The following is a 56,850-nucleotide window of genomic DNA, read 5'->3' on the forward strand; positions in this document are numbered from 1 at the left end:
CAGCGCGGAGAACTGGGTTTCCCGCCTGGGCCTGGCAGAACGGCGCGGCGACGAGGTGCAGAAGCTCAGCCTCGGCAACCAGCAGCGCGTCCAGCTGGCCGCCGCGCTCGTGCACGACCCCGACGTCCTGGTGCTCGACGAGCCGTTCTCGGGCCTGGACCCGATCGCGGTCGACGTGATGAGCGAGGTGCTGCGGGAGAAGGCGGCCACCGGGGTGCCGGTGGTGTTCTCCAGCCACCAGCTGGACCTCGTCGAGCGGCTGTGCGACCGGATCGGCATCATCCGAAGTGGACAGTTGGTCGCGTGCGGCACGGTGGACGAACTGACCGCGGAAGCGTCGTCACAGCTGGTCGTGCAGGCGCCGGAGGCTCAGCCGGGCTGGGCGGATGGGTTATCCGGTGTGCACGTCCTGTCCGACGAACCGGGGAAGACCGTGCTGGAGCTGGCGCCGCACGCGGACGACCAGGCCGTGCTGAAAGCCGCGCTGGCAACGGGTTCCGTGCGCGAGTTCCACCGGCGCCGGCCCTCGCTGACCGAACTGTTCCGCACCACCGTGACCGGGGGAAACCGATGATCTCACCACTGAAGGGCGTGGGGCTGGTCGCCAGGCGCGAGCTGAACACGCGGCTGCGCGCCCGGTCGTTCTACCTCGGCACGATCGTGATCCTGGTCGTCCTCGGCGGGTACCTGCTGCTGCAGGCGACGCTGATCGGCAACGCGGACAAGTCGACGGTGGGCGTCACGGGGCAGGCCATCGGCATCGCGCAACAGCTGGAGACGGCCTCCGCGCAGACGGGCCAGGAGGTCCACACCACCGTCGTACCGGAGGAGGAGCAGGGCAGGGCGCAGGTCGCGAGCGGCGACCTCGACGCGCTGGTGTCCGGCAACGTGGCGGACCTTCGGGTGTACGTGAAGTCCGAACTGGACCCGCAGCTGCAGGCGGTGCTGAACGGGATCTCGCGGCAGGAGGTGCTCAACGCGAAGCTGCTGGAGGCCGACCAGGACCCGGTGCAGGTGATGCGCGAGGTCGACTCCGCGCACGTGAACCTGATCCAGCTGGAGCCGCCGGACCCGGGCCGCGGGCAGCGCCTCGCGATCGGGTTGATCACGGTTTTCCTGCTGTTCTTCGGCATCCAGACCTACGGCGCGTTCGTCGCGCAGGGCGTGGTCGAGGAGAAGGCGAGCCGGGTGGTGGAGATCCTGCTGTCGACGGTGCGGCCGTGGCAGCTGATGCTCGGCAAGGTGCTGGGGCTGGGGCTCGTCGGCCTGGTGCAGATCGTGATCCTGGCGGCGGCCGGTCTGGCCATGGCGGGGGCGACGGGCGTGCTGACGCTGTCGGGCGTCGCGACGAGCGCGGCCGCGTGGGGCGTGCTCTGGTACGTCGTGGGCTTCTTCCTCTACGCCACGGTGTACGCGGCGGCGGGTTCCCTGGTGTCGCGGCAGGAGGACGCGGCGTCGGTGATCACGCCCGTGACCATGGTGCTGACGCTCGGGTTCGTCGTGGGCTTCAACGTCCTCGTGCAGAGCCCGGAAGGCTCGACGGCGCGGGTGCTGTCGCTGATCCCCCTGTTCTCGCCGATCCTCATGCCGGGCCGGATCGCCATCGGGGTGGCGCCGGGCTGGGAGGTCGGGCTGGCGCTGGTGCTCACCGTGGCGCTCGGCGGGGTGCTGACCTGGGTGGGCAGCCGGGTGTACCGCAACGCGGTGCTGCACACCGGAAGCCGGCTGAAGCTCTCGGCCGCCCTGCGCGGCTGAGCCGTGCCGCGGCCGGGCCGCCGTCGGGGGCGGCCCGGCTACCCGGTCGCCCGGCGACGGCCCCTCGGGTTCATCGGCGTCCACCGGGCGCGCTGCTGCTCGACCGCGCTCTCGATCGCGTCCAGGATGCAGGTGACGACGAGGTCGAAGATCTGCCCGGCGCCCAGGCCACGATCGGTCAACGCCCTGGCCAGCGGCGGGTCCTGCTCCGCGAGCGCCGCGAGCTGGTCGTCCCTGGTCTCGACCACCGTCTCGTGGATCGAACTGCTGATGACGAAGGCCGCCAGCGCGTCCAGCAACGGCACCACGACGGCGACCGGCACCCCCTCGTCGAGCAGGCGCCCGGCAGGCGCCTTGAGCAGCCGCGGGCCGAGGTCGTGCATGCGCAGACCGGCCACGACGGGCAGCAGCGCGGGATGGGCCAGCAGCGTCCGGCGGAGGTTGCGCGCGTTCTCCGGCAGCCATTCCCGCCAGGTGCCGGACGGCTCGCGGCCATCGTGGGCCTCGGCCAGCGCGATCTCCACCGTTCCCGCGAGGATCTCTTCCTTGCTCGCGAAATGGTGGTACAACGAAGCGCCGTTCACCCCGAGTGCGGCGGCGAGACGGCGGATGCTCAACGCCTCCAGCCCTTCGCTGTCCATGATCTCGAGCGCGGCCACCAACGCGTTGTGCCGCGAGATCAACGGGATTCTGGGCCGGGGCACGGAATCAGTGTAAACCAGGGTCATCCGAGGTCAGCGCGCCGGAAATTTACCCTCGCGTCAATTATGGGCGAAGAAATAACAGGTCGGCGGGACAACGGAAAAAACCTCACCAGAGGATTCCGGCGACGAGCCGGGAGAATTGCTCCACCACGTCCTCCAACTGCTCGTGGCTGCCCAGGAATCCCGCGTACAGTCCCATTCCCCACATCACCGCGATCAGCATTTCCGTTACAGCCGGGACGTCCAGGTCCGCCCGGACCTCCCCGGCCTCGACCGCCGAGGCCAGCGCCTGCCGCACGAAGGCCCGGACCTCGTCGACCTGACGCTGGGTCGGTTCCCGCAGCTGCGGGTGGCGGAAGCCGTCCAGCACCGACACCGCGATGAACCGCGCGAACGTCCGGTCTCGCGAGTCCACCTGCACAGCGCTCTCCAGGAAGCCCGAGAGCCGCCCGAACAGGGTCTGCTGCTCGACGGCCTGTTCGACGCTGCCGGTGATGACGGTGTCCCGCACCGACTCCAGCAGGGCGCGGTAGAGCGAGACCTTGTCGGGGAAGTAGTGGTTGACCGCGGGGCGCGTGTAGCCGGCCCGCTCGGCGATCTCCGTGAACGTGGTGCGCTCGTAGCCCAGCTCGCCGAACATCTCGCGTGCGGTGCGCAGGATCTCCTCCCGCGCGGACGCGCCTTCGGACCGGGGCGGCCTGCCACGTCGTCGCTTCTCCGCCACGCACTCCCGCCTTCCCCTGGTCTCCCCCTGGTCGGCGGTTCAGCCTAACAAGATCACCCGTTCTGACCTCGGGTGATTCCGCTGAGCCAACCCCCTTTCACCAATCGTTGTCAGGTTTCCGTCGACGACCGAAGTCGACAAAGAGCGCCCCGGAAACCCCTTACGCCATCCGTACCAGCAGGACTACTATCCGTGCCTCGGAAGCCCAGACCCATCCGCATCAGGACGACTGCGGCCCGTAAAAACCGAACATTGATTGGTGTCGGACGCCGGCACCTGACCTCCCCGCGATCCGGAGCTGCTCATGCCCCCGCTTTCCCCAGGACTGGACCCGCTCGACAACGCGGTCTGCGACCCCGGCGTGCCGTGGACCACCGGCAACGTCGCCGAGGCCTTTCCCGGGGTGTCGACGGCGCTCGGCTTCACCTTCATCCACCTGCCGATGGAGCTGGCCTTTCGGAAGATGTTCCGCGGCCTCGGGGTGTTCGGCCGCGACGAGCTGACGGTGCCCGAACGCATCGAGGACCAGTTCTGGACTGCCTTCGCGGGCCGGGCGGCGGCCAACATCGAGCAGTTCCGCAAGGTCGCCGGGCTCCTGCCGGGCACCTCGGCCACCGCCGTCGAGCAGCAGCTCTTCGGTTACGTGCGCGAAGGCACCGTCGACGACAACTCGGCGCGCCGCTACCCCGTCATCGCCGTGAAGGCGCCCCGCTCGGTCCTCACGCTGTCCAAACGGCACGACCGGATGTTCGCGCAGCTGCGCGAGTGGCGGCTGGACACGCTGCCGAAGGTGCCCGGCCTGAACCTCGACGGCAACCTCGCCGTCCTGCGGGACGCCCGCGAGCGCTTCGAGCGGATCATGATCCTGCACCTGCTCGTCACGTTCATCAGTTCGAGCGTCGCCGACCGCCTCACGGCCATGGTGAGCGACGCCGGTCGCACCGGGCTCGAAGCCCGGCTGCTGTCCGGCGTGGGTTCGGACGAGAACGAGGTGGCACAGGATCTCTGGCTGCTCGCGCACGGGCAGCTCGACCTGCAGACCTTTGTGGACAGACACGGCTACCACGGTCCGGACGAGGGCCAGCTCCACAGCGTCTCCTGGCGCGAGGACCCCGCTCCGCTGCTGGCGCGGCTCGACGACTACCGGGCGATCCCCGAAGGCGACCCGCGCGCCCCGCGGAACCGCAGCGCCGAGCAGGCGCGGATCCGCCACGAGGCCGCGGAGGAACTCAAGAAAGCGGTTTCACCGCTCAGTCGCGGGCTCGTCGGCCCGCTGGTCAACCTCTCGGCGCGGTTCCTCGCCCTGCGCGAGCAGGGCAAGGCGGGCTACCTGCTCACCTTCGACGTCGCCAGGGCCGCCGCGCGGCGGGCGGGCCATCAGCTGGTCGAGCTCGGCCTGCTCGACGACGCCACCGACGTCTTCCACCTCACCTGGGACGAGCTGCTGGCCGGCGACGGCATCGACCGCCGCGTGGTGATCAAGGAACGGCGGGCGCAGTACGAGGAGCGGCTGCGGTACCGGCTTCCGCAGGCGTGGTCCGGCGTGCCCGAGCTGATCGCTGTCACCGCCGACGCGACGGAGAACGCGCCGTCCGGCACGACGATCAGCGGCGTGGCCGCGAGCGGTGGCGTCGTGGAGGGCCGCGCGCGGGTCGTCCGCGACCCGGCCACCGCCGAGTTCGACGAGGGCGACATCCTCGTCTGCGAGACCACCGACCCCAGCTGGGTCTCGCTGTTCCTGGTCGCGGCGGGCGTGGTCACCGACTTCGGCGGCATGCTCAGCCACGGCCCGATCGTCGCGCGGGAGCTCGGGCTGCCGTGCGTGTGCGGCACGGAGGACGGCAGCGCCCGGATCCGCGACGGCCAGCTCATCCGCGTCGACGGCGACCGCGGCGTCGTCGAAGTGCTCGCCGGAGCGGCGGGCGAGCGCTGACATGAGCGACGACACCAACACGTCGTTCTTCATGAACGCGCAGGCCACCGGTTTCGGCAGCTGCACGGTGGAAGACGAGCTGCTGCACCGGAAGCTGAACGAGGACCTGACCGACCCGGCGCTCACCGAGACCCAGTTCTTCGGCTTCAACGTGCCCCACGCCGGCATCCAGGCCCTCTGCTACGCCTGGGCCCACCCCACCCTCCGGACGCTCACCGGCGGCGCCTGGGCGTGGCAGGGGGTGAAGTCCACGGCGCTGGCGAGCGAGCTGTTCGACATGCGCCAGTTCATGGACTTCACCCCGTTCGAGCGGGGCGACTTCGACGACCTGCGGCTGCCCAGCGGTTACCGCGTGCAGTGCCTGCAGCCGCTGGAGAAGTTCCGCATCAGCTACGAGGACCCCAAGCGCGGCAACGCCTTCGACGTCACGCTGACCGCGATCATGCCGCCGGCGGTGGTGTCGGGCGGGCGGCACTTCGACCAGGCGATGCGCACGGAGGGCAAGCTGCTGCTGCGCGGGCGCTCCTACGACGTCGACGGCTACACGGTCCGCGACCGCTCCTGGGGCGAGAACCGCACGGAGGACCCGCGTGAGCTGCCGCCGGTGCACTGGCTCACCGGCGTGTTCGACGACGACTTCGCCTTCCACCTGACCGGGATCGAGCACCCTGGGTCCGACCCGGTCTGGCGGGAGCTCTACCCGGTCGACGACGCGTTCGCCGACCGGATGAACCGCGGCTGGGTCTGGACCGGCGGCGAGCTGCGCGGTCTCGAACGGGCGTCGGTGCGCACGCACTGGGACCCCACCACGTGCTATCCCCTGCGCCACGACGTCGCACTGACCGACTCGGCGGGCCGGGAGTACGAGTTCACCGGCACCGTGGTGGCGGAGAACAACTGGAGCGCCTGGTCGAACGCGTTCTTCGGGATCGGCTTGGCGCGCTGGGAGCACGAGGGCCGGACCGGCTGGGGCGACTCGCAGATCGGCGCCTGGACCGACTTCGTGCACGCGCTGCACACCCGGCGCTGAGGACGACGTAAAAAGGAGCCGGAGTCCACAACGGACTCCGGCTCCTTCCGCGCCCTGTCACCAGGTTCCGGCGGCCAGGCCTTCCATTGCCGTGGCCATCAGGTGTTCCAGCAGCCGCACCAGCACGCGCTTGCTGGAACCGGCGTCACGCACGTCGCAGAACTGGATCGGCACGTGGTTGCCGACGTCGAGCGACGCGCGCACCTCGTCCTCCTCGTAGATGTCCGCGCCGTCGAAGCAGTTCACCGCGACGATGAACGGGATGTCCCTGGACTCGAAGAAGTCGACCGCGGGGAAGCAGTCCTCCAGCCGCCGCGTGTCGGCCAGCACCACCGCGCCGAGCGCCCCGACGGACAGTTCCTTCCACATGAACCAGAAGCGGTCCTGCCCCGGCGTGCCGAACAGGTAGAGCACCACCTCCGGGTTGATGGTGATGCGGCCGAAGTCCAGCGCCACCGTGGTCGTGGTCTTGCCCTCGACCCCGGCGAGGTCGTCCACGTTGGCGCTGATCTCGGTCAGCCGTTCCTCCGTGCGCAGCGGCGGGATCTCGCTCACCGCCGTGACCAGGGTCGTCTTGCCCACGCCGAAGCCGCCCGCGACGAGCAGCTTGACCGCCTGCACGCCGTGGAGCTCCTGCGAGCCGGGGTCAAAGTTTCCGTACGCCATCGAGCACCGCCTGCAGAAGTTTGATGTCGGGCCTGCCCGCGACCTGGGGCGGCGACCGGAAGATGAGGTGCCCAGAGTTGATCAGATCGCTGACGAGCACCTTGACCGCGACCAGCAGCAGGTTCATCTTGGCCGAGATCTCAGCGATCGACAGCGGCCGGCCTTGGCACATTCGCAGTATTTCTCCGTATTCCCGGTCGAGTGTCGCGACGTCCGTCTCCGGGCGGACCGCCACGACCAGGGTGATGATGTCGAGGTCGTGCAGGTTCTTCCCGGCGCGTCCCCTGGTCACCGCGAACGGGCGGACCAGCGGTCCGGGATCCTCGTCGAAGCCGGGGTCCGCGTCGGGGTTCACGGCACGTGCGGAACTCTGAGGTCAGCGGCCGACGGGCGGGGGTGCACCGCGAGATTGTCCCCGACCTGCGCCACGATCACGTTCATCTCGTAGGCCACCATCCCGAGGTCCGCGTCGATCGACGCCAGCAACGCGAGGCAGGCGCCCTCGCCGGCCTCGGTCACCACCAGGTAGCCGAGCTCCAGCTCGACCACCGTCTGGTGCACCGGGCCCTTGTCGAACTGGGTGCTCACCCCGCGGGACAGGCTCCGGAACGCCGAGGCCATCGCGGCCAGGTGCTCACCGTCCTCGCGACCCACCGAAGTGGACCGTCCCATCAGCAGGCCGTCCGCGGACAGCACGATGGCCTTCTCCGCCCCCACCAGTCGTCTCACCAGGTCGTCGAGCAACCAGTTCAACCCACTTCCGTTGCTACTGATCGCCGCGTCTTCGTTCATCGCCTGACCATTCGTGTTCATCGGGTGTGCTTTCCCGAGGACCCGCGCCCCTGACGCGTTCCCCGTTGAAGGGCCGACAGCGAGTTGCGTGCCTCTTCGGGGCTGCGGAACCGCCGCCCCGAAGAGCCCTTCTCCGCCGACTGGTTGTCCAGCTGCAGCTGTGGCGCGAGGTGCGCCTGGCGCTGGCGGCGGGGCAGCGGCGCCCGTTTCCGTCCGCCGGTCGGCGCCGGTACCGACGCCGGTTCCCTGACGGGCTCCTCGAAGGCCGCCCACGTGGACGTCGTCTCGGCGGCCGGCTCGTCCAGCGGCCACCGCCGCAGCTCACCGGTGTCCTGGACGGGCATCCGCGGGATCGGGTCGCGCGCGGGCTCGGGCACGAAGTCCGTCCTCAGATCCTGGTCCGGCAGCCGTCCCCGGGTCACCGTCTTCGTGTCCTCGGCCGAATCCTTGGGTGCCCTGTCGTCCTCGATCACCTTGGCGGGGATGAGCACGACCGCCTTGATGCCGCCGTAGGCCGACTCCAGCAGGCTGACCGAGATCCCGTGCCGCTGCGCGAGCTGGCCGATCACGAACAGCCCGAGGTGCCGCTGACCGCTGAGCGCCATCTCCTGGAAGTCCGGCGGGTTGCGCAGGGTCGCGTTGAGCCTTTCCCGCTCCTCGACCACCAGTCCGAGCCCCTGGTCCTCGACCTCGACCACCACGCCCTTGCCGACCAGGTTGCCGCGCACCGAAACCGGCGCGTCGGGCGGCGAGAAGGCGGTGGCGTTGTCGACCAGCTCGGCCAGCAGGTGGATGAGGTCGGCGACCACGTTGCCGAGCACCTGCACGTCGGGCAGCCGTACCGCGCTCACCCGCGCGAAGTGCTCGGTCTCGGAGATGGCGCTGCGGACGACGTCCTCCAGCGGCACCGGGCGCCGCCACTTCCGCCCCGGCTGGCCGCCGCCGAGGATCACCAGGTTCTCCGCGTTGCGCCGCGCGTTCGTGGCCAGGTGGTCGAGCTGGAACAGCAGCTCCAGATGCTCGGGGTCGCTCTGCTTGGCCTCCGCGACGTCGAGCACCTCCAGCTGCCGGTGCACGACGAGCTGGCTGCGGTGCGCGATGTCGAGGAAGACCTTGTTGAACCCGCCGCGCGTCCTGGCCTCGGCGGCCGCCGCCGCGAACGCCGTCCGCTTCGCCGTCTCGAACGCCTCGGCCACCTGCCCGATCTCGTCGTCGCCGTGGTCGGGCATCGCGATCTCCGCCTCGATGTCCACGACCTGCTCGCCGTCGGCGATCCGCCGGACGAGCGCCGGCATCTTCTCGGTGGCCAGTTCGAGGGTGTTGGAGCGCAGCCGCCGCAGCCTGCGGACGACCGCGTTGGTCATCCGGACCGCGATGACGAACACCGCGATGGTGAGGAGGAGGACGAGCGAACCGGTCACGATGGACTGCGTCAGCGTCGTGTTCGCCGCGTCCACGGCCAGGTTCTCGGCGTGCCGGAAGTGGTCGCCCCACAGTCCCAGCAGCTCGTCCGACACGTGGTCCTCGGCGGCGAGCCAGTCGGCCGCGGGCATCGAGAGCGTGCCCCGCTGGCTCAGGTTGTCCTCCACGGACGTGGCGCTCTGCCACGCGGCGCCGGACACGAGCTGGTCGTAGCGCTGCCGTTCGCTGTCGGTCAGCCGGGACAGCGCCGCGTTGAGCTGGTTGCGGTAGCCGCCGATCAGCTGCGTCAGGGTCTGCCGTTCCGCCTGGTCCAGTATTCCCTGCGCGGCGGCGCCCGCGGCGAACCCCGCGGCCCGGGAGTGCAGGTCGGTGACCCAGAACAGGTCGGTGGCGGTGATCTCCTCCGCCGCCGTGCCCGGGTCGGGGGTCGTGCGCGCACTGCCTTCCAGACCGGTGATGACGACGCCGGCCAGTTGTGTGTAGAAACCGTCCACATCGGACGACGAGACCGAGTGGTTGTCGACACCCTGGCGGATGGCCGGCATCTTCCCGCCGAGCTCGGCGAAGGCGGCATTCGACTTGGACACCGCGTCCGGGTTGAGGTTCTGCACGACCTCGGCGAGCCCGGTGATCTGGCTGAGCACGAGGTTGGTCTTGTCCCGCTGCGCCTGCAGGCCCGCGATCGCCTGCTGGTCACCGCCGAGCGCGCGCAGGCTGATGGTGCGTTCCTGCTGCACGACGGACTCGAAGCTCACCAGCGGGTCGATCGCCTGGCCGAGGTAGCCGGAGAAGTTCCGGGCCGAAATCCCTTGGGAGACAAGGTAACCCGCGACGGACACCCCGGTGACGAGCAGTGCCGCACTCGGGATCAACGCGATGGCGAGCAGCCGGGTCCTGATGCTGGGAGTGCCCCCGAACCCCGGCAGTCTTCGCCACCGGCTCTTCCCGGTTCCCTCTTCGGTTGAAGCGCGCAACTTGCCACCCTGTCCTGGCTGGTTTCGACGGGCGACCATGAAACCATACGCCGTTTGGTTGAGGGAAGAGGTCCAGTTGCCTTTTCGGTCGAGTAGCAACATGTCTGCCGTCGTGTAGGTAAGCGAGGCACCAATCACTGTTCGGCTGTCGCCGTCGCCCACTCCCTGAGGAGACGCAGATCCTCGTCGTCCGCCTCGGAAATCGCGACCACGGGAACCACGCCTTCGCGCACTTCACCGGTCTCTCCGCACACGGTGACGACTTCGCCCGCGAGCCCCGCCAGCGCACCTTCGCCGCAGCCCACGACGCAGGGCACACCGAGCTCCCGGCTGACGACGGCGGCGTGCGAAGTGGCGCCGCCGACCTCGGTCACGATCGCCGCCGCGGCGATCATGCCGTGCAGGTCGTGCGGGCTCGTCGTGTGCCGCGCGAGCACCACGGGCTCCCTTTCGGCCCGGTTTTCTGCCTCATCGGGAGCGGTCACCACCACTCCGGTGCCGACGCCGGGCGAGGCAGGCAACCCCTGGGCGAGCAGCGGCGCGGCGCGGCGGGCGGCCGGATCGAGGCCGGGCCGCAGGACCGCCCGCAGCTGCTCGTCGCTCACCCTCGCGACCGCTTCCCCACGGCTGATCAGCCCTTCCCGCGCCAGTGCGACGGCGAACCGCACCGCTGCCAACGGTGAACGCTTCGCCGACCGGGTCTGCAACAGCCACAGGCGTCCACTTTCCACGGTGAATTCGATGTCCTGCACGTCCCGCTGCTGCTCTTCGAGCCGGCGCCCGTACTCCATCAGCTGCGCGTGGACCTGCGGCAACGCCTCCGCCAACGCGCCCAACGGAAGTGGCGCGCGCTCTCCGGAAACCACGTCCTCGCCCTGCGCCCGGCCCAGCCATTCGCCGTACGGTTCGGCCGCGCCGGTGGCCGGATCACGGGTGAACAGCACGCCGGTGCCGGACGCCGCGTCGGCGTTGCCGAAGACCATGGCCTGCACCGTCACGGCCGTGCCCGCGGCATCGTCCAGCCCGTACCGCCTGCGGTAGGCCACCGCGCGGGGCGAGAGCCACGACCGGAAAACCGCCGCGACGGCCAGGCGCAGCTGCGCCCACGGGTCCTCCGGTACGACGCCGCCGGGCACGACCTCGCGGAAGAGGCGCTCGAAACGGGTTCGCACGTCCTCCGCGTACTCGCGTCCACGTGCTTCGGAAAGCGCTTTCAGCACGTCCGGGGTGGTGCCGAGGTTGAGGGCCGTGTCCATCATCCCGGGCATGCTCCTGGCCGCACCGCTGCGCACGGAAACCAGCAACGGCGACTCGGCCGAGCCGAACCCGCGCCCGGTGCTCCGCTCCAGGTGGGCCATGCCACGGGAAATCTCGTCCGACACCGCGTCGAGCACGCTTTCGCCGTGCACGAGGAACTCCCGGCACACGTCGGTGGTCAGCACGAACGCCGGCGGCACCGGCAGCCCGGCCGCGGTCATCCGCGCGATACCAGCGGCCTTGCCGCCCACCAGTTCGGGAGACGGTTCCCTCGTCCCGTCGAGGATGAGTACTCTCGTCGCTCCGGCCGTGCCCATGGTCGTCTCCTGTTCCGAATCGGATCTTCAAGCAGCGGAGGAAAATACGTATGCCGTCGACTTCCGGTGAGCGGGTCCTGCACGTGCTACTGATCAGGAACCGCGCCACCACGGCCCAGCTCGCGGAGGCTCTCGCCGTGTCCGCCGACGAGATTTCCCCGGTCCTGCGCGACGCCGAAGCGCGGGGTCTGGTGCGGGACAGCGGAAACCCACGGATCGGCTGGGCGATCACGCCGGAGGGCACGCGGGAGGCCAGACGGAGAGTGGACGATACTCCCGCCGAAGGAAGAGCGCTCGTCTCCGCGCGATACGAGGAGTTCCGCGAGCTCAACGACGAGCTGAAACAGCTCTGCGCCGACTGGCAGCTGCGCGACCCCGCCACGATGGGACCCGGCGATTTCACCGCACGCCTGCAGGGCGTCGACGAGCGGATTCAGCGGCTCCTCGCGGAAATCCAGGTACCCGCACCACACTTCGCCGACTACGGGCCGCGGCTCGCCCGCGCACGCGCGCGGTTCGAGTCCGGCTCCGACGGTTACCTCACCGGAGTCCTCGTCGACTCCTACCACAACATCTGGTTCGAGTGCCACGAATGCTTCCACATCACGCTCGGCCGGTCACGCCGCGAAGAGGAGTCGGGCACCTGACCGTCCGGAGTGGACAGTAAGTCGCTGTTGATCTGTCGTGTCCGATGCCGCTATGGTTCCGTCCGCACATCCGACGGCAGCTCGGCGACGGACGGAGAAAACACCGTGGGGGCAAGTTATTCGGCGCCGGTGCTGCACTTGCCAGGACAGGCGGATCCGGAGCTGGTGATCACGTGCCCGTTCCCCGCCCGCGTGAACCCGCACCTGCCCCGGCTCACCGAGGACACCGAACGCTGGATCCGCGAGCAGGGCCTGTTCGCGCAGCACGACGACGCCGACCGGCTCACCAGCCGGTTCGTCGGCCACCGGTACGCCGAGGTGCACGCGCGCATGTGGCCGGACGCGGACTACCCGGGCCTCTGGCTGGCGAACCGCCTCCTGATCCACATGTGGTGCCTGGACGACTTCCTCGACGAGATCTGGGGCGCCGACCAGGACCACCGCGCCGACCGGGTCGCGGAGCTCATCGGCGAGGTCTTCGCCGGGCGGGCGACCGAAGCCGACGTGGTCGGCGAGCCACTGGCGGCGGCGCTGCTGACGTTGTGGGCCGAGGCGAGGAACGTCGCGCCGGACTTCTGGCTGGACCGCGCCGCGGCCGCGTACCTCGCCTACTTGAAGGCGAGCGCCGAGGACCGCGCGCAACGGTGGTCCGCCCGGTCTGTGCCGACGACGGCGCAGTACCTGGCCTCCCGCAACGACGGTGGTGGGATGTTCTACGCCACCGCTCTCATCGAGCTGGCCAACCAGGCGTGGTTGCCGGACGAGCTGGCCGCCCGCTCGGAGATCGTCGACCTGTCGCTGCGGCTCAACCACGCCATCGCCTGGGCCAACGATCTGTTCGCCTACCAGCGGGAAGCCGACCACGGCAACGGCTCGAACCTGATGGTGGTGCTCACAACGCACGACAAGCTGAGCGAAAGCGAAGCCGCGGCGAGGGTGGTGGCACTGGTCAACGCCGAGCTGGCCACCCTCGACTTCCTGTGCGACGCGGCCGAGGCACTGCCCGACCCGGCGAGCAGGCACGCCGAAGGAGTGCGGACCACCGCCTCCGGCCTACTGCAGTGGATGGCCACCACCGCCCGGTACGAACCGACGCCGAGCCAGCGCCAAGGATGACGCAGCTTCCACGGCTGGTGCACCAGGTCAGCTTCGACTCACCATCCGGTTTGGTCACCCGTCCCGGTGTCACGGCGTACGGGGAACCGGTCTCCACCCACCCGATCCCCCGGCGCCGGATCCGCCCGGCGACGAAAAAAGCGCCCTCCCCGAAGGGAAGGCGCTCGTTCCGCGCGAGGTCAGCGCTCGCTGATGCGGGTGTACTCCCGCTCCTTCTCGCCGGTGTAGATCTGCCGCGGGCGGCCGATCTTGGTGGCCGGGTCGTTGATCATCTCGCGCCAGTGCGCGATCCAGCCGGGCAGCCGGCCGAGCGCGAACAGCACGGTGAAGAACTTCGTCGGGAACCCGAGCGCCCGGTAGATGAGTCCGGTGTAGAAGTCGACGTTCGGGTACAGCTTGCGCTCGACGAAGTAGTCGTCCGAAAGGGCCGTCTCCTCCAGCGTCTTCGCGATGTCGAGCAGCTGGTCGTTGACGCCGAGCTTGTTCAGGATCTGGTCGGCCGTGGCCTTGATGATCTTCGCGCGCGGGTCGTAGTTCTTGTAGACCCGGTGCCCGAAGCCCATCAGGCGGACACCCTTCTCCTTGTTCTTGACGCGCGCGACGAAGTTCGACACGTCGCCGCCGTCGGCCCGGATGCCCTCCAGCATCTCCAGCACCGCGCTGTTCGCGCCGCCGTGCAGCGGGCCGAACAGGGCGTTGATGCCCGCCGAGATGCTCGCGAACAGGTTGGCCTCGGACGAGCCCACCAGGCGGACCGTCGACGTGGAGCAGTTCTGCTCGTGGTCGGCGTGCAGGATGAACAGCAGGTCCAGCGCCTTCGCCACGTCCGGGTCGACCTCGTACGGCTCGGCGGGCAGGCCGAAGGTCATCCGGAGGAAGTTCTCCACCAGGCCGAGCGAGTTGTCCGGGTACAGGAACGGCTGGCCGGTGGACTTCTTGTAGGCGTACGCCGCCAGGGTGGGCAGCTTGGCCAGCAGGCGCACGGTGGACAGCTCGACGTTGGGTTCGTCGAACGGGTTCAGCGCGTCCTGGTAGAAGGTGGACAGCGCGGACACGGCGCTGGAGAGCACCGGCATCGGGTGCGCGTCACGCGGGAAGCCGTCGAAGAACCGCTTGAGGTCCTCGTGCAGCAGGGTGTGCCGGTTGATCTTCTGGGTGAAGTCGTCGAGCTGGGCCTGGGTGGGCAGCTCGCCGTAGATCAGCAGGTACGAGACCTCGATGAAGGTCGAGTTCTCGGCCAGCTGCTCGATCGGGTAGCCCCGGTAGCGCAGGATGCCGGCGTCACCGTCGATGTAGGTGATGGCGGACGATGTGGAACCGGTGTTGACGAACCCGGGGTCGTAGGTGATGTACCCCGTCTGCGCGAGCAGCTTCCCCAGTTCGATACCGGGAGCGCCCTCGACGGCGTTGACCACCTTAAGTTCGTGCTCGCCGGTCGGCAGGCGCAGCGATACCGTGCTGCCGCCGGACGCCGCAGTCGCGTCGGACATGCAAGTCCCTCTCACGGTCACACGGGTCGGCGGCGCCTGCAGGTCGCACAGGCGGCCATTTGTTCGTGCGTGACCGCTTACGGGTCTCGCCGCACACCGCCCCGCTGGGGTATGAATTCTCCCCTCACGCTAGTCGAATACCGGGGTTTCGCGCAGCCATTGTGTTACCCAGAGCAAACCGTTGGGATCAGTTTCACACCATTTCCGCGGCCCTGGGCGGCTCGGCGCCGCTCCGGGACACGGTGATCGCCGCGGCGCGGGCCGCGTAGCCGAGCGCGGCCTCCCAGTCGGCGGCGCCGAGCTGCGTGACCGCGCCCACATTCCGCTCGTGCAGCCACGCCAGCAGTGCGCCCTGGACGGTGTCCCCGGCGCCGATCGTGTCGACGAGGTGGGCGGGCGCGGAAGGCACGAACACCTCGTGCGCCGCGGTGTGCACAGCGATCCCGTCGGCACCCTGGGTGAGCACGACGGCGTCGACACCGGCGTCGAGCCACCCCTTCGCGGCGGTCACCGGGTCCGCGCCGCCGGCGAGCCACGCGGCGTCCTCCACGGAGAGCTTCAGCAGCCGCACGTCGGCGAGCCACGACAGGAACCGCTCCCGGTACGCGTCGGCGTCGGGGATGAGGTCGGCGCGGATGTTCGGGTCGAGCGCCGTGAGCACCCCGCGCTCGGCCTCGCGGCGCAGGATCGTCTCGTACGTCGTGGCGCCGGGTTCTAGCACCATGCCGAGGGTGCCGAGGCACAGCACGCTCGCTTCGGCGGGCAGCGGGCCGGGGTCCGCCACGAGCCGGTCCGCGGTGCCCTCGGTGTAGAAGGTGTAGCTCGCCGAGCCGTGCTCGTCGAGCGCGACGACGGCGAGCGTGGTGGGCTCGTCCCCGCCCTGCACCATCGATATGTCGACTCCCGAGTCGGTGAGCCGCTGCCGCAGCGCCTGCCCGAAGCGGTCTCCCGAGATGCGGGACAGGAACGCCGTCGGCGCGCCCAGCCGCGCGGCGGCGAGCGCCACGTTGTACGGGCCGCCGCCGAGCCTCGGCTCCAGCGCGCGCAGCCCACCGTCCACTTCGGATTTGCCGGGCACCAGGTCGACCAGCGCCTCTCCACCCACCACGATCACGTCCGGAATGCTAACCCGGCAGCCCCGGCGTCGAGCCGGATCTGTCCCTTCCTGTCACGGACGAGAGGCGATTCCCCCCAGAAGCAGTTCCGACAGCGCGGTGAAGGCTTCAGCGTCCGACACCCCCGTGCGGGCGCCGACGACCCCGGTCTGGATGGCCTCGACGAGCACCGCGGCCATCTCGGCGATGAGTGTGGCGTGCACCTCGCGGAACACCCCGTCCTCCACCCCCCGCTTGATGAAGCTCCGGATTCGGGCGGCGGCGGCGCGGCTGTTCAGCTCGTACGCGGCCCGGGCGGGCGCGAAGTCGTTGATGTCCCGCATGAACGCCGGGGACGCGCGGTTGAGGTACTCGGAGATCCCGGCGAGGTAGGCGCCGATGATCTCCCGCGCGTCGGACAGGTCGGCGATGCGCGCCTCCAGCACGTCCGCCGCGCCTTTGAAGAAGTGCGCCACGACGCGGACGGCGAGCTGCTCCTTGCTCGGCGCGAGCGCGTAGAGCGTCGACTTCGAGCAGTGCATCTTCGCCGCGAGGTCGTCGAGGGTGAACTGCACGAACCCCTCAATGAGGAAGAGCTCCTCCAGCTCGGCGAGCAGCGCTCGCTGCCGGGCGGTCAGCTGCCTGCCTCCCGGCGGGCGCAACGGAACTCGGTCTGTCACACGCACACCGTATGTGCTGTACTGGTGATGATTACGCAGTACTGTTCAGGGTACGGAGGCTGGTATGCCCGTCGAGCGGCTGTTGCCCGACCGTGAGTCCGCGGACCTGCTCGCGCTGGCCACCGAGCTGGCCCGGGAGGAGCTCAAGCCGCGCGCGGCGGAGTACGAGGAGGCGGAGCGCTTCCCGCGGGAGCAGTTCCGGACGCTGGGCAAGGCCGGGCTGCTGGGCCTGCCGTACCCGGAGCGGTGGGGTGGCGGCGAGGTGCCGTACGAGGTGTACCTGCAGGTGCTGGAGGAGATCGCGGCCGCGTGGATGTCGGTCGGCGTGGGCCTGTCGGTGCACACGATGTCGTGCTTCGCGCTGGCGTACCACGGCACGGACGAGCAGCGGGACCGGTGGCTGCCGTCGATGGTGGAGGGCGAGCTGCTGGGGGCGTACGCGCTGTCGGAGCCGCACGCGGGCTCGGACCCGGCGTCGCTGTCCACGCGGGCCCGGCGCGACGGCGAACAGTTCGTCGTGAACGGCACCAAGGCGTGGATCACGCACGGCGGTCAGGCGGACTTCTACGCGACGATGGTCCGCACCGGGGAGGACGCGATCTCGTGCCTGCTGGTCGACGGCGGCACGCCGGGCCTGGCGGCCGCGCCTCCGGAGCGGAAGATGGGACTGACGGGTTCGACGACCACGCAGCTGATCTTCTCGGATGCCCGCGTGGACGCGGACCGGTTGCTCGGGGCCGAGGGCGCGGGCCTGCGCATCGCACTGTCCTCTTTGGATTCGGGGCGGCTCGGCATCGCGGCGTGCGCGGTGGGCCTGGCCCAGGCCGCGCTGGACGAAGCGGTGGCCTACGCGAAGGGCCGGAGCCAGTTCGGCAAGCCGATCATCGAGTTCCAGGGACTGGAGTTCCTGCTGGCGGACATGGCGGCGGCGGTCGATTCGGCGCGCGCCACGGTCCTGGACGCCGCCCGCAGGCGTGACCGGGGCATGCCCTTCCGCCGCCAGGCATCGATCGCGAAACTGGTGGCGACGGACGCGGCGATGAAGGTGACGACGGACGCGGTGCAGGTCCTTGGCGGGGCGGGTTACACGAGGGACTTCCCGGTGGAGCGGTACATGCGGGAGGCGAAGGTGCTGCAGATCTTCGAGGGCACGAACCAGATCCAGCGGTTGGTGATCGGACGCGAGTTGCGGCGGTAACCACCGCCCCAACCCCCGAGAGTTGGGTGATCATCCCGTCGCCTGAACTCGCACCATCACTTTGAGGAGCAGCCGCAACATCCGTGCTCGCCGGAGCTTGACATGCCAACCTTGCGGCTGGTCCTCAAAGTGATATGCACAAACCGCAGGCGACGGGATGATCACTCAACTCGACCACCCACCCGAGGTGAGATCCCTTGGGGCCCCATCATCCTGGAGCCTGCCCGCCGGCGAGGCATTCTTTTGTCTTTCGTCCCGCAGTCCCAGCGTGGTCACCCGCTGTGGGCCGGGCGTGGCCGCCCTCCAATGCCCGGCCCACCCCCGCCCCTCGCCTTTGAGGGTTCGACGGTTGCCTCGCCGCCTCAAGGGCGCCTTCGGCGTCGCTTCGCGATGAGCAAGCTCACCCTTGACCCGACGAGCCAACCGCCAAGTGCAGCTGGGGACGAGGGGCGGGGGAGATCCGGGCGGTGGTCCTTGCCGCTCGCGTTCGCCTCGCGGGGTCACCGTGGGGGACGGGGGAGGCCGGGCGGGTGCGGGGCTGGGTTTCGTCGCCGAGTATCCGCGGCGAAGGTGACCGTGCTGGCTGCTACTCCCTGTACCGCCGTTCCTTCACCACGCCTTCGCCTTTGGCCTCGTCGAAGTGGTAGACCTCGCGGCCCCTCACGAAGACCCTCAGGGCGCGGTTCATGACGTCCAGCGGGTCACCTGACCAGATGACCACGTCCGCGTCCAGGCCCGGCTTCAGGGAACCGATCCGGTCGTCCAGGCCCAGCATGCTCGCCGGGTTCACGGTGAGCGCGCGGAGAGCCGCGTCGGGGTCGAGGCCGTCCTTCACCGCCAGCGCCGCCTGGTAGACGAGGAAGTTGATCGGCACCACCGGATGATCCGTGGTGATCGCCAGCTTGACGCCCGCCCGCGCGAGGATGCCCGCCGCGCGCAGGGAGCGGTTGCGCAACTCCACCTTCGAGCGCGTCGTGAACAGCGGGCCGAGGATGACCGGCACCTCCTTCTCCGCCAGCACGTCCGCGATCAGGTGCCCCTCGGTCCCGTGGTTCACCACCAGTTTGTAGCCGAACTCCTCCGCCAGCCGGATCGCCGTCACGATGTCGTCGGCCCGGTGCGTGTGCTGGTCCCAGTACAGGTCCCCGTCGAGCACCTCCGCGAGGGTCTCCATCGTGAGGTCCGTGTCGAACGGCTTGCCCTCGTCGCGCGCGTGATCACGCTGCGCCGCGTAGTTCTGGGCCTTCGTGAACGCCTCGCGGATGATCGCGGCGACACCCAGCCTCGTCGACGGCGTCTGCTTCTTGTCACCGTAGATGCGCTTCGGGTTCTCGCCCAGCGCGCTCTTCACGCTGACGTGCTCGGCGAACACCATGTCCAGGATCGTGCGACCCCACGTCTTGACGCCGATCGTGCGACCGCCGATCGGGTTGCCCGAGCCCGGCTTGACGACGACGCTCGTGACCCCGCCGGAGAGCGCGTCGTCGAAACCGATGTCGAATGGGTCGATGCCGTCGACCGCGCGGAAGCGGGCGCCGTTCGGGTCGGTCATCTCGTTGGTGTCGTTGCCCGACCAGCCCTCGCCCTCCTCGTGCACCCCGAGGTGGACGTGCGCGTCGAAGAACCCGGGCAGCACCCACGAACCGGCGGCGTCGATCAGCTCGGCGTCCTCCGGAATGTCGACATCGGCGTCCGGGCCGACCGCGACGATCCTGCCGTCCTCGATGAGGACCGTGCCCCCGTCGATCGGCGCCCCGTCGACCGGCACCACGTAACCGCCCACAATCGCGCTCACCATGGTCCGACACGCTAATCGAGGGCTCAGACCTGCACGCGAACGCCCCAGCTGCCGGTCCACGACGTGCCGGGCTCCAGCTCGATCAGGTCCGTGCCCGAGTTCAGCGCGTCCGCCGGGCACGTCATCGGCTCGATCGCGATCGCCCGGCCCCGGCCCACCAGGTCCTCCGGCGTGAACACCTGCACCCACCGGAAGTCCGGGTCCGTCCACACGTCCACGCTCTGCTCGCCGTACGACAGCACGTGGTGGTGCCGCCCGTCCGCCCCCGGCGTCAACCCGCCGAACGCGGTGTCCAGGTCGACCTGCCCGACGAGCGTGCCGCGGCGGAAGTCGTACTCTGTGCCCTCGACGTCCTGCTCCGGGCCGTACGGCAACTGCTGGTCACCGACGTACGGCCGGACGCGTGTCGCCGACAGGGTCAGCGTCAACTCGTCCGTCGGCACGTCACCGATCCGGAAGTACGGGTGCGTGCCCACGCCGACACCGATCGCGGACTCTCCCTCATTGCGGATCTCGTGCGTGACGGTCAGTTCACGCGGCGCCAGCGCGTACGTGATGCGTGCGTGCAGCGGCACCGGCCAGCCCTGCTGCCGCTCCACCTCGATCTCGAACGTGATCGACGACTCCGCGTGCTCCACGAGTGTCCACTCGCGACGGCGCGTCAGGCCGTGGATCGCGTTGCCCCGCGCCTCCTCGGTGACCTCCAGCTGCTGCTTCTCGCCCTGGTAGGTCCACTCGGCGCCCTTGGTGCGGTTCGGCCACGGCAGCAGGACCTGGCCCGCGCCCTTGGGCGGCTTGGCGTCCTCGGGGAACGTCTCGACGTAGGGCACGCCGTTGATCTCGAACGCCCGCAGCCCGGCGCCGATCTCGGTGACCACCGCACGCGCACTGCCTCGGACGATCTCGAACTGCTGTCCAGTGGGGTTGACCATGCCCCGGAGACTATCCGCGCAGCGCCGCCAGCAACGCCTCGCCGTCCGGAGTGCCCAGACCCGTGCACGGGTCCCAACCGGGACCGGCCTGGTAGTCGCCGTTGTTGCCGCTCGTGATGTCCCGGAAGGTCGCCTTCGCCGCGTCGGCGTAGAGCAGCGTCTGCGCCAACCCGAGCGGACGCCCGAGGCTCTGCGCGAGCCGGGCCACCAGGGCGGCCCACAACGGCGCCACCGCGCTGGTGCCGCCGTAGACGAGCGACTGCCCGTCGACGAGGACCTGGTAACCGGTCTCGGGATCGGCGACCGCCGAGACGTCCGGCACCCCGCGCCCGGTGCGGCCGTCCGCACGCTGGGGCACGCCCGCGTCCTGCTGGTAGTCGGGCAGGTCGAACACCCCGCTGACCCCGCCACCGGTGGCGCCGCCGCCGCTGTTCCACACCACCTCGTCCTCGCCGCTGAGCGTCGTGCCGCCGCACGCGAGGGCGTGCGGACTGCTCGCCGGGAAGTCGGTGTGCGGCTTGCCGTCGTTCTGCCCGTCGCTGCTGCCGTTGTCACCCGCCGCGACGGTGACCGTGACGCCCAGCGCGGCGGCGTCGGCGAGCGCCGCGTCGAATGCCGTGCGGGCCTGCTCGGTCCACTGGTCCTCCGACGAGCCCCAGCTGATGCTGACCGCCACCGGCGTCGGGTCCGCGTGCACCGCCGTGCTGAGCGCGTCGAGGAAACCCTGGTCGGTGTTGGGCGCGAAGTACACGACCTGGTTCGCCTTCGGGGCGAGCGCTCCGGTCACCTCGATGTCGAGCAGGACCTCGCCGTCGGCGGAACTCGCGTCCTGCGAGGGCGAGTTCTTCCCGCCGTCCACGCCGACGGCCGTGACCGACGGCGGCGTGAGGCCGAGCCCCTGGAAGTACGTCGTCAGCTCCTCGGGGCGGAAGCCGCCGCCCAGTTCGAGGATCGCGATGGTCTGCCCGGTGCCGTCGGTGCCCGCCGGGAACTTGTAGGTGCTGCCGAGCTGCACCGGCGTGTACGACACCGAGGACGACTGGGCGGGCAGGAAGTGCGGGCGCGCCACCGGCCGGTCGTCCAGGCCCAGCACCGCCACCACCCGGCCGGCCAGCGCCGCGGGCACTCGCAGCTCGCCGACACGTGCCCGGTGCTCCACCGGCGCCCCGGTCCACGGGTCGGCGCTGCGCACGAAACCCAGCTCCGTGCCGAAGAGCGCGCCGGCCGCCGAGGCGGGGCCGGCGAAGGTGATGCGCCGCGACCCGTGGTGCTCGTCGAGCACTTCGAGTCCGGCCTCCGTCAGGGCCGCGCGGACCGCGTCCGCGTCCGCGGGGTCGGCCCCGTGCCGGTCCGCGAGCTGTTGCGCTGTCAGGGTTTCCGGCCCGAAGACGAGCTCGGCGGGCAGTTCCGCGCGGCGGCGGAGCACGACGGTGGCGATGACCCGGTCGTCGGCGGTGGCGGGGCGCAGCGACTCGGCGCCGGGGATTTCGGCGCGGGCGCTGCCGGGGATGGCGGCGAACTCGGAGCTCGGCATGGCGCCATGATCGCACACGATCCTGTGCGGACCACCGGTCACGATTCGGTGACAGTCCTCATAGGACAGTCAGTCCTCGATGACCCGCCAGCGGTGGGCGTTCGGGTCGACGCCGGGGGTGTAGGGCACCACGTCCGGCTCCGGATCGGGCCGCAGGCCCGCCGAGCGCATCATCTCCAGCGCGGCCGCGTCGCCGAGGGCGTCACCCAGGACGTTGACCCCCTCGGCCAGCGCCGCCTGCTGCGCGCGGTGCGACAGCGCCACGATCGCCTCGCCGAGCGCGTCCGGGCCCAGTGACAGCGCGGACTCGTCGAGCTTCAGCTCCTTCAGGCCGCCGTGCACGTCGACGGTGACCTGCACGTTCTCGTCGGCGTTGTAGGCCCAGCCGCGCACCGCCGCCAGCCGTGCGGGCAGCTCCTCGGTGACCCGCAGGCGTTCCTCGGCGTCGGCGAGCAGGCGGTCGGCCGTGCGTCTATCGGTCATCGCGGGTCCAGTCGCGGTCGAAGTCGTCGTCGGAGGCCAGCTCCGGGTCGTACCCCAGGCCGAGCGCCTCCGAAACGCGGGCATCGCGGCCCAACGTCTGCGCGTACCGCTGGTTCGCCTTCGCCGTGGCGCGCGTGGCGACGTCGACCACCGTCCGCGCGAGGTACGACGCGCCGTACCGCATCGCCTGCGGGGTCAGCTTCACCGACCGCAGCCGACCGCCGACGCCGACCTCCACGGTCACGCCGTCGGCGGATGCCTTGCCGATGATGTCGCTCATGCCGACGGCCTGAACACGCCCAGCAAAGGCTCGCCCGCGTTGCTCGTGCGCAGCGGCACGACGTGGCAGACGTCGCCGGTGTGCGGCTCCTCGACCATCTGCCCGTTGCCGATGTACATCGCGACGTGCCCGCTCCAGATGACCAGGTCACCGGGCTGGATGTCGTTGATGTCGACCTTCTGCCCGACCGTCTGCGTCGCCGCGGTGCGCGGGATCTTCAACCCCGCCTGGCTGTACGCCCACTGCGTCAGCCCGCTGCAGTCCATGCCCTTGTTCGGGTCCGTGCCGCCCCACACGTACGGCAGGCCGAGCCGCGACAGCGCCGCGCGCACGGCGATCGCCGCCCGCTCGTTCGGCGCCGACACCGTCTGGCCGCCGGGCAGCTTGATCTGTGATCCGCTGCCGTACTGGTCCGACGGCGGGAACGTGATCGCGGACCCGGTGGACGCCGCGCCACCACCGCCGCCGCTGTACCCGCCACCGCCTCCGCCGCCACCGCCGGTTCCGCTGGCGCGCGTGCCGAGCGGCCCCGCGGGGGGCGCGGACGCCGGGACGGTGGCGTTCAGGCCGTTCACCAGGTCCTGCAGGCGGCCCTTGGCCGCGTTGACGATGTCCGCGGCCTCCTTCGCGTACTTCGCGGACATCCCCGCGAGCACCGCGCGGGCCTGCATCTCCGCACCCGGGTCGGTGCTGCTCGCCGCCGCGTTGACGAGGGTGCGGGCGTCCGCGTCGAACTCCGTCAGCAGCGACTGGCACTGCTGCTGCGCGTCCTTGACCAGGCTGGTGGCGTCGCCGATGGTCTGTGCCGTCTTCGACGCCCAGGTGGCGGCGTCGTCGAGGGCCTGGGTGTGTTCCTTGGCCTTGACGCCGAACAGGTCACCGCGGGCGCCGACCCAGTTGCCCTGCAGGCTGGTGGCCTCGGCCTGGTGCCGGGTGCCGTAGTCGGCGAGCGTGCGGGACAGCGAGGTCAGGTCGGCCTGCGCCTTGTCGGCGGCGCCGGTGTCCCCCTCCAGCTTGTCCGCGGCCTCCTTGATCGGCGCCTCGTACGGCGCCAGGTCGATCGCCACGTGCGTTCCCCTCAGCCCAGAATCCGGCGGAACTGGTCGCCGAACAGCTGCTCGTCGGCCTCGTAGTCGCCCTTCGCGGTGTGCACCGACTGCCCCAGGTCGTGGACGCTGCCGGCCACCGAGTGCACGTGGGTGTGCATGCGGTCGAGGTGGTCGGTGAGCGAGCCGTGCAGCCCGCTCTCGTGCCCGAGGTCGCCGAACAGGTTGCCGGGCAGCGAGAGGTTGCCCGCCAGGTGGTTCTTCGCGGCGCCCACGATCTCGTCCGAGAGCGCACCGGCACGCGTGTGGTATCGGGCCAGGTCGGCGGTGTCGACGGAGATCCCTTCAGCCATGTCGCCATGGTGCCCCATCGGGAGGCTCCGTGTGGGGCGAACGCCGCTATTCGACCACCGCGGTGGCGCGGTACCGCCAGAACGCGGGCAGCAGCGCGATCGCGATGGCGATCAGCACGATGACCAGCGCACCACCGCCGGCGGCCGCGGCGGCGGTCCCGACGGCGGCGCCCGTCCAGCCGTGCGTGACGTCGGCGATGCGCGGCCCGCCCGCCACGACGACCGTGAACGCGCCCTGCATCCGGCCGCGCATCTCGTCGGTGGCGGCGGCCTGCAGAATGGACTGGCGGTAGATGGCGCTGACCATGTCGGCGGCCCCGGCGAGGATCAGGAATCCGGTGGCCAGCCACAACGCGTGCGACAGCCCGAACCCGACGACGAACGCGCCCCACGCGCAGATGGCCACCACGACGGCGACCCCCTGGCGGCGGATGCGGCCGAGCCAGCCGGAGAACAACCCGATGACGACCGAGCCGATCGGGATGGCCGCGTACAGCCAGCCCAGCGCGAGCCCACCGCCGGGCGGGTCACCGAACGTGCGCTCGGCCATCTCCGGGAACAACGCACGCGGCATGCCCGCGACCATCGCGACGATGTCCACGACGAAGCTCGCGAGCAGCACCTTCTGCATGCCCATGTAGCGGAACCCGTCGAGCACGTCCCGCAACCCGGCGCGCCTCACCTGGCCGGACAGCGGAGGCATCGACGGCAGGCGCCAGACGGTGTAGAGCGTGAGCAGGAGGGCGATCGTGTCGATCAGGTAGAGCGTCGGCAGGCCCAGCACGGGCATCAGCGCACCCGCCGCCATCGGGCCGAAAATGGTGCCGAACTGGTTCATCGTGCCGGAGAGGGCGGTCGCCGCGGGCAGCAGCTCGGGCGCCACGAGCCGGGCGACGATCGCGCTGCGCGTGGGCATGTTGATCGCGAAGAATGCCTGGTTGGCCGCGAGGAGCGCCAGGACGACCCACACCGAGCCGATGTTCAGCCAAGCTTGCAACCACAGCAGCGCCGAGACGATCGCGATCCCGGTGTTGCCGACGAGCAGCAGCTTCCGCCTGTCGACGGTGTCGGCGATCGCCCCGCCCCACAACCCGAAGACCAGGAGAGGAACGAGCGCGACGGCGCCGGTCAGCCCCACCCACGCGGACGACCCGGTGAGGTCGAAGACCTGCTTGGGCACCGCAACGGTGGTCAACTGCGAGCCGATCGCGGTGACGGCCGTACCGATCCACAACCGCCGGAACGCAGGCACCCTCAACGGCTGGGTGTCGATCACAACCGACCCGAACCGCTTGCGTTTACTACCGACCCCCGCCTCGACACTCACAACCAACCAGGTTAGCGGAGCTAAGTAGTTGGACGACTGTGATTTCCACTGAGTGGTGGGGGTGCACCCGGCGCGGCGACTTCGCCGTGGTCACCTTCGCCGTGGTCACCTTCGCCGTGGTCACCCGCCGACGAAAGCCGCCCGGCACACGCCCAGGCCTCCCCCGTCCCCGATCCCCAGCTGCATTAGCGGTTGGCTCACCGGGTCAAGGGTCGCGCAGCGATCGCGAAGCGACGCCGAAGGCGCCCTTGACGCGGTGAGCCAACCGTTAAACGATCAAGGGAGAGGGGCGGGGGTGGCCGGGCGGAACGAGGGCGCCCAGCGCCCGGTCAAGTCCGCACCCACGCCGACCACGGCTCACGCGCGCAGGCGCGGGTTCAAAGATCAAAAGAATGCCTCGCCGGCGGGCAGGCTCCAGGATGATGGGGCCCAAAGGGATCTCACCTTGGGGTGGGTGGTCGAGTTGAGTGATCATCCCGTCGCCTGCGGTTTGTGCATATCACTTTGAGCCAGACCCGCAAGGTTGGCATGTCAACTCACGCGAGCACGAGGGTTGCGGGCCTGGCTCAAAGTGATGGTCCGCTTTCAGGCGACGGGATGATCACCCAACTCTCGGGGGTTCCTTCAAAGCACCCGCCCCTTACGGGGCCACCCTGTCCACTCGCCAGCCGTCGTGCGTCCTTACGAAACGCAGCCTGTCGTGGAGGCGGTTGCGTTGTCCCTGCCAGAACTCGACCGTGTCCGGCTTGATGCGCCAGCCGCCCCAGTGTGGCGGGAAGGGGATCTTCTCCGCGTCGGCGAAGCGGCGCTCGATCGACGACAGGGCGTTGTCCAGCTCGCGCCTGCTGCGCACCACCTGCGACTGCGGCGACGCCCACGCGCCCAGCTGCGAACCGCGCGGGCGGGACGCCCAGTACTCCGCCGTCTCCGCCACGTCGACCTTCTCAACCTCGCCGCGCACCGTCACCTGGCGGTGCAGGGGGTACCAGGGGAACGTCGCCGACGCGTAGCGCGTGACGCTCAGGTCGTGGCTCTTCGCCGAGGTGTAGTTCGTGTAGAAGACCACGCCCCGCTCGTCGAGGCCCTTGCACAGCACCGTGCGCGAGGACGGCCTGCCCTCCGCGTCGGCGGTGGCCAGCACCATCGCGTTCGGCTCCGAGACCCCCGCGGCGATCGCCTGGTTCAGCCACTCCTGCAGCTGTTCCGTCCAGCTGCCCGCCAGATCGGACTCGTCCAGGGAATCTCCTTCGTAGGCCACCCGCATTCCGGGCAGCCGAACCGCCACGTCGTCGATGTTCCCGACCTCCGGCATGAGCCAACCTCCGCGCCTGGTGAAACGCACGAGTGAGACAAGTGGATGAAGCTTGACGTTAGGGCCTGCGACGCCTGCGCGAAACCCGCCGAACGGTGACCCCTACCACGGTGCGTGTCCCAGCAGAGATCTGGCTCGATCAAGATCCCGGTGCGCGGTCACCGCATCGGGTGCCAGGGCGGTGATCAACGCACCGCACGCCGCGAGCGGGGTCACCGACCACCAGTCGCCGCCCGCGGCCTTGACCGGTTCCTGCCCGACCGACAGCTCCGTCGCGAGCACCCGCCGTCCCGCGAGGTGGGCGACGCCGTTGTCGAGCACGCCGACGTCCAGCGTCTGGTGCAGCACCGGCACGCCACCGGCCACCACCCGCTGCGTGCTGCGCAACTGTCCGGCTCGCTCGTTCACCCGGCCCAGCACGAGCACCTCGCGGGTCCGCAGCTTCGCCTCCGCGTCCAGGGTCGCGAACAGCTCCGCCGTGTGCCGCGCCCGCGCCGTGACGACCGTCGGCTCCGGCAGGTACTCCAGCACCCCGCCGCGCTCGATTTCCACCCGGACGGTCGACCGGCTACCACCCTCCCGGTGCCCCGGCAGGGCCAGCGTCGCCGCCACGCCCGACAGCCGCAGCCGCGCCCCGGCCCCGACCCGGACGGTCAGCGTCAGCTCGTCCCCGCCCAGCGGCGCCGTCGCCGAGCTGACCAGGTGCACCACGGCGTCGCCACCGGTGCGCTTGGGCAGCAGGGTCAGCGGCGACATCGACCGCAGCTCCCGCAGCACCGTGCGGCCGCCGCGGCACTCGGCGACCAGCCGGGCCTCCGCCCTCATGCCAGCTGCTTGCGGACCCAGCCGGCGACCTCGGGCGCGTCCGGGGTGTCCACAAGGGACTGCGTGATCACTGGCAGCTCGCCGCGCATCCGGTGCGCGTCGGACGTCATCACGGTCAGGTCGGCGCGGACGAGGTGCGCGATGTCGATCTTGTTGATCACCAGCAGGTCCGCCGTCGTGACGCCGGGGCCGCCCTTGCGCGGCACCTTGTCGCCGCCCGCGACGTCGATCACGAACACCTGGCTGTCGGCCAGCCCCCGGCTGAACACGGCGGTCAGGTTGTCGCCGCCGCTTTCGATGATCACCAGTTCCAGCCCGGGGAACCGCTCCTCCAGCCGCTCGACGGCGTCGAGGTTCGCGGTGATGTCGTCGCGGATCGCGGTGTGCGGGCAGGCACCGGTCTGCACCGCCTCGATGCGCTCGGCGTCGAGCACGCCCGCGCGGCGCAGGAAGTCGGCGTCCTCGGTCGTGTAGATGTCGTTGGTCACCACCGCCAGGTCGATCTCGTCCACGAGCGCCCGGCACAGCGCGGCGACCAGCGCCGTCTTGCCGCTGCCCACCGGACCGCCGATGCCGATCCGGAACGCGCGGCCGTGCTTCGGCGACGCCTCGTGGGAGTCGGGCTCGGACACCGTGGGGTCGAAGTTGATCGCGTGGCCGTGGCCGTGACCGTGTTCAGCTGGCAAAGAGACGCACCTCTTCCTCGTGGTGCCGAAGGTGTGCTTCGGCGAGCAGGTCCAGCGCCGGCGCGCTGGGCGCAGGCAGGTCGGCGGGGTCCGCGCCCGCGGTCGCGGCCGCCTCGTCGGCGACGGCCTCCAGCTGCGGGGCGAGCCGCACCACCAGCGCGTTCACGGTGAGCGGGTCGAACCCCAGCAGCCGCACGGCCGCGCTCGCCGGACCGCTCACCGCGAGGTACGCGAGCGTCAACGCGGTGTCGCGCGGCGCAGCGCCACCGGCACCCGCCAGCGCACCGGTGATGATCGGGTGGTGCGGCCGCGGGGTGACGGCGAGCAGCTTTCCCACCGCGGGCCAGGCGATCCGGCCCGCCCGCGCGGTGCCCCGGCCCTGCGCCCGCGACGCCTCCCGCTGCGCGTGCGACGGCGTGCGGGCGTCGAGTTCGGCGTCCAGCCGCAGCCAGTGTCCACTTGCGACATTACGCCGCACGGCATGTGCCGACGCCGCGCCGAAAGCTGCCGCGAGTAGTCCTGCTGTCCACAAACGACTGTGCAGAAACGGCGGCAGGTCCCGCTCGGTGGTCACCAGCTTCCGCGCGACGACCTCCTCCAGCCCGCCCGAATGGACGTGACCCCCGCCAGGGAAGCGGGAGTCGGCCAGCAGCAACGCGGTGACGTCCATCAGAACAAGAAGTACCGTTGGGCCATCGGCAGTTCCGCCACCGGTCGCGGCTCGATCAGCTCCCCGTCGACGTGCACGGCGAAGCTGTCCGGGTCCACCTGGACGTCCGGCAGCGCGTCGTTGAGCAGCATGTCCGCCTTGCCGATCGACCGCGTGTCCGAGATCGCCACCAACCGTCGCCGCAGCCCGAACGTGCCCGCGACATCGGCCTCGATCGCCGCCTCCGTCACGAAGTGCAGGCTGGTCTCGGCGGCGACCGACGGCTGCGCGCCGAACATCGGCCGCGCGAGCACCGGCTGCGGCGTCGGGATGGACGCGTTCGCGTCGCCCATCGCGGCCCACGCCGGAAAACCGCCCTTGAGCACCACATGCGGGCGCACCCCGAAGAACTTGGGCTCCCACAGCACGAGGTCGGCGAGCTTGCCGACCTCCACCGACCCGATCTCGTGCGCCATGCCGTGCGCGATCGCCGGGTTGATCGTGTACTTGGCGACATAACGACGAGCCCGCAGGTTGTCCGCCGCGCCGTCACCGGGCAGCGCGCCGCGCCGGGCCTTCATCACGTGCGCGGTCTGCCAGGTCCGGATGATCACCTCGCCGATCCGGCCCATGGCCTGCGAGTCGGAGCTCATCATCGAGATCGCGCCCAGGTCGTGCAGCACGTCCTCGGCGGCGATCGTCGTCGGCCGGATGCGGCTCTCGGCGAACGCGAGGTCCTCGGGCACCGACGGGTTGAGGTGGTGGCACACCACGAGCATGTCGAGGTGCTCTTCGAGCGTGTTGACCGTGTGCGGGCGCGTCGGGTTGGTGGACGAGGGCAGCACGTTGGGCAGCGAGACGACCTTGATGATGTCCGGCGCGTGCCCGCCGCCGGCGCCTTCGGTGTGGTACGCGTTGATCGACCGGCCACCGATGGCGTCCACAGTGGACTCGACGAACCCGGCCTCGTTGAGCGTGTCGGTGTGGATGGCGACCTGCGCGCCGTACTCCCCGGCGACAGTGAGCGCGGCGTCGATCGCGGCGGGCGTCGAACCCCAGTCCTCGTGCAGCTTGAGCCCGCCCGCCCCGGCTTCGAACTGCTCGCGCAACGCCTCGTGCCGGACGGTGTTTCCCTTGCCCAGCAATAAAACGTTGACCGGCATGGCGTCCATCGCACGCAGCATCCGGCCCAGGTTCCATGCACCGGGCGTGACCGTGGTGGCCTTGCTGCCCTCGACCGGCCCGGTGCCGCCGCCGACGAGCGTCGTCAGCCCGGAGGCGAGGGCGGTGTCCACGAGCTGCGGGCAGATGAAGTGCACGTGGCAGTCGATGCCGCCCGCGGTGAGGATCTTCCCGTTGCCCGCCAGCACTTCCGTGGACGGCCCGATCACCAGCGCGGGGTCCACGCCGTCCATCGTGTCGGGGTTGCCCGCCTTGCCGATGCCGACGATGCGCCCGTCACGGATTCCGACGTCGGCCTTGACCACGCCCCAGTGGTCGAGGACGACCGCGCCCGTGATGACCAGGTCCGGCGCGCCCTCCGCGCGCGTGGCCATGCCCTGCCCCATCGACTCGCGGATGACCTTGCCACCGCCGAAGATCACCTCGTCCCCGGCGGCCGCGCCCATGCTGCGGTCCTCGGTGACCTCGATCAGCAGGTCGGTGTCCGCGAGCCGGATCCGGTCCCCGACCGTCGGGCCGAACAGTTCGACGTAGCGCTCGCGCTCGACGCGGCTCATCGCTGCAGCCCCGGCACGACCCCGCGACCCGCCAGCGGCACCAGCTCCACCTCGCGGTCCACGCCCGGCTCGAAGCGCACCGACGTCCCCGCCGGGATGTCGAGCCGCTTGCCCTGGGCCGCGTCGCGGTCGAAGTCGAGCGCCGAGTTGGTCTGCGCGAAGTGGAAGTGCGAACCGACCTGCACGGGCCGGTCGCCGGTGTTCACCACGCGCAGGGTGGTGCGCGGGCGGCCCGGGTTCAGCTCGACGGGCGCCGCGGCCGGGATGATCTCGCCAGGGTGCACGGGATTCTCCTAGACGATCGGGTCGTGCACGGTCACGAGCTTCGTGCCGTCCGGAAAAGTGGCCTCCACCTGCACCGAGTCGACCATTTCGGGAATGCCGGGCAGCACCTGGTCGCGGGAGAGCACGCTGCGCCCGCCCGCCACGAGGTCGGTCACGCTCAGCCCGTCCCGCGCGCCTTCGAGCACGTAGTCGGTGATCAGCGCGACGGCCTCGGGGTGGTTCAGCTTCACGCCGCGTTCGAGCCGCCGCCGCGCCACGTCGGCAGCGACGTGGATGAGCAGTTTGTCCCGTTCCTGGGGGCTCAGGTGCATGAGCCAGGTCTATCACCACGGAGGCACCTCCGAGGCGCCGAGAAACACAGGATTTACACGGATGGGGGCGGCCGACGCTGAATCGTTCTCGTAATCGTGACCGAAACCACCACATCTTTCGATTGCCACCCGGGCGGCGGGGGTGCATGGTTTGGGCATCCGTGCGACGAGGCGCGTTCCGGCGCCGCACTCGTGCGAGTAGGCCAGACGCAAGGCAAACGTCGGGGAACGCGCATCGAAAGGTCTTCTCACCGTGACTACCTCAGCGCCTGTTGCTAACAGCCAGCCTGCTTCCGAGCCGGACGACGGGTTCAAACCCGGACTGGAGGGCGTGGTCGCCTTCCGCACCGAGATCGCCGAACCCGACCGCGACGGCGGCGCGCTGCGCTACCGCGGCGTGGACATCGAGGACCTGGCGGGCAAGGTGAGCTTCGGCGACGTCTGGGGCCTGCTGGTCGACGGCAACTTCAGCACGCCGCTGCGGCCCGACGAACCGTTCCCGCTGCCCGTGCACACCGGCGACGTCCGGGTGGACGCGCAGGCGGCGCTCGCGATGGTCGCGCCGATCTGGGGCTTCAAGCCGCTGCTCGACATCAGCGACGCCGAGGCCCGCGACAACCTCGCGCGCGCTTCGGCGATCACGCTGTCCTACATCGCCCAGTCCGCGCGCGGCGTCGGCGTACCCGCGGTGCCGGAGTCCAGGGTGGACGAAGCAAGCACCATCACCGAGCGGTTCCTGGTCCGCTGGCGCGGCGAGCCCGACCCGGCGCACGTCAAGGCGCTGGACGCGTACTGGGTGTCCGCCGCCGAGCACGGCATGAACGCCTCCACCTTCACCGCGCGCGTCATCGCCTCCACCGGCGCCGACGTCGCGGCCGCCATGTCCGGCGCGATCGGCGCGATGTCCGGCCCGCTGCACGGCGGTGCGCCCGCGCGCGTGCTGCCGATGATCGAGCAGGTCGAGCAGACCGGCGACGCCCGCAAGGTGGTCAGCGGCATCCTCGACCGCAAGGAGCGGCTGATGGGCTTCGGACACCGGGTGTACCGGGCCGAGGACCCGCGTGCCCGCGTGCTTCGCCGCACCTGCAAGGAACTGGGCGCCGAGCGGTACGAGGTGGCCGAGGCGCTGGAGCAGGCCGCGCTGTCGGAGCTGCGCGAGCGGCGCCCCGACCGTCCTATCGAGACGAACGTGGAGTTCTGGGCAGCGGTGATCCTGGACTTCGCGAAGGTGCCGCCCGCCATGATGCCCGCGATGTTCACCTCCGCCCGCACCGCGGGCTGGGCGGCGCACATCCTGGAGCAGAAGCGCACCGGCAGGCTCATCCGCCCGTCGGCCACCTACGTCGGCCCGGCCCCGCGCCAGCCGCAGGAGGTCGAGGGCTGGGACAGCGTCGGCAAGTAGTGCGTGTCCACCGAAAGGTGGACAACGGGTTCAGTGGCCCGGGCGTTCCGGAAAGGGGTGCCCGGGCCGCAGTCTGTTCCCATGGAACCGGCAGTGCACGTGCGCGGACTGCGCAAGGAGTACCCGGGACACGTCGCGGTGCACGACGTGGACCTGGACATCGAGCGCGGTGAGGTGTTCGCGCTCCTCGGCCCCAACGGGGCGGGCAAGACGACGACGGTCGAGATCCTCGAAGGCCACCGCAAGCGGACGACGGGCACGGCGGAGGTCCTCGGCGAGGACCCGGGGACCGCGGGCCGCGACTGGCGGGCGCGGATCGGGATCGTGCTGCAGACCGCCACGGACGCGGCGCAGCTGACCGTCGCCGAGAGCGTGCACCACTTCGCGCGCTACTACGCGGATCCCCGCGACCCGGACGAGGTGATCGAGCGGGTCGGGCTGACGGACAAGGCACGCACGCGCGTGCGAGCGCTTTCCGGCGGGCAGCGGCGGCGGCTCGACGTGGCGCTCGGCATCATCGGCCGCCCGCAGCTGGTGTTCCTCGACGAGCCCACCACGGGCTTCGACCCCGAGGCGCGGCGCCGGTTCTGGGCGCTGATCCGCGCGCTCGCCGGCGAGGGCACCACGATCCTGCTCACCACGCACTACCTCGACGAGGCCGAAGCGCTCGCCGACCGCGTCGCGGTCCTCGCCGACGGGCGGATCGTCGCGCAGGACACGCCGTCGGCGCTCGGCGGCCGGTCCCGCGGCGAGGCGATGGTCCGGTGGCGCGACGAGAACGGGTTCCACGAGGAGCGCACGGCGTTCCCCACCAAGCTGGTCACCCAGCTGTCCGAGGGGCGTGAGCTCGCCGACCTCACCGTCACCCGGCTGAGCCTCGAAGACGTCTACCTTCGGCTGATCGGAGAGAACTCGTGATTGCGCTCGGTATCGCTCGCGGTGGAGTGGAACTGCGCCAGTTCTTCCGGCTCAAGGAAGCCGTGGTGTTCACGTTCACCCTGCCCGCGTTCCTCATGGTGCTGCTGGGTTCGATCTTCGGCGACGCGGCGCAGGCGTTCGCGGCGGGCATGATCGGTTCCGGCATCGTGTCGACGTCGTTCGTCAGCATGGGCGGCGGCATCGCGTCCGACCGGGAGGACGGCACGCTCAAGCGCCTGCGCGGCACTCCACTGCCCGCGACGTCGTACTTCCTCGGCAAGATCATCCTGGTCGCGGTGTCGAGCCTCGCGGAGGCCGTGCTCCTGCTGGCGGTCGCGAAGCTGCTCTTCGGGCTGAACCTGCCGTCCTCGCCGCACCGGTGGCTGACGTTCGGGTGGGTGTTCGTGCTCGGGGTGACCAGCTGCGCGTTGCTCGGGATCGCGGCCAGCTCGCTCGCGAGGTCGGTGACCGGCGCGGTCGCGATCATGAACCTGGTCTACGTGGCGTTGCAGTTCATCTCGGGCGTGTTCGTCACGCCCATCACGCAACTGCCGACCGTTATGGTCGACGCGGCTTCCTTCTTTCCGGTGAAGTGGATCTGCCAGGGCTTCCGCTCGGTGTTCCTCCCGGACGCCCTGGCGGCGAACGAGATGGCGGGGCGATGGGAACTGGGGACGGTGGCGCTGGTGCTCGGCGCCTGGTGCGTGGCGGGGCTCGTGCTGTGCCGGCTGACGTTCCGGTGGTCGAACAGCCGGTGAACGCGTGGCAGCGCTACCACTGGCTGTGGCACGTGCTCTTCGTGACCGACTACGTGGCCACGGTGGGGCTGCTGTCGGTCGTGCACGCCAGTCCCACTCAGTGGCTGGTGTCGTTCAGCGCCCTCACCGCGATCGGCGCGCTCTACGTCGTTCTCGGCCGCAAGGACCCGGAGGGCTGGCAGGCCGGGGTGTTCGGCGCGCTCGTCCTCGTGCTCGCCGTGGTGGCGATCCTGTCGAACGCGGCGGCGGGCCTGGCGCTGTTCTCGGTGTGCCCGATGCTGTTCATGGCGACGCCACTGCCGGTGGCGGTGCTCATGTCGGTACCGGCGATCATGGCACCGGTGCTGTCCGTGCTGGTCGATCAGGGCGCCGACTCTCCGGTGCTGAACTCGCTGCTGCCGATGTGCGTGATGTTCGTGGTGTTCGGCGTGTGCATCGGCCAGTGGTTCACCCGGGTGGTGCGGCAGAGCGAGGAGCGCGCCGACCTGATCGAACAACTCGAAGCGAGCCGGGCGGAGGTGTCGCGGCTGTCGCACGAAGCCGGGACTTCCGCCGAACGCGAGCGGCTGGCCCGCGAGATCCACGACACGCTCGCGCAGGGGTTCACCAGCATCGTCACGTTGCTGCAGGCGGTCGAGTCGGAGTGGGACGACGCGGCCGCGGTGCGCCGGCACGTGGCGCTCGCGGGCCGGACCGCGCGCGAGAACCTGACCGAGGCACGTGCGATGGTCGCCGCGCTCACCCCGGCCGCGCTCGGCGCCGGCACGCTGGAGGACGCGGTGCGGCGGCAGGCGGACCGGTTCGCCGAGGAAACCGGTGTCGAGGTCGTGTGCGAGGTGCCGGGACCGTTGCCCGCGTTGCGGACGGCGACGGAGGTCGTGCTGCTGCGGGCGGCGCAGGAATCGCTGACGAACGTCCGCAAGCACGCGGAAGCCCGGCACGTGTCGCTGGAACTCGTTGCGGCAGAAGGGAAAGCGCGCCTCACTGTGCGGGACGACGGCCGGGGCTTCGAGCCCGGATCGGCGGACGGCTTCGGTCTCGCGGGCATGCGCGCACGGGCGGAGCAGGTGGGCGGCTGCTTGTCCGTCCGAAGTGGACAGGGAACGACGGTGGTGGTGGAGGTGCCCGCGTGATCTCGGTGCTGCTGGTCGACGACCACCCGGTGGTCCGCGAAGGACTGCGCGGCATGCTCGAAGCCGAGCCGGACCTGACGGTGGTCGGCGAGGCGGGCTCGGGCGACGAGGCGGTGGCGGTCAACCTGGCTCGCTCACCCGACGTGATCCTGATGGACCTGCGGATGCCGGGGCTGGACGGGGTGGGCGCCACGCGCCGGATCCTGACCGACACCCCGGAGCGGCGGGTCGTCGTGCTGACGACGTACGAAACGGACGCGGACATCCTGCGCGCGGTCGAGGCGGGCGCGGCGGGCTACCTGCTCAAGGACGCGTCGCGGGCGGATCTCGCGGGCGCGATCCGCGCGGCGGCGCGGGGCGAAACGGTGCTGGCGCCGTCGGTCGCGGGCAAACTCGTGGCGCAGGTGCGCAATCCGGCGCCGCCCGCGTTGTCGGCGCGGGAGGTCGAGGTGCTCCGGCTGGTCGCGCGGGGGCTGACGAACGGTGAGATCGGGCGGGCGCTGCACATCGGCGAAGCGACGGTGAAGACGCACCTGCTGCGGGTGTTCGGCAAGCTCGACGTGTCGGACAGGACGGCGGCGGTGACCACCGCGATGGCCCGCGGCCTGCTGCCCTGAGCGGTGCTCGGCAGAATGGCGGCCATGCTTGTGACCACCGAGTCCGCCCTGCTCCGCCGTCTCGCCACCGAACAGGCCGCCGCGCGCGTGCCGTCGATCGTCGCCGCCGTGGTGCGGGACGGCGAGGTGGTGTGGTGGGGGGCGCGCGGTTCCGTCGACGGGACGCCGCCGGACGACGACACGCAGTACCGGCTGGGGTCGATCACGAAGTCGCTGGTGGCGGTGCTCGTGATGCGGTTGCGGGACGAGGGTCGCGTGGACTTGAACGACCCGCTCGAAAAGCACGTGCCGGGCACGAGTTTCGGTTCGTCGACGGTCGGGCAGCTGCTGTCGCACACGGGTGGGCTGACGGCGGAGTCGCCGGGTTCGTGGTGGGAGCGCACCCCGGGCGGGGACTGGGCGGCGTTGCAGGCGAGCCTGGCGTCGGATGCGGTGAAGAACCGGCCGGGGAGCCGATTCCACTATTCCAATGTGGGTTTCGGGGTGCTCGGTGAGCTGGTGGCGCGGCACCGGGGCCGCAGCTGGCTGGAGGCGTTGCGGGTCGAGGTGCTGGCGCCGCTGGGCATGACGCGCACGACGCCGCATCCGTCGGGCCGGCACGCGCAGGGGTATGCCGTGCACCCGTTCGCGGACCTGCTGTTGCCGGAGCCGAGCCCGGACGCGGGGGCGATGGCGCCGGCGGGCCAGCTGTGGTCGACGGTACGCGACCTGGCGCGGTGGACGTCCTTCGTCGGTGGGGACACCGGGGACGTGCTGAGGCCGGAGACGATGGCGGAGATGCGCGCGGTGGCGACCGTCGAGGACGGGGACAGCTGGACGTCGGGGTACGGGCTGGGGTTGCAGCTGGTGCGGCACCAGGGTCGACGGCTGGCCGGGCACACGGGTTCGATGCCGGGCTTCCTGGCGACGAACCTGGTCGACGAGGTGAGCGGGACCGGTGCGCTGGCGCTGGCGAACACCACGTCGGGGCCGGCGATCCTGGGGTTGGTGGTGGACTTGATCGGCTTGGCGGATGAGCACGAGCCGAAGCTGCCGCCGGAGTGGCGCCCGTCGGAGGTCGACAGGGGGCTGCTGGAGCTGACGGGCCTGTGGCACTGGGGCCCGACGCCGTACTTGTTGCGGTTGATCCCGGGAGACCTGTTCGAGCTGACGCCGGTCCGCGGTTCCGGCCGGGCTTCGCGGTTCCGCCGCGTGGGCCAGGACGAGTGGCTGGGTTTGGATGGGTATTACGCGGGCGAGACACTGCGGGTCGGACGCGGGGCGGATGGGGTGCCGTTGTATCTGGATCTGGTGACTTTCGTCTTCACGCGCACGCCGTTCGACCCCGCGGCACCGGTGCCGGGCGGCGTGGATGACGGCGGCTGGCGGGTGGAGTGACGGGGGGTGCTTGCGGTGGGGCTCGCGTGGGCGTGAACGGGCCGTTCATGCCTTGGTGGGCGCTCTTCGTCCCGTTCGGGTCTGCATGAACGGGCCGTTCATTGCTTCCCGAGTCTCTGCCCCTCCTCACGGTGGCATGAACGGGACGTTCATTGCTTCCCGGGACTCTGCCCCTCCTCACGACGGCATGAACGGACCATTCATTCCTTCCCGGGCCTTCGCCCCTCCTCACGACGGCATGAACGGACCATTCATTGCTTCCGGGCCTTCGGGTGGGCGCCCAGCGCACGCATGAATGGACCATTCACCCCTTTCAACGAGCGAAGCCCGGCCCATCCGCGCATGAATGGACCATTCATGCTTCCCCGGCCCTTGCGACGTTGGCTCGAAGCGCATGAACGGTCCGTTCACAGCACTGCGAGCCCCGCGCTCCCGGCAGCGCCCGCATGAACGGGCCATTCATGCCGTTGAAAGCCGCCCAGCCCCTTCTCGCGGCGGCATGAACGGGCCATTCATCCCTTCAGCTCCCCCGGCGCCGACCCGTATCCGCGTATACGGCCGTTCATCGCTTCGCCGACTCCCTGGCGGCAACCCCTACTCCATGAACGGTCCGTTCATCGCTCCACTGGCGATCTTCGTCCCATTCCACTCCGCATGAACGGACCATTCACCCCTCCCGGGGCTCGAACAGCGGCCCGTACCCGCATGAACGGGCCGTTCATCCCTTCGCCGACCTCTCGCTCCAGCCCATGCGCGAGTGAACGGGCCGTTCATGCCTTCCCCACCCGCACGCCAACCAACACCCGCCCCCTCGGCTCCCAGCACCCCAAGACCCACCCCGTCGCCCCCGACCTCCCACCCGCCGGACCACCACCCCGGGAAGCACACCCACCCCCGAAATCCCACCCTCCGAGATCCGTGACCTGCGCAACCCGCCGGAAACGCACCTGCGACACTGAAACCCATGAGCGCTGAGCTGACCATCCCCGCTGAACTCAAGCCCTCCGATGGGCGCTTCGGTTGCGGGCCCTCGAAGGTCCGGACGGAGCAGCTCGCCAACCTCGCCGCCGAGGGGGCGAAGTACCTGGGCACCTCCCACCGTCAGAAGCCGGTGAAGTCCCTGGTCGGGCGGGTCCGCGCGGGGTTGTCCGAACTGTTCTCCCTCCCCGACGGCTACGAGGTCGTCCTGGGCAACGGCGGCACCACGGCGTTCTGGGACGCCGCCGCGTTCGGGCTGGTCCGTGAGCGCTCCCAGCACTTCACCTACGGCGAGTTCTCCTCCAAGTTCGCGGCCGTCACCAAGGGCGCCCCGTTCCTCGCCGACCCGATCGTGGTCAAGGCCGACCCCGGCAGCGCGCCCGAAATCGCCTTCGAGCAGGGCGTCGACCTCGTCGGCTGGGCCCACAACGAGACCTCCACCGGCGTGGCCGTGCCCGTGCGCCGCCCCGCCGGCAGCGACGGCGCGCTCGTCGCCATCGACGCGACCTCCGGTGCGGGCGGCCTGCCCGTCGACGCCGAGGACTTCGACGTCTACTACTTCGCCCCCCAGAAGTGCTTCGCCTCCGATGGCGGGCTCTGGCTGGCCCTCATGTCGCCCGCGGCGCTCGACCGCGTCGCCGAGATCGGCGGCGGCGACCGCTGGGTGCCGGAGTTCCTGTCGCTCACCACGGCGCTCGACAACTCCCGCAAGGACCAGACGTACAACACCCCCGCGGTCGCGACGCTGTTCCTCCTCGCCGACCAGATCGAGTGGATCCTCGGCAACGGCGGCCTCAAGTGGGCCGTCGAGCGCACCAAGGACTCCTCGGATCGCCTCTACCAGTGGGCCGAGAAGACCAGCTACACCACGCCGTTCGTGCAGGACCCGGCGCTGCGCTCGCAGGTCGTCGGCACCATCGACTTCGTCGACGAGGTCGACGCGGCCGCCGTCGCCAAGACCCTGCGGGCCAACGGCATCGTCGACGTCGAGCCGTACCGCAAGCTGGGCCGCAACCAGCTACGCGTCGGCATGTTCCCCGCGATCGAGCCGGGCGACATCTCCGCGCTGACCAGCTGCATCGAGTACGTGGTGGAACGCCTGGAGAAGTAGCAGCACCAGCCCCGCGAGGACGTAACTCTCCCGCAGCGGCCAGAACCCGAAGTCCCACACCGGACTGACCACGAAGACGATGGTGAGCGGCACCGCCGCCCACCATCGTCTTCGCACGTACAGCACCAGGATCGCCGGCGCCATCCACACCCAGTGGTGCGTCCACGACACCGGTGAGACCAGCAGCGCGCCCGTCGCGCACACCAGCAGCGCCGACACCTCGTGCCTCGCCCGCGCGATCGCGAACACCGTCAACGCCAGCACCACGACCACGGCGAGCATCCACCAGCCCTGCCCCAGACCGAGCCGCGCCAGCGTGCCGCGCAGCGACTGGTTGCCGATGTACCCCGGGTCACCGATGCGCTCGCCCTGGAACACCAGCTTCGTCCAGTACTCCTTCGACGCGCCGGGCGCGATCACCCACGTCACCAGCGCGCACCCCGCGAACGTCGCCACCGCCCGCCCCGCCGCACGGAAATCCCGGCGCACCAGGAAGAACAGGACGAACGCGAGCGGCGTGAGCTTCACGGCCGCCGCCAGCCCGACGAGGTAGCCGCGTTGCCGGAGCGGACCCAGCACGTCCACTGCCACCAGGAGCATCAGCAGCACGTTCACCTGCCCGTAGCCGAGCGTCGCGCGCAACGGCTCGCTGAACAACGCGACGGCCTGCGCGGCGAGCACCACCGGCCCGGCCACCGTCAACCGCCTCTCGAACCGCCCCAGGCACAACGCCAGCACCGCGCCGAGCGCGAGCACTGACACCACGGTCAGCGCCACCAGCGAAACCCGCAGCGGCACCGTGAGCAGCGGCGCGAACGCGAGCGCCGCGAACGGCGGGTACGTGAAGGGAAGCCGCGTGCCGTCGTGGGTCGGCGGCAGCACGCCGTACGGGTCGCCGTGCTCAAAGAACGCCTGCGCGCCAAGGCGGTAGACGTCCAGGTCGAGCCCGTCGAGCCGCTTCCACACCAGCACCACCGCGATCAGCACGAGCTCCGCCGCGCACAGGACCGCGAGCACCCTTCGCCCCAGCACCGGGCAATCCTGCCCGAGAATCGCCTGTTCGTGACCGGCGGGGCCAGGCGTGTCCCGGCGACAACCCGCGCGGTGATGCGAGAAGATCAACAATTGGGTAACGAGGATTCGGCGCGCCTTACCCGTCAAGTCGACGCGCCGTCTTACCGTTAACACCCACTAAGGTGAAGTCCGGAGGAGGCGGCTGATGCGGACGCTGAGGGTTGTCGGGATACACGAGGACGGCAAGTCCATCGTGTGCGAAGACCCGGCGCGCCGCGAGCGTTTCCTCCTGCCGGCCGATGAGAAACTGCGGGCGGCCGCGAGGGGCGACATAACCCGGCTCGGTCAGATCGAGGTTGAGACGGAGAGCCAGATGCGACCACGCGAGATCCAGGCCCGCATCCGGGCGGGTGAATCCGTGCAGCAGGTGGCGTCGTCCGCGGGGGTGCCGGAGGCCCGGGTGGAGCGCTTCGCGTACCCCGTGCTGCTGGAGCGTTCGCGCATGGCGGAGCTGGCGCAGGCCGCGCACCCGGTCCGCGAGGACGGGCCGGACGTGCGGACGCTCGGCGAGGTCGTGGCTTACGCGTTCGGCGTGCGGGGGCAGGATTACCACCAGGCCGAGTGGGACGCCTGGAAGGGTGACGACGGCCGGTGGGTCGTCGCGCTGCGTTGGCAGACGGGGCGTTCGGACATGGTCGCGCACTGGTCGTTCGCGCCCGGGGCGCACGGCGGCACGGTGAACGCGCTCGACGAGCAGTCCGAGGACCTGCTGGAGCCGAACCGGACGCCGCGTGCGCTGCGGGCCGTCGAGCCGGAGCCGCTGCCCGCGCCGGAGCCGGAACCCGAGCCCGAGCCCGAACCGCAGCCGGAGCAGCAGGCCCTGATCGACGAGCCCGCGGACGCGCCGAAGCCCAAGCCGAAGCCGCGCAAGAACCACCCGGCGGTCCCGGCGTGGGAGGACGTGCTGCTGGGCGTGCGCTCCCAGCGGGGCTGAGCTACCCGTCCAGCTCGGCGAGGAGCTTCTTCGGGGCCACCATCCGGTAGGCCTCCACGACGATCGCCCGGATCTCGGCCCAGTCCACGGGCACGTCGAGCCACACCCCCAGCCAGCCACGGTGACCCACGTACGGGGGACGGAAGAAGCGGTCCGGCTCCTGCGCGACCAGCTCCTCCTGCACCCCCGGCGGAGCCGGGCACCAGAAGGCAACACGGTCGTCGTGGTGGTGACCGGCATACATCACCACGGTCTTCTTGCCGCGGACGAACCACGTCGGCTCGTCGTGGCTCAGGCGCTCGGTGGTCTCCGGCAGCGCCAGGCAGAGTCTCCGCAGCTCCTCCAGCGGGTCCATGTCCGGAGTATCCACCCCTCAGAGTGCGATCGTCAGCACCCCGAACCACGCCAGCACGCAGCCCGCCGCCGCGCCGAGGGCGATCCAGCGCACGATCGGCAGCCGCCGGGCGAGCCACAGTGACGGGGCCAGGCCCGCGGTCACCACGACCGACGCGAGGACCACCACCCAGCCCGCCGTCTCCGCCGCCAGGGCCGACGCCAGCGCGACCATCGCCGTGATCACCACGGCCGCGACGAACCCCGCCACCACCAGCCCCGTGCCCCACGGCGTCGGCTCGTGCCCGACCTCCGCGCCGCCGAACAGCCGCTGCGCCAGCGACGGCTCGGCCTGCGTCACCGGCGTCGGCGGGACCACGGCCAGCTCGTCGGTGACCGGGTCGATGTAGTGCACCGGCGTGCCCATCACGGTCGCCACCCGCGCCGCCAGCTGCCGCCCTCGGTGGGAGACCACCGGAGCCGCCTCCCCCGGCTCTCCCGCGTCCAGCGCGCGCCGGACGGCGGACGCGACCCGCGCCCACTCGTGCAGCGCGTCGGCCAGCTCGGCGCCGAGCGCGAGGCTGTGCGGATCGATCTCCCGCGTGTACGCCTCCCCATGCCCCTTGAGCACGGCTCGCTCTCCGCGGACCCGCAACTCCACGCGTGTGCCTCCCCCGTCCAGCGCCTGCGACCGGTCAGTAATCTACCGCCCGGACAGCTCGTAGAACGCCACCGCGGCGGCCGTGGCGACGTTGAGCGAGTCGACCCCTTCGGCCATCGGGATCCGGACCGCCACGTCCGCCGCCGCGAGCGCCTCCTCGGTCAGCCCCGGCCCCTCGGAGCCGAGCAGCAACGCGACCTTCCCGCCGTCCGCGGCCAGCTCCCGCAGCGCCACCGAGTCCGCCCGCGGGGTCAGCGCGGCCACGCGGAAACCGTTCTCCCGCAACCACGTCAGCCCCGCCGGCCACGGTTCGAGCGGCGCGAACGGCACGCGCAGGACGTTCCCCATCGAAACACGCACACTGCGCCGGTACAGCGGATCGGAACAACCCGGCCCGAGCAGGACACCGCCGACGCCGAGCGCCGCCGCGTTGCGGAACAGCGCGCCCAGGTTCTCGTGGTCGCCGACACCTTCGAGCACCGCGACCACCCGCGAGCGGGCGACCACCTCCGAGGCAGTCGGACGCGGGGCGCGATCGGCCACCGCGAGCACCCCGCGGTTGAGGTGGAACCCGACGATCTCGGCCATCACCTCGGCGGACGCGGCGTACGCGGGCACGTCCACCCCGGCCAGTTCCGGCGCCAGCTCGTCGATGCGCCGCGGCACGCCTAAAACCGCACGGACGGGGTAATCGGACGCGAGCAGACGGCGGACGACGACGGTTCCCTCGGCGATCACCAGGCCGCGACCACCCGGACGGTCGGGCCTGCGGTCGGCGGTGGACAGGTCGCGGAAGTCGTCGACACGGGGGTCGGTGACCTTGTCGATGGAGATGCGTTGCGCCACAGGGATGAAGTTTGGCCTCGGGGTGACTGCTCCGAACGAGCTGGGTACCGCTACGACGAACGGGTCACGTTCGGGGCGCGGCGGGGTACTGATCCCCACAGCACCAGTTTGGCCGATAGCCCGGACCGCGATGCTGTGCAACTGTTGTCCGCCGGGCAACACCGCCCAGACCTCGCGACGGTCCGGACGAACGAAGCAGGGAAGGCATGGGCCAGGATCTTTCGGCTGACGGCTTCAACCCACGCGACCGGGCCAGGTACCGACGCAAGGTGCAGCGGTGTCTCGACACGCTCGGCAGGATGCTGAGCGACGGCGGGTTCTCCTTCCCCCGAAGACACATCGGCCTCGAGGTCGAGCTGAACCTTGTCGACGACGCCATGCGCCCGTCCATGACCAACCAGGAAGTGCTGGAGGCACTGGACAATCCGTCCTTCACCACCGAACTCTCCCAGCACAATATAGAGCTGAACGTGCCGCCGAGGCCACTGGCGGGGAACTCCGCAATCGAAATGGAACGGGAGCTGCGGGGCTTCCTGTCCGAAGCGGACGAACGCGCGGACGCCTCCGGCGCGCGGCTGGCGATGATCGGCATCCTGCCGACTCTCACGGCCGAGCACTTCGACCAGAAGTGGATCACCGACAGCGCGCGCTACACGATGCTCAACGACCAGATCTTCGCCGCACGCGGTGAGCACGTGACGCTGGCGCTCGACGGCGCCGAGCTGCGCGGCCACAAACCGGAACGGCTGCGCACGCATTCGGAGTCGATCCTGCCGGAGGCGGCGTGCACGTCGCTGCAGCTGCACCTGCAGGTCGCGCCCGAGGAGTTCGCCGCGCACTGGAACGCCGCGCAGTGCCTGGCGGGCGTGCAGGTGGCGATCGGCGCGAACTCACCGTTCCTGCTGGGCAAGGCGCTGTGGCACGAGACGCGGATCCCGTTGTTCCTGCAGGCCACCGACACCCGTCCGGAGGAGCTGAAGAACCAGGGCGTGCGGCCGCGGGTGTGGTTCGGGGAGCGCTGGATCACCTCGATCTTCGACCTGTTCGAGGAGAACGTCCGCTACTTCCCCGGCCTGCTGCCGGAAACCGACGAGGAGGACCCGGTCGACGCGCTCGACCAGGGCCAGGCCCCGAAGCTCGCGGAGCTGCGGCTGCACAACGGCACGGTGTGGCGCTGGAACCGCCCGGTGTACGACGTGGTGGACGGGAAGCCGCACCTGCGCGTGGAGAACCGCGTGCTGCCCGCCGGCCCGACGGTGGTCGACATGATGGCGAACGCGGCGTTCTTCTACGGCGCCCAGCGCGCGCTCGCCGAGGCCGAACGTCCACTGTGGACGCAGATGTCGTTCCAGGCCGCCGAGGAGAACCTGTACGCGGGCGCCCGCAACGGTTTCGACGCGCAGCTGTACTGGCCTGGCATCGGCTGGATCCCGCCGGACGAGCTGACCCTGCGCGTGCTGCTGCCGCTGGCCTACGACGGGCTGCGCACGGCGGACGTCGCGGAGGCGTCCATCGAGCGGTACCTGGGGATCATCGAGCAGCGCTGCCTCGCGCGGCGCAACGGCGCGTGGTGGCAGCGGGAGATGGTGGAGCTGGCCCAGGTGCACGGCGCGGACCGGGAGAACGCACTGGCCGGGATGCTCGGCCGCTACGTCGAGCTGTCGGCGGCCGACGAGCCCGTGCACACGTGGCCGATCGAGCTCTGAGATAAGGCTAGCCTAACTACTGCTGCTCGCTTACGCTCGGATCATGGCGGCTCCTCTGACGGAAACCCAGGTCCCGTTCTCGGCCACGCTGCGCGAGTCCACCCGGGACGTCCACGAACGAGCGCACCACTCGGAGTTCATGGACGCCCTGTTCGACGGCCAGCTCACGCTGGCCGGGTACGCCCGGCTGGCCGCCCAGTACCACTTCGTGTACCAGGCGATCGAGGAAGCGGGCGACGCGCTGCGCGAAGACCGAGTGGCCGCCCCGTTCGTGTTCGAGGAGCTGCGCCGGGTGCCCGCGCTCGAAGCGGACCTGGCCTTCCTCCTCGGCGAGGACTGGGCCACGCAGCTGGAACCGGTGGCCGCCACCGAGGCGTACGTCCGCCGCATCCGCGCGGTGGCGGCCGACTGGCCCGGCGGTTACGTCGCCCACCACTACACGCGCTACCTCGGCGACCTCGCGGGCGGGCAGGCCGTCCGGTCGCTGCTCAAGCGCCACTACGGCGTCGACGGGCCGGGCGCGTTGTTCTATTCGTTCGACATCGCGAACGTGCCAGCGTTCCGCAGGCGCTACCGCGCCGAGCTGGACGCCGCGCCGTGGGACGAGGCCGAACAGCGCCGCATCGTGACCGAAACCCGGGTCGCCTTCGAGTGCAACATCGCGGTGCTCGCGGACCTCGCGCGGGAGCTCGACGCGTTCCGCGCGTGATCACCCGCACATCCCGTTGACCTCCAGCTACCTGGAGATTGCAGGCTGGCGGCAGGGTGTTTCCCGGGGTGTGGATCGCGCTCTCCCCGGTTAGCCGCCCGGTACGGTTGCTACTAGTTTGGTAGCGCAGGGATTTCGAGTCAGAGAAGAAGGAGGGCTGATGGCCCGGTACGTGCTTCCCGATCTGGACTACGACTACGGCGCGCTCGCTCCGCACATTTCCGCTCAGATCAACGAGCTGCACCACAGCAAGCACCACGCCACCTACGTCAAGGGCGCCAACGACACCCTGGACAAGCTCGCCGAGGCGCGCGACAAGGGTGACTTCGGGTCGATCGTCGGGCTGGAGACCACGCTGGCCTTCAACCTCGCCGGTCACGCCAACCACGTCGTGTGGTGGAAGATCCTGTCCCCCGAGGGTGGCGACAAGCCCACCGGCGAGCTCGCGCAGGCGATCGACGACGCGTTCGGCTCCTGGGACAAGTTCCAGGCTCAGTTCACCGCGGTGGCCACCACCATCCAGGGCAACGGCTGGGCCGCGCTGTCCTGGGACCCGGTGGGCAAGACGCTGATCACGCAGCAGCTGCGCGACCACCACAACAACCTGATCCTGCCGACGGTCCCGATCCTGCTGGTGGACGTGTGGGAGCACGCGTTCTACCTGGACTACAAGAACGTCAAGGCGGACTACGTCAAGGCGCTCTGGAACGTCTACAACTGGGCCGAGATCAGCAAGCGGTTCGACAACGCCGTCTCCGGCGGCAACGGCCTGCTCCTCTGAAAGAGGCACCACGCGACCGGGGTCCTTCCACAGCGGGAGGGCCCCGTTTTCGTTTTCCGGTTGACCTCCACCGCGGTCGAGGTGCGACCGTATGGGCATGGACGTCGACGCCTACCTGGCGCGGATCGGCGCGGTCCGGCCGCAGGCCCCGACCGCGCAGGCCCTCGCCGAGCTGCACGAGCGCCACATCACGACGGTGCCGTTCGAGAACCTGAGCGTGCACCTGCCCGAGCCGATCGCGCTGGCGGAGGACGCGCTCGTCGACAAGGTCGTCCGGCGTCGCCGCGGAGGTTTCTGTTACGAGCTGAACGGCGCCTTCGCGGCACTGCTGCGCGAGCTGGGCTTCCGCGTCTCCCTGCACCCGGCCCGCGTGCACCGCGGCGACGGCCGGTTCGGGGCGCCGTTCGACCACCTGGCGCTGCTGGTGGACCTGGACGAGCCGTGGCTGGCGGACGTCGGCTTCGGCCGGTTCGCGCGGCGGCCGTTGCGGCTGGCCGCCACCGAGCCGCAGGCCGACGCCGAGGGCGAGTTCCTGGTGCTCGACGCGCCGGGCGGCGACGTGGAGGTGCGCCACGACGGGCAGCCGGCGTACCGGCTGGAGCGCCGGCCCCGCGAGCTGGCCGACTTCGTGCCGGCGTGCTGGTGGCAGGCGACGTCCCCGGACTCGCACTTCACGCAGAACCTGCTCTGCACCTTGCCCACCGCGCAGGGGCGGGTCACGCTTGCGGGTGAACAGCTGATCGAGACCGTGGACGGGAAGCGCGTCGAGCGGACACTGGCCGGACAGGAACTCGTCGACGCTTACCGCGAGTACTTCGGGATATCAGTGAACGAGGCCCCGTCACCGGGGTTTTTCCCGGCGGCGGGGCCTCGCCCGTTCCCGAACTGACTGCCGCTCCCACCACGAAGCGGACGTGTGTGAGGTTAGCCTAACCTCAGCGTTGGGCGCAAGTGGGGCACGCACTACGCGGCGGTAGCCTCGCGCTCGTGAAGACGTCGACCGTGGTGGGCATTGTGCTGGCGGTGCTGCTCGCGTTCGCCTCGCTGTCCGCCACCGCGGGCTACCTGTGGGCGCGTGCGGACAGTGACCGGCCGGCGCCGCAGCGGGCGTTGCCCGCGCAGTGGCCGAGCAAGGACGGCGAGGCACTGCGGCCGGTGCCCATGCCGGGCGGGGAGCTGGTGACGGCGCTGCCCACGGACACGGGCGGTCAGGTGCTGTGCCAGGCGCTGGACCAGGAGCGCTGGGAGTCGCTGCTCGGCGGGAAGGTGCTGCGCGAGGTCCGCGACGGCGCCTGCCACGTGGTCGGCACCACGGCGGAGGTCCTGCTGACCCTCGACTCGCGGGCGGCGAACCTGCAGGACCCGTCGGACGTCGAGGTCGCCGGGCATCCCGGCCAGCTGGAGTACCTGCCGCCGGAGGTGAACGCGCGGCTGGACGTCCGGCTGGTCGACGCCGAGGGAACCGGCCAGGTGCACCCGTACCTGCGGGTGGAGCTGTCCGGGAACGCGGGCGTGGACACGCTGACGGAGTCGGTCGCGCGGGAGGTCGTGCAGGCGGTCTCCGCGCCCGGCCCGGCACTGCCGGCGCAGGCGAAGGACGGCACGATCCCGCTGCAGCACCCCGCTCCGGCGGCGATCGTGGACGCCCCGTGGCCGATGATCTCGTGGCAGTTGTGCGCCGCGCTGACCCGCGAACTGGGCGGCACGGGCAAGCCGAGGTTCGACGGCAGCTGCACGGTGCGCGGCGTCGAGGCGACGTACACGGACATCGTGACGCCGCGCGCATTCCCGGAGCGGATCGCGGGCCGCCCGGCACTGGTGACCGACGAACTGGTGGCGGTGAAGCTCACCGACGACGGCTCGCAGGAGCTGACGTTCACGGGCCCGGGCAGGTCGCTCCGCTCCGTGGCGGAGGCCGTACTACCCCGGCTGCTGGACCGCTAGTTTTTGAAACGCCGCTCAGGCCGCCAGCGCTGGTTTCGCCGTCCGGGTGGCCGCGCCGCTTGGACCGCTACCCCGCGCGCCGACAACAGCTCAGCCCGAGCAGCCGCGCCGCTCAGGCCGCCACCCCGCGCCCCGAGAGCAGCCCCGCCACGAGCCGCTCAGGCCGCCAGCTTGCTGTCCCGGTCCCGCGACAACACCCGCAACCCCGCCAGCCGGTACCCCTTCGCCACCCCACCGCGCCGCGCCAGCAGCACCGCGCAAGCCAGCGCCGCGACGGCCGAGATCACGCCGCCGATGTAGAACGGCGACCGCCCGCCGAAGGTGTCCGCCATCCAGCCCACCATGGGGCCGCCGATCGGGTTGCCGCCGATCAGCACGAGCACGTAGATCCCCATCACGCGCCCGCGCATCTCCGGGCTCACTGCCGTCTGCACGAGCGAGTTCGCCGTGTTCAGGAACGTGATCGTCGCGAAGCCGAGCGGGATCAGCGCGATCCCGAACGCCAGGTAGGTCGGCATGAACGCGGCCACGAACTCCATCGCCCCCAGGCCGAACCCCGCCATGAGCAGCAGCCGCACCCGCGGGCCGCCCTTCGTCATCCGACGCGCGGCCATCAGCGAGCCGGTGAACGTACCCACCGCGAGCAGCGTCGACAGCAGGCCGTAGCCGTCGGCCTGGGTGCCGAACACGTTGCCCGCCACGATGGCCAGCGACGTGAAGAACGTGATGCCGAACGTGCTCACGAAGAACACCAGCACCATCACCGTCACCAGGTCCGCCCGCCCGCGCACGTACACGAGCCCTTCGCGCAGCTGCCCCTTCTTGCGCACCACGGCCGGGCCGCGGAACAGCTTGTCCGGGTCCATCAGCGCGAGCCCGATGATCACCGCGAGGGTGCTGACGGCGTTGGCCAGGAACATCCAGCCCGTGCCGACCCACGTGATCGCGAACCCGGCGATCGCGGGACCCACGATGCGCGCCATGTTGAACACCGACGAGTTCAGCGCGACGGCGTTCGGGATCTGCTTGCGGCCCACCATTTCCGCGACGAACGACTGCCGCGCCGGCACGTCGAGCGCGCTGAAGATGCCGAGCACGAAGCACAGCACGTACACCTGCCACAGCGCGACCACACCGCTGACGTTCAGCAGCCCCAGCACCAGCGCCTGCGCGCCGATGCCGCTCTGGATAGCGATGCACAGCTTCCGCTTGTCGACCCGGTCGGCCAGCACCCCCGCCCACAGCGACAGCAGCACCGTCGGGGTGAACTGCAGCGCGACCGCGATGCCCAGCGCGATCGGGTTGTTACCGGACAGCTCGAACACCAGCCAGTCCTGGGCGATGCGCTGCATCCAGGTGCCGATGTTCGAGATCACCTGGCCGGAGAAGAACAGCCGGTAGTTGCGCACCCGCAGCGAGGCGAACATGCTCGGCTTGGGCTGGGGTGGATCCGCGGGTGGTGGCGCCTGACCCGGGGTAGCTGTCGTCGTCGGTTGGATCTTCGCGTGGCTACCCGTGTCTGAGCGCACCGTTACTCGTTCCCCGCCATTCTGTCGATGATCTCCGCGGCGCGAGCGAGCACGTCCCGCTCGTCACCGCTCAGTTCTGCCAGCTTGCGGTCCAACCACGCCTCGCGCGCGGAGATCGTCGCCTCGATGAACGCCGTCCCGCTGCCGGTCAGCGCGACGATCGACTGCCGCCCATCCGTCGGGTGCGGGCTGCGCTCGACGTACCCCATGTCCTCCAGCGCCGCGATGACCCGCGTCATCGACGGCGGCTGCACGCCCTCCTTGGCGGCGAGCTTGCCGGGCGAGAGCGCCCCGCACTTGTGCAGTGTGGACAGTGCCGCGATCTGCGTCAGCGAGACGTTCTGGTCGGTCCGCTGTGCCCGGAGCCTGCGGTTGAGCCGCACAACGGCCAGCCGGAGCCGGCTCGCCAACTGGGGCTCGCGCATTTCGGGCACTTAGTTAGCATACCTTACGATCAGCGGCCGCGGGATGTTCCGCTGCTCACCGCAGCGCGGCCTGGATCGGCCCGACCGCGAAGTACGCGACGAACGCGACCGCGATGACCCACATCAACGGGTGAATGCGGCGAGCCTTTCCGGTGACGGCCTGGATCACGACGTAGCTGATGAACCCGGCGCCGATGCCGTTGGCGATCGAGTAGGTGAACGGCATGACCACGATCGTGAGGAACGCGGGCAGCGCGATGGAGAAGTCGGTGAAGTCGATGTCCCGGACCTGCGCGATCAGCATCGCGCCTACCACGACGAGCGCGGGCGCGGCGGCCTCCACCGGCACCGCCTCGTACAGCGGGGTCAGGAACATCGCGGCGATGAACAGCAGACCGGTGACGACGTTGGCCAGTCCGGTCCGCGCGCCCTCGGCGATACCCGCCGCCGACTCGACGAACACGGTGTTGGAGCTGGCGGAACCGAGGCCGCCGGCGGCACCGGCGAGCCCCTCGACGAACAGCGCGCGGCCGACGCGCGGCAGCTGCCCGTCGGGCCCGAGCTGCCCGGCTTCCTTGGCGAGGCCGGTCATGGTGCCCATGGCGTCGAAGAAGTCGGCGAGGACGAGGGTGAACACCAGCAGGACGACGGTGATGATCGGCAGCCGCGTCCAGGCGCCGAACGAGACGTCGCCGACGAGGGAGAGGTCCGGCAGCCCCGCGATGTGGTCGGGCAGCGCGGGGTAGCCGAGGTTCCAGCCCTTGGGGTTGGTGCCGTTGGAGGGGCCCGCGTGCACGATGGCCTCGACGACGATCGCCAGCACGGTGGTGGCGAGCACGCCGATGAGGATGCCGCCGCGGACGCGCTTGGCGACGAGGGTGCCGGTGAGCAGCAGGCCGACGACGAACACGGCGGTGGGCCAGGACGCGATGGAGCCGCTGATGCCGAGCCCGACGGGGACGGTGGTGTTGGCGGCGTCGGGCAGCCGGCGGACGAAGCCCGCGTCGACCAGGCCGATGAAGCAGATGAACAGCCCGATCCCGGCGGCGATGGCGGACTTGAGCGCGGCGGGGACGGCGTTGAACACGGCGGTGCGGAAGCCGGTGAGCACCAGTACGACGATGATCAGGCCCTCGATGACGACCAGCCCCATGGCTTCGGGCCAGGTGACCTGCGGCGCGATGGTGACCGCGACGAGGCTGTTGATGCCGAGGCCGGTCGCGATGGCGAAGGGGTACTGAGCGACGAGGCCCATGAGGATCGTCATGACGCCGGCGACGAGCGCGGTGACCGCCGCGACCTGCGGGACGGGCAGGATGCCGCCGAGCACGTCCTTGTGGGCGCCCGCGTCGGACGGCGAGAAGCTGCCGATGATCAGCGGGTTGAGGACGACGATGTAGGCCATGGTCACGAAGGTGACGAGGCCGCCCCGGATTTCACGGCCCGTGGTCGAACCGCGTTCGCTGATCTTGAAGAAGCGGTCGACCGCCGACCGCGTGCCCAGCTGGGTCATGCTTCCGCCTTCGTGGTGCTCGGTGGGAACTCGCCGGTAGCCTTCCTGACGTGACCGACCCGATCAACGGTGGGGATGTTAAGCCCTCGTTGCGTCCTGTGCCCGAGCTGCCGGCGCAGCTGACCGCGCTGTTTCCCATAGTGATCTTCGGCACGGTGGCCTGGCTGGCGGGTTTCGTGGTCCTCGCGATCCACGACTGGGGCCGGGGTGGCCCCGCGTCCGTGTGGCTGTGGACGTGCCTCGCGGGGGTGGTCATCAGCATCATCGGGATGGGCATCATGACCTGGCAGAGAGCAGCCGCCAGGCGCGGTTCGAGGTCAGCCCAGAGGGGGATTTGAGGGGTTCTGGTTCTGGGGCCGGGGTTTGGCGGTGTGGGTTGGGGCGCGGCGCGTGAATGGGCCGTTCATGCCTTCGTGAGGCCCGCCGGGAGGCGGGTAGGGCCGGACGGGTGGGCACGAGTGGGCACCTCGCTCGGTTCCTGGCCGCATGAACGGGCCTTTCATGCCTTCCGGGCGCTGCCGGGCAGCGGGCAGGACCGGCCGGGCGGGCACGAATGGGCACCTCGCGCGGTTCCTAGCCGCATGAACGGGCCATTCATGCCTTCCGGGCACCGCTGGGCCGCGAGCAAGGACCGGCCGGGCGGGCACGAGTGGACACCTCGCACGATTCCCGGCGCGTGAACGGACCGTTCAAGCCTTCGGGAGGCCGTCGAGAGCCGGGTTTGGGCCGTCGGGCGGGCACGAGTGGGCACCTCGCCCGACGGGCGGCGCATGAACGGACCATTCATGCCTTCACGACACCGCTGGGCAGTGGGCAGGACCGGTCGAGTGGGCACGAGTGGTCACCTCGCGCGGCGGGCGATGCATGAACGGACCATTCATGCCTTCGGGAGGCCGTCTGGAGCTGGGTAGGGCCGGTCGAGCGAGCGAGCGGGCACCTCGCACGATTCCCAGCGCATGAACGGGCCATTCATGCCTTCGCCCCAGCAGAGCAGAGCCGAAGCGCCGCCCAGCGACGACCCCGGCTCAGGCCAGCAAAGTCAGCGGGTCCGGGTCCTCGAGTAGCGCCGTGATGAGGTGCCGGTCCGACCAGTGGCCTGAGGCCCACGCGAAGGCCCTGGCCAGGCCGGCGGGGCTGTCTTCCGCGTGATGTTCCCCGTGAAACCCGCCACTTTCGACCCACCACGGCGCGGCGCGCTTGACTCCGTCGACCTCTACCGTCAACTCCTCGTGCACCACCACGCCACCTTCGGGGAACGGGATGTCCAGTAGCTCGGCCGCCAACTGGATCGCGGTCAGCTCCGACCACGGCACGTACTCACCCTCGGGCAGCCTCGCCGACACCAGTTCACTCAACAGTGGGATGTCAAGCGCCTCTGCCAGCCGCTCGGCCGCCGACGCTCTCCCGACGCCTCCCGATAACCCTGAGAACTCACTCGACAGGGGCAGCTCGGCATCCACCGGTGCCCCAGCCACCTCCACGCCCGTGGGCACCGCGAACTCCGGTGCGATCGGTCCAGCGCCTCCCGGCGACACCACAGGCCGCAGCTCGGCTCCGCCCGCGACCCCCACCGGTGCCCCAGCCCCAGCCGCCGGCCCCGGCCCCGGCCCCGACGCCCCAGCACCCACCGAATCCGGCACCGCGACCAGCCGTTCCGCGGGCCATACCGCCGCCAGCCAGGGGCGGTCCAGCACCGCCGCCTGGTCGGCCGACACCACGGAGCCGTCGACCGCTCGGACGTGTGATGGTGGGTCCAGTTCCTGCCACTCGACGTCGGCGTCCACCAGCGCCTGGTACGCCCGCGCCACCAAGCCCGGCGCGACCGTCCGCGCGGAATCACCCAGACGGTCCAGCAGGTCGGCCGCGTCCTCCGGATCCTCCACCACCAGCTCGGCCCGCACGCCGACCCGCGCGAGTACCTCGGCGCTCACCCCGACGTCCGGCACCGGGTCGTACAAACCCGCCAAGGCCGTCGCCTCCGGGAGCCGCCACTCCTCCGGCGTCCGCCCCGCCAGCAAGGCGTTCCGCGCCAGCCACGCGCCCGCCGGGCCGGACAGGGCGTGCCACGTCTCCCGCTCCGCCGCCAGCAACCGCAGCGCGGCGGGCCACGCATCGTCCGCCACGAGGTCCAGGTCGCGGATCCCGTCCTCGGTCACCACGAAACCGTCCAGCACCCCGACCGCCACCAGCGCCGACGAAGGCCACCGGGCGGCGAAATCCTCGTCCAGCACCGACAACGGCCCGTCCTCGCCCAGCGCCTCCGGGTCGAACACCTCCAGCAGCGGCGAAGTCGGCAGCACCAGCTCATCCGCCCGTAGCCAGCCGTCGGCACCCGGCAGAGCCAGCGCGCCCAGCCCCTCCGTCGACGAATCGGATACCAGGCGCAGCACGGCATCCGCCAGCGGACGACCGTCCAAACCCGACAGTGCATCTTCGACACTGCGCTCGACAGCTTCGCGCAAAGCAGGCGCTTCCAACAGATCCGCCGACTCGGCCTGCTTCGCCCCGAGACGTTCCAGCAACGGGTGCGCCGCATCCGGATGCACCAGCCGCAGCCCGACGACCTCCGCCTCCGCGAGCAGGTCCAGCAACTCCTCCGAGCCACCGAACAGAAACGCCCCGCGCGGCCCCGGTAACGTCCGCCCATCGGCGAGCGGGACCGGCAGCGCCCCGAGATCGTCCGCGCTCACCGAATGCGCTTCCAGCAACGGCAAAAGCGTGTCGTACAACGAACGCCACCACGCGGGCGGCCGTTCGAGACCCGTCAGGATCTCCACCAGCTCGGCCACTTCGAGCCGATCCGCGCCGACCGCCGCCAGCACCCTCGCGGGCTCCTCGCCGGACAGCGAAACCAGCCGGGGCACCACGTCACCGAGCAGCTCGACCAGCTCGGGCGACTCGACGGCCAGCACCCGCGCACCCGAGCCCGGCAGCTCCGTGCGCCCCGGCAGCCACGGCTGTTCCGTCAATTGCCGCAACACCGCTTCCCGCAACTGCCCGTCTACTTCGGACAGAGGGAAACCCGGTGCGGGCACGAGCGAAAGACGTTTCGAGGGCGGGAGCCGACGAACCAGCGCCGGATACGACTCGGCCAGCCCGGCGAGCTCCACGCCCGGCAACACCCGCCGCCGCGACGGCTCCAGCGGCACGTTCGCGATCAACCGCGCGGGCAGTGACAACCGTTCGTCCGTCGGCGTCGGCGCGTGCAGCACGTCGCCTTCGAGCGGCCCGTCCGACGGCACCGCCCACAGGCCGTCACGCGCCTCCTGCGTCAGCCAGCGCCGCCCGGCGATCTCGACCTGACCGTCCACTTCGGATCGCGTCCACACGGCGTCCGCAACCTCGACCCGCGCCAGCCACGGCAGTACCAGCAGCAGGTCCTCGACCTCGCCCGACAACCGGTTCAGCAGCTCGTCCGGGTCGACGCCGTCGCGCAGCGGCAGGCGGACCTCCGTGTCGAAGCCCTCCGGCACCTGCTCCTCGACCGGCCAAGGCAGCCGCAACACCGGAACTTCGTCGCGCTGCACCGCTTCCCGCGTCCGCGCCTCCGAAAACGCGACCCCGCCGGTCCGGGAGATCACGCGTGGCTCGGAACTGACGGCCAGCACGGCGGCGAACCCCACGCCGAACTGCCCGACCATGCCCTCCTTCGCGGACGCCCGCAGCGATGACAACGAAGCCACCCCACGCGCGTCCAAGGGCGCGCCGGTGTTCGCGAACCGCAACTCACCGTCCACAACGGACACCCGCACCGTGCCGGGGACTCCGGCGGCCAGTGCGGCGTCCGCCGCGTTCTGGGCCAGCTCGACGAACAGCCTGTCCCGGTACGCGCCGACGCGCAGGTCGCGCTCGGCGTTGGTGTCTTCGGTCAGTCGCGTGGGCGAGTCGGCCCACGCCCGCAGTACCGAGGCCCGCAGTGCCTCGGTGCCGAAGGGATCAGTCACTCGCCGCTTCCATGTCCAGGAGCGAGTCGTCGTACACCAGCTCGGCGACCGGCACCGAAGACGTGGCCTCGACCTCGACCTCCGAGTGGGCACCGCAGCCGTACTCGACGTTCACCACGTGCCCGTCCGCCGGCGCGATCTCGTTGCCGCACACCCCGAACGCCGCGCGCAGCGACCCCGCCAGCGGCAGGTAGAACCCGCACGTGCCGCAGGCTGCGGGCGCGCTGCGCGCCATGTCCGACCGAGGCCCGAACTCACCGGACCGCCACCGACCCGCCGCCTCCGTCCGCCCGTAGCGGGACAGCACACGCGGCCTGCCGAGCCCGATCTCGTGCGCGACCTCCTCGACCGCCGGGTCGTCGGACTGGACGTACCCCGGCACCAGGCGCGGGTCGTCCTCCTCGGTCGGCAGGATGTCGCCCACGCCGAGGTCGCCGGGGCGCACGCGGCGCTCCCACGGCACCCACTTCGGCGCGACGAGCGCGTCCGGCCCCGGGGTGAGGACGACTTCGCTGACGGTCACGGGTTCGCCGGGACCCGCCGTCGCGACGGTCACCGACCAGTACCAGCCGCCGTAGCCGGGGACCGCGGCCTCGAACAGGTGGCTCGCCGACACGGCGTCCTCGGCGTGGACTCCGGCGTGCTTCCCGACCTGCTCCGCGCCGGCCTCGGCGACCGCGGCGTCGCGCGCGAGCTCGACGGCGTCGCTGAGGGCCCGCTGGACGGAGCCGTCGTCCAAGGTGAGCAGGAGGGTCATAGGGCCATTGTGCAGCGGCGAGTTCACAGAGGTCATGTCAG

General features: G+C 70.6%; 55 protein-coding genes (1 of these 55 only partly in view). 21 read left to right on the plus strand and 34 right to left on the minus strand.

What is annotated here, in order from left to right; translation table 11 throughout:
• Nucleotides 1-574: the 3' portion of an ABC transporter ATP-binding protein gene (locus tag FHX82_RS09570; protein WP_145938959.1), read on the plus strand. 305 nt of this gene lie to the left of the window's left edge; 574 of the gene's 879 nt are visible here — the last part of the coding sequence; its start codon lies off the left edge, out of view; its stop codon occupies nt 572-574.
• Nucleotides 571-1,755 carry an ABC transporter permease gene (locus tag FHX82_RS09575; RefSeq protein WP_145938960.1) on the plus strand — a complete coding sequence of 395 codons (1,185 nt, stop codon included), beginning with the start codon at nt 571-573 and terminating at the stop codon, nt 1,753-1,755. Before FHX82_RS09570 ends, FHX82_RS09575 begins: the two co-directional genes overlap by 4 nt.
• 38 nt (nt 1,756-1,793) lie before the next feature.
• On the opposite strand, the gene FHX82_RS09580 is transcribed toward FHX82_RS09575, so the two are convergent.
• Nucleotides 1,794-2,459 carry a TetR/AcrR family transcriptional regulator gene (locus tag FHX82_RS09580; protein WP_229880423.1) on the minus strand — a complete coding sequence of 222 codons (666 nt, stop codon included), beginning with the start codon at nt 2,457-2,459 and terminating at the stop codon, nt 1,794-1,796.
• 106 nt (nt 2,460-2,565) lie between these two features.
• Nucleotides 2,566-3,183, minus strand: a complete 618-nt coding sequence (locus tag FHX82_RS09585) for a TetR/AcrR family transcriptional regulator (RefSeq protein ID WP_145938961.1) — start codon at nt 3,181-3,183, stop codon at nt 2,566-2,568.
• 304 nt (nt 3,184-3,487) lie between these two features.
• Here FHX82_RS09585 and FHX82_RS09590 point away from each other — a divergent pair, with 304 nt between their 5' ends.
• Both FHX82_RS09590 and FHX82_RS09595 read left to right on the plus strand, forming a co-directional pair.
• Nucleotides 3,488-5,116, plus strand: a complete 1,629-nt coding sequence (locus tag FHX82_RS09590; protein ID WP_183176534.1) for a PEP-utilizing enzyme — start codon at nt 3,488-3,490, stop codon at nt 5,114-5,116.
• Between the two features lies 1 nt (nt 5,117).
• Nucleotides 5,118-6,146, plus strand: coding sequence for a DUF7064 domain-containing protein (locus FHX82_RS09595; RefSeq protein WP_145938962.1), 1,029 nt, complete (start codon nt 5,118-5,120; stop codon nt 6,144-6,146).
• A 57-nt stretch (nt 6,147-6,203) separates the two neighbouring features.
• On the opposite strand, the gene FHX82_RS09600 is transcribed toward FHX82_RS09595, so the two are convergent.
• From FHX82_RS09600 to FHX82_RS09620, 5 genes are all read right to left on the minus strand, one after another.
• Nucleotides 6,204-6,812, minus strand: a complete 609-nt coding sequence (locus tag FHX82_RS09600; protein ID WP_145938963.1) for a GTP-binding protein — start codon at nt 6,810-6,812, stop codon at nt 6,204-6,206.
• Nucleotides 6,793-7,167: a DUF742 domain-containing protein gene (locus tag FHX82_RS09605; RefSeq protein ID WP_145938964.1), complete on the minus strand. Its 375-nt coding sequence runs from the start codon at nt 7,165-7,167 to the stop codon at nt 6,793-6,795. The genes FHX82_RS09600 and FHX82_RS09605 overlap by 20 nt, the downstream gene beginning before the upstream one ends.
• Nucleotides 7,164-7,604: a roadblock/LC7 domain-containing protein gene (locus FHX82_RS09610; protein WP_145938965.1), complete on the minus strand. Its 441-nt coding sequence runs from the start codon at nt 7,602-7,604 to the stop codon at nt 7,164-7,166. The genes FHX82_RS09605 and FHX82_RS09610 overlap by 4 nt, the downstream gene beginning before the upstream one ends.
• A gap of 17 nt (nt 7,605-7,621) precedes the next feature.
• On the minus strand, nt 7,622-10,000 hold the full coding sequence (locus tag FHX82_RS09615) for a sensor histidine kinase (RefSeq protein WP_183176535.1): 2,379 nt from the start codon (nt 9,998-10,000) through the stop codon (nt 7,622-7,624).
• A gap of 134 nt (nt 10,001-10,134) precedes the next feature.
• Nucleotides 10,135-11,574, minus strand: a complete 1,440-nt coding sequence (locus FHX82_RS09620; RefSeq protein WP_145938967.1) for a pyruvate, phosphate dikinase — start codon at nt 11,572-11,574, stop codon at nt 10,135-10,137.
• Nucleotides 11,575-11,624: 50 nt separating this feature from the next.
• Here FHX82_RS09620 and FHX82_RS09625 point away from each other — a divergent pair, with 50 nt between their 5' ends.
• Together FHX82_RS09625 and FHX82_RS09630 are read left to right on the plus strand one after the other, a co-directional pair.
• A complete protein-coding gene (locus FHX82_RS09625) occupies nt 11,625-12,221 on the plus strand; it encodes a hypothetical protein (protein WP_145938968.1) in 597 nt (198 codons plus the stop codon).
• Between the two features lie 129 nt (nt 12,222-12,350).
• A complete protein-coding gene (locus FHX82_RS09630; RefSeq protein ID WP_145938969.1) occupies nt 12,351-13,337 on the plus strand; it encodes a terpene synthase family protein in 987 nt (328 codons plus the stop codon).
• Between the two features lie 179 nt (nt 13,338-13,516).
• On the opposite strand, the gene FHX82_RS09635 is transcribed toward FHX82_RS09630, so the two are convergent.
• The 3 genes from FHX82_RS09635 to FHX82_RS09645 form a co-directional block, all read right to left on the minus strand.
• Nucleotides 13,517-14,827 carry a citrate synthase gene (locus FHX82_RS09635; RefSeq protein ID WP_145938970.1) on the minus strand — a complete coding sequence of 437 codons (1,311 nt, stop codon included), beginning with the start codon at nt 14,825-14,827 and terminating at the stop codon, nt 13,517-13,519.
• Nucleotides 14,828-15,020: 193 nt separating this feature from the next.
• Nucleotides 15,021-15,941, minus strand: a complete 921-nt coding sequence (locus FHX82_RS09640) for a carbohydrate kinase family protein (RefSeq protein WP_145938971.1) — start codon at nt 15,939-15,941, stop codon at nt 15,021-15,023.
• Between the two features lie 54 nt (nt 15,942-15,995).
• Entirely contained in the window at nt 15,996-16,601 is a 606-nt protein-coding gene (locus FHX82_RS09645) for a TetR/AcrR family transcriptional regulator (RefSeq protein WP_145938972.1), read from the minus strand.
• A 64-nt stretch (nt 16,602-16,665) separates the two neighbouring features.
• Here FHX82_RS09645 and FHX82_RS09650 point away from each other — a divergent pair, with 64 nt between their 5' ends.
• Nucleotides 16,666-17,799 (plus strand): acyl-CoA dehydrogenase family protein, encoded by a 1,134-nt coding sequence (locus tag FHX82_RS09650; RefSeq protein WP_145938973.1) that lies wholly within the window; start codon nt 16,666-16,668, stop codon nt 17,797-17,799.
• 586 nt (nt 17,800-18,385) lie between these two features.
• On the opposite strand, the gene FHX82_RS09655 is transcribed toward FHX82_RS09650, so the two are convergent.
• The 15 genes from FHX82_RS09655 to FHX82_RS09725 all read right to left on the minus strand — a co-directional run bounded on the left by FHX82_RS09655 (nt 18,386) and on the right by FHX82_RS09725 (nt 31,359).
• Nucleotides 18,386-19,597 (minus strand): amidohydrolase, encoded by a 1,212-nt coding sequence (locus FHX82_RS09655; protein ID WP_145938922.1) that lies wholly within the window; start codon nt 19,595-19,597, stop codon nt 18,386-18,388.
• Between the two features lie 23 nt (nt 19,598-19,620).
• Entirely contained in the window at nt 19,621-20,529 is a 909-nt protein-coding gene (locus FHX82_RS09660; RefSeq protein ID WP_145938923.1) for an aldose 1-epimerase family protein, read from the minus strand.
• Nucleotides 20,530-20,539: 10 nt separating this feature from the next.
• Nucleotides 20,540-22,063, minus strand: coding sequence for a S53 family peptidase (locus FHX82_RS09665; protein ID WP_145938924.1), 1,524 nt, complete (start codon nt 22,061-22,063; stop codon nt 20,540-20,542).
• Nucleotides 22,064-22,132: 69 nt separating this feature from the next.
• Nucleotides 22,133-22,546 carry a YbaB/EbfC family nucleoid-associated protein gene (locus FHX82_RS09670; protein ID WP_145938925.1) on the minus strand — a complete coding sequence of 138 codons (414 nt, stop codon included), beginning with the start codon at nt 22,544-22,546 and terminating at the stop codon, nt 22,133-22,135.
• Entirely contained in the window at nt 22,536-22,826 is a 291-nt protein-coding gene (locus FHX82_RS09675; protein ID WP_145938926.1) for a hypothetical protein, read from the minus strand. The genes FHX82_RS09670 and FHX82_RS09675 overlap by 11 nt, the downstream gene beginning before the upstream one ends.
• Nucleotides 22,823-23,893 (minus strand): C40 family peptidase, encoded by a 1,071-nt coding sequence (locus FHX82_RS36885; protein WP_229880420.1) that lies wholly within the window; start codon nt 23,891-23,893, stop codon nt 22,823-22,825. Before FHX82_RS36885 ends, FHX82_RS09675 begins: the two co-directional genes overlap by 4 nt.
• Before the next feature lie 11 nt (nt 23,894-23,904).
• Nucleotides 23,905-24,225, minus strand: a complete 321-nt coding sequence (locus tag FHX82_RS09685; RefSeq protein WP_145938927.1) for a hypothetical protein — start codon at nt 24,223-24,225, stop codon at nt 23,905-23,907.
• Between the two features lie 46 nt (nt 24,226-24,271).
• Nucleotides 24,272-25,498 carry an MFS transporter gene (locus FHX82_RS09690; RefSeq protein WP_373308593.1) on the minus strand — a complete coding sequence of 409 codons (1,227 nt, stop codon included), beginning with the start codon at nt 25,496-25,498 and terminating at the stop codon, nt 24,272-24,274.
• Nucleotides 25,499-26,192: 694 nt separating this feature from the next.
• Nucleotides 26,193-26,864 carry a pyridoxamine 5'-phosphate oxidase gene (pdxH, locus tag FHX82_RS09695; RefSeq protein WP_145938929.1) on the minus strand — a complete coding sequence of 224 codons (672 nt, stop codon included), beginning with the start codon at nt 26,862-26,864 and terminating at the stop codon, nt 26,193-26,195.
• A gap of 102 nt (nt 26,865-26,966) precedes the next feature.
• A complete protein-coding gene (locus tag FHX82_RS09700; protein ID WP_145938930.1) occupies nt 26,967-27,689 on the minus strand; it encodes an urease accessory protein UreD in 723 nt (240 codons plus the stop codon).
• A complete protein-coding gene (ureG, locus tag FHX82_RS09705; protein WP_145938931.1) occupies nt 27,686-28,375 on the minus strand; it encodes an urease accessory protein UreG in 690 nt (229 codons plus the stop codon). The genes FHX82_RS09700 and ureG overlap by 4 nt, the downstream gene beginning before the upstream one ends.
• Nucleotides 28,365-29,045: an urease accessory protein UreF gene (locus FHX82_RS09710; RefSeq protein WP_145938932.1), complete on the minus strand. Its 681-nt coding sequence runs from the start codon at nt 29,043-29,045 to the stop codon at nt 28,365-28,367. The genes ureG and FHX82_RS09710 overlap by 11 nt, the downstream gene beginning before the upstream one ends.
• Nucleotides 29,045-30,763: an urease subunit alpha gene (locus FHX82_RS09715; protein WP_145938933.1), complete on the minus strand. Its 1,719-nt coding sequence runs from the start codon at nt 30,761-30,763 to the stop codon at nt 29,045-29,047. The genes FHX82_RS09710 and FHX82_RS09715 overlap by 1 nt, the downstream gene beginning before the upstream one ends.
• Nucleotides 30,760-31,047, minus strand: coding sequence for an urease subunit beta (locus tag FHX82_RS09720; RefSeq protein WP_145938934.1), 288 nt, complete (start codon nt 31,045-31,047; stop codon nt 30,760-30,762). The genes FHX82_RS09715 and FHX82_RS09720 overlap by 4 nt, the downstream gene beginning before the upstream one ends.
• Before the next feature lie 9 nt (nt 31,048-31,056).
• Entirely contained in the window at nt 31,057-31,359 is a 303-nt protein-coding gene (locus FHX82_RS09725) for an urease subunit gamma (protein WP_145938935.1), read from the minus strand.
• Nucleotides 31,360-31,612: 253 nt separating this feature from the next.
• On the opposite strand from FHX82_RS09725, the gene FHX82_RS09730 reads away from it, so the two are divergent.
• The 7 genes from FHX82_RS09730 (at nt 31,613) to serC (ending at nt 39,653) form a co-directional block, all read left to right on the plus strand.
• A complete protein-coding gene (locus FHX82_RS09730) occupies nt 31,613-32,761 on the plus strand; it encodes a citrate synthase 2 (RefSeq protein WP_145938936.1) in 1,149 nt (382 codons plus the stop codon).
• An 81-nt stretch (nt 32,762-32,842) separates the two neighbouring features.
• Nucleotides 32,843-33,679: an ABC transporter ATP-binding protein gene (locus FHX82_RS09735; RefSeq protein WP_145938937.1), complete on the plus strand. Its 837-nt coding sequence runs from the start codon at nt 32,843-32,845 to the stop codon at nt 33,677-33,679.
• Between the two features lie 26 nt (nt 33,680-33,705).
• Nucleotides 33,706-34,437 carry an ABC transporter permease gene (locus tag FHX82_RS09740; protein ID WP_261377317.1) on the plus strand — a complete coding sequence of 244 codons (732 nt, stop codon included), beginning with the start codon at nt 33,706-33,708 and terminating at the stop codon, nt 34,435-34,437.
• Complete coding sequence (locus FHX82_RS09745) at nt 34,401-35,570, plus strand: sensor histidine kinase (RefSeq protein WP_229880417.1); 1,170 nt, start codon at nt 34,401-34,403, stop codon at nt 35,568-35,570. Before FHX82_RS09740 ends, FHX82_RS09745 begins: the two co-directional genes overlap by 37 nt.
• Nucleotides 35,567-36,187: a response regulator gene (locus FHX82_RS09750; RefSeq protein WP_145938940.1), complete on the plus strand. Its 621-nt coding sequence runs from the start codon at nt 35,567-35,569 to the stop codon at nt 36,185-36,187. The genes FHX82_RS09745 and FHX82_RS09750 overlap by 4 nt, the downstream gene beginning before the upstream one ends.
• A gap of 24 nt (nt 36,188-36,211) precedes the next feature.
• Entirely contained in the window at nt 36,212-37,564 is a 1,353-nt protein-coding gene (locus tag FHX82_RS09755; protein ID WP_145938941.1) for a serine hydrolase domain-containing protein, read from the plus strand.
• Nucleotides 37,565-38,528: 964 nt separating this feature from the next.
• Nucleotides 38,529-39,653 (plus strand): phosphoserine transaminase, encoded by a 1,125-nt coding sequence (serC, locus tag FHX82_RS09760; protein ID WP_145939065.1) that lies wholly within the window; start codon nt 38,529-38,531, stop codon nt 39,651-39,653.
• Here the strand turns inward: serC and FHX82_RS09765 are convergent.
• A complete protein-coding gene (locus FHX82_RS09765) occupies nt 39,561-40,685 on the minus strand; it encodes a glycosyltransferase 87 family protein (RefSeq protein ID WP_229880415.1) in 1,125 nt (374 codons plus the stop codon). The genes serC and FHX82_RS09765 overlap by 93 nt on opposite strands.
• 187 nt (nt 40,686-40,872) lie before the next feature.
• On the opposite strand from FHX82_RS09765, the gene sepH reads away from it, so the two are divergent.
• Nucleotides 40,873-41,661 (plus strand): septation protein SepH, encoded by a 789-nt coding sequence (gene sepH / locus FHX82_RS09770; protein WP_145939066.1) that lies wholly within the window; start codon nt 40,873-40,875, stop codon nt 41,659-41,661.
• Nucleotide 41,662: 1 nt separating this feature from the next.
• Here sepH and FHX82_RS09775 read toward each other — a convergent pair whose 3' ends face one another.
• The 3 genes from FHX82_RS09775 to FHX82_RS09785 are packed head-to-tail and all read right to left on the minus strand — an operon-like array spanning nt 41,663 to nt 43,501.
• Nucleotides 41,663-42,016, minus strand: a complete 354-nt coding sequence (locus FHX82_RS09775) for an MmcQ/YjbR family DNA-binding protein (RefSeq protein ID WP_145939067.1) — start codon at nt 42,014-42,016, stop codon at nt 41,663-41,665.
• Between the two features lie 18 nt (nt 42,017-42,034).
• A complete protein-coding gene (locus FHX82_RS09780; RefSeq protein ID WP_145939068.1) occupies nt 42,035-42,655 on the minus strand; it encodes a DUF2537 domain-containing protein in 621 nt (206 codons plus the stop codon).
• Between the two features lie 42 nt (nt 42,656-42,697).
• Complete coding sequence (locus FHX82_RS09785) at nt 42,698-43,501, minus strand: TrmH family RNA methyltransferase (protein WP_145939069.1); 804 nt, start codon at nt 43,499-43,501, stop codon at nt 42,698-42,700.
• A 206-nt stretch (nt 43,502-43,707) separates the two neighbouring features.
• On the opposite strand from FHX82_RS09785, the gene FHX82_RS09790 reads away from it, so the two are divergent.
• The 5 genes from FHX82_RS09790 (at nt 43,708) to FHX82_RS09810 (ending at nt 48,641) form a co-directional block, all read left to right on the plus strand.
• Nucleotides 43,708-45,207, plus strand: a complete 1,500-nt coding sequence (locus FHX82_RS09790; RefSeq protein ID WP_145939070.1) for a glutamate-cysteine ligase family protein — start codon at nt 43,708-43,710, stop codon at nt 45,205-45,207.
• A gap of 43 nt (nt 45,208-45,250) precedes the next feature.
• Nucleotides 45,251-45,916, plus strand: a complete 666-nt coding sequence (locus tag FHX82_RS09795) for a biliverdin-producing heme oxygenase (protein WP_145939071.1) — start codon at nt 45,251-45,253, stop codon at nt 45,914-45,916.
• Nucleotides 45,917-46,076: 160 nt separating this feature from the next.
• Nucleotides 46,077-46,697 carry a superoxide dismutase gene (locus tag FHX82_RS09800; protein ID WP_145939072.1) on the plus strand — a complete coding sequence of 207 codons (621 nt, stop codon included), beginning with the start codon at nt 46,077-46,079 and terminating at the stop codon, nt 46,695-46,697.
• A gap of 97 nt (nt 46,698-46,794) precedes the next feature.
• Nucleotides 46,795-47,586 carry an arylamine N-acetyltransferase family protein gene (locus tag FHX82_RS09805; RefSeq protein ID WP_145939073.1) on the plus strand — a complete coding sequence of 264 codons (792 nt, stop codon included), beginning with the start codon at nt 46,795-46,797 and terminating at the stop codon, nt 47,584-47,586.
• A 98-nt stretch (nt 47,587-47,684) separates the two neighbouring features.
• Nucleotides 47,685-48,641 carry a hypothetical protein gene (locus FHX82_RS09810; protein WP_145939074.1) on the plus strand — a complete coding sequence of 319 codons (957 nt, stop codon included), beginning with the start codon at nt 47,685-47,687 and terminating at the stop codon, nt 48,639-48,641.
• 158 nt (nt 48,642-48,799) lie between these two features.
• Here FHX82_RS09810 and FHX82_RS09815 read toward each other — a convergent pair whose 3' ends face one another.
• From FHX82_RS09815 to FHX82_RS09825, 3 genes are all read right to left on the minus strand, one after another.
• Nucleotides 48,800-50,068, minus strand: a complete 1,269-nt coding sequence (locus FHX82_RS09815; protein ID WP_145939075.1) for an MFS transporter — start codon at nt 50,066-50,068, stop codon at nt 48,800-48,802.
• A gap of 104 nt (nt 50,069-50,172) precedes the next feature.
• Complete coding sequence (locus FHX82_RS09820; protein ID WP_145939078.1) at nt 50,173-50,595, minus strand: MarR family winged helix-turn-helix transcriptional regulator; 423 nt, start codon at nt 50,593-50,595, stop codon at nt 50,173-50,175.
• Nucleotides 50,596-50,650: 55 nt separating this feature from the next.
• Nucleotides 50,651-52,108 (minus strand): NCS2 family permease, encoded by a 1,458-nt coding sequence (locus FHX82_RS09825; RefSeq protein WP_145939076.1) that lies wholly within the window; start codon nt 52,106-52,108, stop codon nt 50,651-50,653.
• Nucleotides 52,109-52,158: 50 nt separating this feature from the next.
• Between FHX82_RS09825 and FHX82_RS09830 the strand changes: the two genes are divergently transcribed.
• Nucleotides 52,159-52,446, plus strand: a complete 288-nt coding sequence (locus FHX82_RS09830) for a DUF2530 domain-containing protein (RefSeq protein ID WP_229880413.1) — start codon at nt 52,159-52,161, stop codon at nt 52,444-52,446.
• Between the two features lie 687 nt (nt 52,447-53,133).
• Here FHX82_RS09830 and FHX82_RS09840 read toward each other — a convergent pair.
• Nucleotides 53,134-56,052 carry a sacsin N-terminal ATP-binding-like domain-containing protein gene (locus tag FHX82_RS09840; RefSeq protein WP_229880411.1) on the minus strand — a complete coding sequence of 973 codons (2,919 nt, stop codon included), beginning with the start codon at nt 56,050-56,052 and terminating at the stop codon, nt 53,134-53,136.
• Nucleotides 56,045-56,809: a DUF3027 domain-containing protein gene (locus tag FHX82_RS09845; protein ID WP_145939195.1), complete on the minus strand. Its 765-nt coding sequence runs from the start codon at nt 56,807-56,809 to the stop codon at nt 56,045-56,047. The genes FHX82_RS09840 and FHX82_RS09845 overlap by 8 nt, the downstream gene beginning before the upstream one ends.
• Nucleotides 56,810-56,850 lie beyond the last annotated feature (41 nt).

The sequence above is a fragment of the Amycolatopsis bartoniae genome (assembly GCF_014191255.1).
Taxonomy (GTDB): domain Bacteria; phylum Actinomycetota; class Actinomycetes; order Mycobacteriales; family Pseudonocardiaceae; genus Amycolatopsis_E; species Amycolatopsis_E bartoniae.

Coding starts and splice junctions, on each gene's coding strand:
- FHX82_RS09805 (WP_145939073.1), top strand. CDS start 46,795: ATGGACGTCGACGCCTACCTGGCGCGGATCGGCGCGGTCCGGCCGCAG.
- FHX82_RS09685 (WP_145938927.1), bottom strand. CDS start 24,225: ATGGCTGAAGGGATCTCCGTCGACACCGCCGACCTGGCCCGATACCAC.
- FHX82_RS09725 (WP_145938935.1), bottom strand. CDS start 31,359: ATGCACCTGAGCCCCCAGGAACGGGACAAACTGCTCATCCACGTCGCT.
- FHX82_RS09820 (WP_145939078.1), bottom strand. CDS start 50,595: ATGCGCGAGCCCCAGTTGGCGAGCCGGCTCCGGCTGGCCGTTGTGCGG.
- FHX82_RS09775 (WP_145939067.1), bottom strand. CDS start 42,016: ATGGACCCGCTGGAGGAGCTGCGGAGACTCTGCCTGGCGCTGCCGGAG.
- FHX82_RS09600 (WP_145938963.1), bottom strand. CDS start 6,812: ATGGCGTACGGAAACTTTGACCCCGGCTCGCAGGAGCTCCACGGCGTG.
- FHX82_RS09675 (WP_145938926.1), bottom strand. CDS start 22,826: ATGAGCGACATCATCGGCAAGGCATCCGCCGACGGCGTGACCGTGGAG.
- FHX82_RS09735 (WP_145938937.1), top strand. CDS start 32,843: ATGGAACCGGCAGTGCACGTGCGCGGACTGCGCAAGGAGTACCCGGGA.
- FHX82_RS09710 (WP_145938932.1), bottom strand. CDS start 29,045: ATGGACGTCACCGCGTTGCTGCTGGCCGACTCCCGCTTCCCTGGCGGG.
- FHX82_RS09635 (WP_145938970.1), bottom strand. CDS start 14,827: ATGTCCGACGCGACTGCGGCGTCCGGCGGCAGCACGGTATCGCTGCGC.
- FHX82_RS09660 (WP_145938923.1), bottom strand. CDS start 20,529: ATGGTCAACCCCACTGGACAGCAGTTCGAGATCGTCCGAGGCAGTGCG.
- FHX82_RS09595 (WP_145938962.1), top strand. CDS start 5,118: ATGAGCGACGACACCAACACGTCGTTCTTCATGAACGCGCAGGCCACC.
- FHX82_RS09625 (WP_145938968.1), top strand. CDS start 11,625: ATGCCGTCGACTTCCGGTGAGCGGGTCCTGCACGTGCTACTGATCAGG.
- FHX82_RS09845 (WP_145939195.1), bottom strand. CDS start 56,809: ATGACCCTCCTGCTCACCTTGGACGACGGCTCCGTCCAGCGGGCCCTC.
- FHX82_RS09790 (WP_145939070.1), top strand. CDS start 43,708: ATGGGCCAGGATCTTTCGGCTGACGGCTTCAACCCACGCGACCGGGCC.
- FHX82_RS09715 (WP_145938933.1), bottom strand. CDS start 30,763: ATGAGCCGCGTCGAGCGCGAGCGCTACGTCGAACTGTTCGGCCCGACG.
- FHX82_RS09755 (WP_145938941.1), top strand. CDS start 36,212: ATGCTTGTGACCACCGAGTCCGCCCTGCTCCGCCGTCTCGCCACCGAA.
- FHX82_RS09655 (WP_145938922.1), bottom strand. CDS start 19,597: ATGGTGAGCGCGATTGTGGGCGGTTACGTGGTGCCGGTCGACGGGGCG.
- sepH (WP_145939066.1), top strand. CDS start 40,873: ATGCGGACGCTGAGGGTTGTCGGGATACACGAGGACGGCAAGTCCATC.
- FHX82_RS09815 (WP_145939075.1), bottom strand. CDS start 50,068: ATGTTCGCCTCGCTGCGGGTGCGCAACTACCGGCTGTTCTTCTCCGGC.
- FHX82_RS09620 (WP_145938967.1), bottom strand. CDS start 11,574: ATGGGCACGGCCGGAGCGACGAGAGTACTCATCCTCGACGGGACGAGG.
- FHX82_RS09800 (WP_145939072.1), top strand. CDS start 46,077: ATGGCCCGGTACGTGCTTCCCGATCTGGACTACGACTACGGCGCGCTC.
- FHX82_RS09610 (WP_145938965.1), bottom strand. CDS start 7,604: ATGAACGAAGACGCGGCGATCAGTAGCAACGGAAGTGGGTTGAACTGG.
- FHX82_RS09700 (WP_145938930.1), bottom strand. CDS start 27,689: ATGAGGGCGGAGGCCCGGCTGGTCGCCGAGTGCCGCGGCGGCCGCACG.
- FHX82_RS09665 (WP_145938924.1), bottom strand. CDS start 22,063: ATGCCGAGCTCCGAGTTCGCCGCCATCCCCGGCAGCGCCCGCGCCGAA.
- FHX82_RS09825 (WP_145939076.1), bottom strand. CDS start 52,108: ATGACCCAGCTGGGCACGCGGTCGGCGGTCGACCGCTTCTTCAAGATC.
- FHX82_RS09670 (WP_145938925.1), bottom strand. CDS start 22,546: ATGACCGATAGACGCACGGCCGACCGCCTGCTCGCCGACGCCGAGGAA.
- FHX82_RS09575 (WP_145938960.1), top strand. CDS start 571: ATGATCTCACCACTGAAGGGCGTGGGGCTGGTCGCCAGGCGCGAGCTG.
- pdxH (WP_145938929.1), bottom strand. CDS start 26,864: ATGCCGGAGGTCGGGAACATCGACGACGTGGCGGTTCGGCTGCCCGGA.
- serC (WP_145939065.1), top strand. CDS start 38,529: ATGAGCGCTGAGCTGACCATCCCCGCTGAACTCAAGCCCTCCGATGGG.
- FHX82_RS09650 (WP_145938973.1), top strand. CDS start 16,666: ATGCCCGTCGAGCGGCTGTTGCCCGACCGTGAGTCCGCGGACCTGCTC.
- FHX82_RS09590 (WP_183176534.1), top strand. CDS start 3,488: ATGCCCCCGCTTTCCCCAGGACTGGACCCGCTCGACAACGCGGTCTGC.
- FHX82_RS09795 (WP_145939071.1), top strand. CDS start 45,251: ATGGCGGCTCCTCTGACGGAAACCCAGGTCCCGTTCTCGGCCACGCTG.